The 57,671-nt window shown below is 72.8% G+C and carries 40 protein-coding genes (2 of these 40 running past the window's edge); 17 read left to right on the top strand and 23 right to left on the bottom strand.

What is annotated here, in order from left to right:
* A protein-coding gene (locus WME89_RS07385) for a polysaccharide biosynthesis/export family protein (RefSeq protein WP_438008528.1) crosses the window boundary here: on the bottom strand, positions 1-370 show its 5' portion. It extends 239 nt beyond the left edge of the window; the window shows 370 of its 609 coding nt (coding positions 1-370); it begins with the start codon at positions 368-370; its stop codon lies beyond the left edge, outside the window.
* Between the two features lie 236 nt (positions 371-606).
* Here WME89_RS07385 and WME89_RS07380 point away from each other — a divergent pair, with 236 nt between their 5' ends.
* From WME89_RS07380 to WME89_RS07365, 4 genes are all read left to right on the top strand, one after another.
* Positions 607-1,830: a 3-dehydroquinate synthase gene (locus WME89_RS07380; RefSeq protein ID WP_437652938.1), complete on the top strand. Its 1,224-nt coding sequence runs from the start codon at positions 607-609 to the stop codon at positions 1,828-1,830.
* Positions 1,827-3,341, top strand: coding sequence for a metabolite traffic protein EboE (eboE, locus tag WME89_RS07375; RefSeq protein ID WP_438008527.1), 1,515 nt, complete (start codon positions 1,827-1,829; stop codon positions 3,339-3,341). The genes WME89_RS07380 and eboE overlap by 4 nt, the downstream gene beginning before the upstream one ends.
* Positions 3,338-4,225, top strand: a complete 888-nt coding sequence (locus WME89_RS07370) for a UbiA family prenyltransferase (protein WP_438008526.1) — start codon at positions 3,338-3,340, stop codon at positions 4,223-4,225. Before eboE ends, WME89_RS07370 begins: the two co-directional genes overlap by 4 nt.
* An 86-nt stretch (positions 4,226-4,311) precedes the next feature.
* Positions 4,312-5,949: a hypothetical protein gene (locus WME89_RS07365; protein WP_438008525.1), complete on the top strand. Its 1,638-nt coding sequence runs from the start codon at positions 4,312-4,314 to the stop codon at positions 5,947-5,949.
* Positions 5,950-6,008: 59 nt separating this feature from the next.
* Here the strand turns inward: WME89_RS07365 and WME89_RS07360 are convergent, their stop codons facing one another.
* Genes WME89_RS07360 through WME89_RS07350 form a run of 3 tightly spaced genes read right to left on the bottom strand, consistent with a single transcriptional unit; the run spans position 6,009 to position 8,935 of the window.
* On the bottom strand, positions 6,009-7,382 hold the full coding sequence (locus tag WME89_RS07360) for an alkaline phosphatase family protein (protein ID WP_438008524.1): 1,374 nt from the start codon (positions 7,380-7,382) through the stop codon (positions 6,009-6,011).
* A gap of 12 nt (positions 7,383-7,394) precedes the next feature.
* Entirely contained in the window at positions 7,395-8,306 is a 912-nt protein-coding gene (locus WME89_RS07355; protein ID WP_438008523.1) for a TatD family hydrolase, read from the bottom strand.
* Complete coding sequence (locus WME89_RS07350) at positions 8,303-8,935, bottom strand: EboA domain-containing protein (RefSeq protein ID WP_438008522.1); 633 nt, start codon at positions 8,933-8,935, stop codon at positions 8,303-8,305. Before WME89_RS07350 ends, WME89_RS07355 begins: the two co-directional genes overlap by 4 nt.
* A gap of 241 nt (positions 8,936-9,176) precedes the next feature.
* On the opposite strand from WME89_RS07350, the gene WME89_RS07345 reads away from it, so the two are divergent.
* From WME89_RS07345 to WME89_RS07335, 3 genes are all read left to right on the top strand, one after another.
* Positions 9,177-10,643: a PQQ-dependent sugar dehydrogenase gene (locus WME89_RS07345; protein ID WP_438008521.1), complete on the top strand. Its 1,467-nt coding sequence runs from the start codon at positions 9,177-9,179 to the stop codon at positions 10,641-10,643.
* A gap of 116 nt (positions 10,644-10,759) precedes the next feature.
* Positions 10,760-12,586 (top strand): MYXO-CTERM sorting domain-containing protein, encoded by a 1,827-nt coding sequence (locus WME89_RS07340; protein ID WP_438008520.1) that lies wholly within the window; start codon positions 10,760-10,762, stop codon positions 12,584-12,586.
* A gap of 151 nt (positions 12,587-12,737) precedes the next feature.
* Positions 12,738-13,499, top strand: coding sequence for a YdcF family protein (locus WME89_RS07335; protein WP_438008519.1), 762 nt, complete (start codon positions 12,738-12,740; stop codon positions 13,497-13,499).
* A gap of 111 nt (positions 13,500-13,610) precedes the next feature.
* Here WME89_RS07335 and WME89_RS07330 read toward each other — a convergent pair whose 3' ends face one another.
* The 3 genes from WME89_RS07330 to WME89_RS07320 all read right to left on the bottom strand — a co-directional run bounded on the left by WME89_RS07330 (position 13,611) and on the right by WME89_RS07320 (position 17,983).
* The gene (locus WME89_RS07330; RefSeq protein ID WP_438008518.1) at positions 13,611-14,735 is read right to left on the bottom strand and encodes a glycosyltransferase family 2 protein; all 1,125 of its coding nucleotides are present in this window, start codon (positions 14,733-14,735) and stop codon (positions 13,611-13,613) included.
* A gap of 237 nt (positions 14,736-14,972) precedes the next feature.
* On the bottom strand, positions 14,973-17,435 hold the full coding sequence (locus WME89_RS07325; RefSeq protein ID WP_438008517.1) for a peptidylprolyl isomerase: 2,463 nt from the start codon (positions 17,433-17,435) through the stop codon (positions 14,973-14,975).
* Between the two features lie 2 nt (positions 17,436-17,437).
* Positions 17,438-17,983: a YdcF family protein gene (locus WME89_RS07320; protein WP_437624360.1), complete on the bottom strand. Its 546-nt coding sequence runs from the start codon at positions 17,981-17,983 to the stop codon at positions 17,438-17,440.
* A 355-nt stretch (positions 17,984-18,338) separates the two neighbouring features.
* Here WME89_RS07320 and WME89_RS07315 point away from each other — a divergent pair, with 355 nt between their 5' ends.
* On the top strand, positions 18,339-19,160 hold the full coding sequence (locus tag WME89_RS07315; RefSeq protein ID WP_436625537.1) for an MBL fold metallo-hydrolase: 822 nt from the start codon (positions 18,339-18,341) through the stop codon (positions 19,158-19,160).
* Positions 19,161-19,229: 69 nt separating this feature from the next.
* Here WME89_RS07315 and WME89_RS07310 read toward each other — a convergent pair whose 3' ends face one another.
* Entirely contained in the window at positions 19,230-20,057 is an 828-nt protein-coding gene (locus WME89_RS07310) for a sigma-70 family RNA polymerase sigma factor (protein ID WP_438008516.1), read from the bottom strand.
* Between the two features lie 382 nt (positions 20,058-20,439).
* On the opposite strand from WME89_RS07310, the gene WME89_RS07305 reads away from it, so the two are divergent.
* Positions 20,440-22,323: a S41 family peptidase gene (locus WME89_RS07305; RefSeq protein ID WP_438008515.1), complete on the top strand. Its 1,884-nt coding sequence runs from the start codon at positions 20,440-20,442 to the stop codon at positions 22,321-22,323.
* 87 nt (positions 22,324-22,410) lie between these two features.
* Here the strand turns inward: WME89_RS07305 and WME89_RS07300 are convergent, their stop codons facing one another.
* The 5 genes from WME89_RS07300 to WME89_RS07280 form a co-directional block, all read right to left on the bottom strand.
* Positions 22,411-26,613 carry a DnaJ domain-containing protein gene (locus WME89_RS07300; protein WP_438008514.1) on the bottom strand — a complete coding sequence of 1,401 codons (4,203 nt, stop codon included), beginning with the start codon at positions 26,611-26,613 and terminating at the stop codon, positions 22,411-22,413.
* Entirely contained in the window at positions 26,610-29,435 is a 2,826-nt protein-coding gene (locus WME89_RS07295) for a protein kinase domain-containing protein (protein ID WP_438008513.1), read from the bottom strand. Before WME89_RS07295 ends, WME89_RS07300 begins: the two co-directional genes overlap by 4 nt.
* A 180-nt stretch (positions 29,436-29,615) precedes the next feature.
* Positions 29,616-30,569, bottom strand: coding sequence for a 3D domain-containing protein (locus WME89_RS07290; protein ID WP_438008512.1), 954 nt, complete (start codon positions 30,567-30,569; stop codon positions 29,616-29,618).
* Entirely contained in the window at positions 30,566-32,344 is a 1,779-nt protein-coding gene (locus WME89_RS07285) for a hypothetical protein (protein WP_438008511.1), read from the bottom strand. Before WME89_RS07285 ends, WME89_RS07290 begins: the two co-directional genes overlap by 4 nt.
* A gap of 79 nt (positions 32,345-32,423) precedes the next feature.
* Positions 32,424-36,035 carry a protein kinase domain-containing protein gene (locus WME89_RS07280; RefSeq protein ID WP_438008510.1) on the bottom strand — a complete coding sequence of 1,204 codons (3,612 nt, stop codon included), beginning with the start codon at positions 36,033-36,035 and terminating at the stop codon, positions 32,424-32,426.
* 156 nt (positions 36,036-36,191) lie between these two features.
* Between WME89_RS07280 and WME89_RS07275 the strand changes: the two genes are divergently transcribed.
* The 6 genes from WME89_RS07275 to WME89_RS07250 all read left to right on the top strand — a co-directional run bounded on the left by WME89_RS07275 (position 36,192) and on the right by WME89_RS07250 (position 46,909).
* Positions 36,192-37,334 carry an SDR family oxidoreductase gene (locus tag WME89_RS07275; protein WP_438008509.1) on the top strand — a complete coding sequence of 381 codons (1,143 nt, stop codon included), beginning with the start codon at positions 36,192-36,194 and terminating at the stop codon, positions 37,332-37,334.
* The gene (locus tag WME89_RS07270; RefSeq protein ID WP_438008508.1) at positions 37,331-38,701 is read left to right on the top strand and encodes a GDSL-type esterase/lipase family protein; all 1,371 of its coding nucleotides are present in this window, start codon (positions 37,331-37,333) and stop codon (positions 38,699-38,701) included. Before WME89_RS07275 ends, WME89_RS07270 begins: the two co-directional genes overlap by 4 nt.
* 144 nt (positions 38,702-38,845) lie before the next feature.
* Positions 38,846-40,276 carry a serine/threonine-protein kinase gene (locus tag WME89_RS07265; RefSeq protein ID WP_438008507.1) on the top strand — a complete coding sequence of 477 codons (1,431 nt, stop codon included), beginning with the start codon at positions 38,846-38,848 and terminating at the stop codon, positions 40,274-40,276.
* The gene (locus tag WME89_RS07260) at positions 40,276-40,944 is read left to right on the top strand and encodes a tetratricopeptide repeat protein (RefSeq protein ID WP_438008506.1); all 669 of its coding nucleotides are present in this window, start codon (positions 40,276-40,278) and stop codon (positions 40,942-40,944) included. Before WME89_RS07265 ends, WME89_RS07260 begins: the two co-directional genes overlap by 1 nt.
* A gap of 467 nt (positions 40,945-41,411) precedes the next feature.
* Positions 41,412-45,857, top strand: coding sequence for a protein kinase domain-containing protein (locus tag WME89_RS07255; RefSeq protein WP_438008505.1), 4,446 nt, complete (start codon positions 41,412-41,414; stop codon positions 45,855-45,857).
* A gap of 5 nt (positions 45,858-45,862) precedes the next feature.
* Complete coding sequence (locus tag WME89_RS07250) at positions 45,863-46,909, top strand: tetratricopeptide repeat protein (protein WP_438008504.1); 1,047 nt, start codon at positions 45,863-45,865, stop codon at positions 46,907-46,909.
* 147 nt (positions 46,910-47,056) lie between these two features.
* On the opposite strand, the gene rpsS is transcribed toward WME89_RS07250, so the two are convergent.
* From rpsS to rpsL, 9 genes are all read right to left on the bottom strand, one after another.
* Entirely contained in the window at positions 47,057-47,359 is a 303-nt protein-coding gene (gene rpsS, locus WME89_RS07245; protein ID WP_104977683.1) for a 30S ribosomal protein S19, read from the bottom strand.
* 2 nt (positions 47,360-47,361) lie between these two features.
* Complete coding sequence (rplB, locus tag WME89_RS07240; RefSeq protein ID WP_438008503.1) at positions 47,362-48,192, bottom strand: 50S ribosomal protein L2; 831 nt, start codon at positions 48,190-48,192, stop codon at positions 47,362-47,364.
* A gap of 2 nt (positions 48,193-48,194) precedes the next feature.
* Positions 48,195-48,491, bottom strand: a complete 297-nt coding sequence (locus WME89_RS07235) for a 50S ribosomal protein L23 (protein WP_020733177.1) — start codon at positions 48,489-48,491, stop codon at positions 48,195-48,197.
* Positions 48,492-48,506: 15 nt separating this feature from the next.
* The gene (gene rplD / locus WME89_RS07230; RefSeq protein WP_438008502.1) at positions 48,507-49,130 is read right to left on the bottom strand and encodes a 50S ribosomal protein L4; all 624 of its coding nucleotides are present in this window, start codon (positions 49,128-49,130) and stop codon (positions 48,507-48,509) included.
* Positions 49,131-49,143: 13 nt separating this feature from the next.
* Positions 49,144-49,455 carry a 30S ribosomal protein S10 gene (gene rpsJ / locus WME89_RS07225; protein ID WP_272100105.1) on the bottom strand — a complete coding sequence of 104 codons (312 nt, stop codon included), beginning with the start codon at positions 49,453-49,455 and terminating at the stop codon, positions 49,144-49,146.
* A 10-nt stretch (positions 49,456-49,465) separates the two neighbouring features.
* Positions 49,466-50,656 carry an elongation factor Tu gene (gene tuf, locus WME89_RS07220; RefSeq protein WP_436625521.1) on the bottom strand — a complete coding sequence of 397 codons (1,191 nt, stop codon included), beginning with the start codon at positions 50,654-50,656 and terminating at the stop codon, positions 49,466-49,468.
* Positions 50,657-50,665: 9 nt separating this feature from the next.
* Positions 50,666-52,780: an elongation factor G gene (gene fusA, locus WME89_RS07215; RefSeq protein ID WP_438008501.1), complete on the bottom strand. Its 2,115-nt coding sequence runs from the start codon at positions 52,778-52,780 to the stop codon at positions 50,666-50,668.
* Between the two features lie 309 nt (positions 52,781-53,089).
* Positions 53,090-53,560, bottom strand: a complete 471-nt coding sequence (gene rpsG, locus WME89_RS07210) for a 30S ribosomal protein S7 (protein WP_437486970.1) — start codon at positions 53,558-53,560, stop codon at positions 53,090-53,092.
* Positions 53,561-53,589: 29 nt separating this feature from the next.
* Positions 53,590-53,988 carry a 30S ribosomal protein S12 gene (gene rpsL / locus WME89_RS07205; protein WP_012233473.1) on the bottom strand — a complete coding sequence of 133 codons (399 nt, stop codon included), beginning with the start codon at positions 53,986-53,988 and terminating at the stop codon, positions 53,590-53,592.
* 394 nt (positions 53,989-54,382) lie between these two features.
* On the opposite strand from rpsL, the gene WME89_RS07200 reads away from it, so the two are divergent.
* A complete protein-coding gene (locus tag WME89_RS07200) occupies positions 54,383-55,342 on the top strand; it encodes a hypothetical protein (RefSeq protein WP_438008500.1) in 960 nt (319 codons plus the stop codon).
* 54 nt (positions 55,343-55,396) lie between these two features.
* Positions 55,397-56,263 (top strand): hypothetical protein, encoded by an 867-nt coding sequence (locus WME89_RS07195; RefSeq protein WP_438008499.1) that lies wholly within the window; start codon positions 55,397-55,399, stop codon positions 56,261-56,263.
* A 102-nt stretch (positions 56,264-56,365) separates the two neighbouring features.
* On the opposite strand, the gene ppk1 is transcribed toward WME89_RS07195, so the two are convergent.
* Positions 56,366-57,671: the 3' portion of a polyphosphate kinase 1 gene (gene ppk1, locus WME89_RS07190; RefSeq protein WP_438008498.1), read on the bottom strand. The gene runs 1,058 nt beyond the window's last position; 1,306 of the gene's 2,364 nt are visible here — the last part of the coding sequence; its start codon lies beyond the right edge, outside the window; it ends in the stop codon at positions 56,366-56,368.

Genomic DNA, 57,671 nt, shown 5'->3' with positions numbered 1-57,671 from the left:
TGACAACGAACCGGTAGCTGTTGATCCCGGTCACGGCGACGGTGATCACGGCGTTCTCGTCCTTCACGAACTCGGAGAGCCGCTTCTTCAGCTCCTCGCGCACCTGGGTCGGCGTCCTGCCGACCACCTGGACGTCGCCGATGAGCGGCATCGTGATGACGCCGTCGGCCCTGACCAGCGCGTCGCTCGACAGGTCGGCCATGCGCCACACGTTGACCCGGAGCTGGTCGCCCACCCCGATCACGTACTCGTGCTTACGCGGATCGTACTCCTTCGGGTAGTTCGCCGGATTGTAGACGTACGTGGGCGCGCACCCGGCGGACAGCGCGGCGAGGGCGAGCCCTGCCGCGGTCGACAGCACTCCTCTCATGAAGGACCGTTTGGTGGGACGGGCTGTGCCTTCCATGGGCGTCTGCATCGAGGAGGAAGTCAGGCAGTACAGGGTTGCGATCACGCGGCGATCTCGGATCGCGCGGCTCAGCGAGCGGCGCCAGCATTGCAGGAAGGCCGTCCGCCGCCAAGGGGAAGTTTTCATCCTGCGGGAGAGGCCAGGATCCTCGCGAGGAACCAACTTGACGGGCTGATGCCCGCTCTCAAAGCTCGGCTTTGATGCTGCTTCATGTCCAACGGATCGCGGTCCCCTTCGAGTACCCCGTCTACTTCACGGAGGGCGTCTTTTCGCCCGGAAACGGCGACCTCGCGTCTGCCATCGCTGCAAAGGAGCCGCGCCGGCGGCACCGCGTGCTGCCGGTGATCGACGGCGGCGTCGCCGCGGCCTGGCCGTCGATCGCGGACGACATCGCGCGCTACGCGGACGCGCACGCGGAGCGGCTCTCGCTCGCGGCCGATCCCATCGTGGTGCCCGGGGGCGAGGCGGCGAAGAACGACGGCGCGGCGACGGCGGCGCTGCAGGCGAGGCTCGACGCGCTCGGGATGGATCGGCAGTCGTTCGTGATGATCGTCGGCGGGGGCGCGGTGCTCGACATGGCGGGCTACGCCGCCGCGACGGTGCACCGGGGCGTGCGGGTCGTGCGGATCCCGACGACGGTGCTCGCCCAGGCCGACTCCGGCGTCGGCGTGAAGAACGGCGTCAACGCGTTCGGGAAGAAGAACCTGCTCGGCACGTTCGCGCCGCCGTTCGCGGTGCTCATCGATCCGCTCTTTCTGGAGACGCTGTCCCTGCGCGACAAGGTGGCGGGGATGGCGGAGGCGGTGAAGGTCGCGCTCATCCGGGACGCGCGGCTGTTCTCGTGGCTCTCCGAGCGCGCGCCCGCGCTCGCGTCGGGCTCGCCCGCGCCGCTCGCGGAGCTGGTGCGTCGCTCGGCGGAGATCCACCTCCAGCACATCGCGACAGCGGGCGACCCGTTCGAGCTCGGGAGCGCGCGGCCGCTCGATTTCGGGCACTGGGCCGCGCACAAGCTGGAGTCGCTCACGAAGCACCGGCTCCGCCACGGCGAGGCGGTCGCGATCGGGATCGCGATCGACACGCTCTACGCCGAGCTCTCGGGTCTCTGTAGCGCGCCGACGGCGGCCGCGGTGCTCTCGACGCTGGAGGCGCTCGGCTTCGCGCTGTGGGACGACGCGCTCGCGCTCACGCGCGCGGGCGGCGAGCGGGGCGAGCGGCTGTGCGTGCTCGACGGGCTGGACGAGTTCCGCGAGCACCTCGGGGGCGAGCTCACGGTGACGTTGCTCGAGGACGTGGGGCGGGCGCGGGAGGTGCACGCGATGGAGGAGCGGCACATCGTCGCGGCGATCGCGCGCCTGCGCGAGCGGGCCGGCAAGCGAGGGGCGCGCGCGGCGGCCGGCGCGGCGGGAGCGGCGCGGTCGTGAGGCTCGCATGCGCGGGGGCGCCGCACCTCACGTACTGCACGAACATCCATCCGGGCGAGACGTGGGCCGAGGTGAAGCAGAGCCTGGAGACGCACCTGCTCGAGATCTGGTCGCGCGCCGCCGGCCACCGGGAGGACGCGTTGCGGGGCGGCGGGGGCGCGGGCGGAGGGGACGCGGGCGCGGGCGGCGCACGAGGCGGCGGGGCCGCAGGGGCCGCAGGGGGCGAGGCGGCGGGAGATGCCGCGCCCGGCGAGCGCCCGCGCTGCGGCGTGGGGCTGCGGCTCTCGGCGAGGGCGGCCGCGGAGCTCGCCGCGCCCGCGGAGCTCGAGGCGTTTCGCGATTTCCTCGAGCGCAACGGCCTCTACGTGTTCACGCTGAACGGCTTCCCCTATGGCCGGTTCCACGGCGCGCCGGTGAAGGAGAGCGTGTACCTCCCCGACTGGCTCGGCGAGGAGCGCCTCGCGTACAGCGACCTCCTGGCGACGCTCCTCGCCGCGCTGCTGCCGGCCGAGGAGGGCCTGATGGGCAGCGTCAGCACCGTGCCCGGCGGGTTCAGGCCGCGGGTGCGCACGCCGGGCGACGCGGAGGCGATCGGGCGACGGCTGGTCAGGCACGCGGCGCACCTCGTCGAGGTCCGCCGCCGCACGGGCAAGCGCATCGCGCTGGCGCTCGAGCCGGAGCCCTGCTGCTTCCTGGAGACGACGCCCGAGGCGATCGGCTTCTTCACCGAGCACGTGTTCTCGCCGGCGCGCGCGCGGGAGCTCTCGAGCCTGGCCGGGATGAGCCTGCCGGACGCGGAGGAGGCGCTCCGGACGCACCTCGGCCTCTGCTTCGACGCGTGTCACATGGCGGTCGAGTTCGAGGACGCGCCCGCGTCGCTCGCGGCGCTGCGCGCGGCGGGCGTCGAGGTGCACAAGGTGCAGATCAGCGCGGGGCTGCGCGCGAGCGTTGCGGAGCGCGATCCAGCGACGATGGCGAGGCTGCGCGCCTACGCGGAGGACGTCGTCTACCTGCACCAGGTGGTCGAGCGGCGCGGCGGCGCGGGCGGGGGCGAGCTCGTTCGCTACCTGGATCTGCCGGACGCGCTGGCGGCGCTCGAGGGCGCTCGTGGGGCGGCTCCGGAGGGCATGCCGGAGGAGTGGCGCGTCCACTTCCATGTGCCGATCTTCCGCGGCATCGAGGGCGCGCTCGGGACGACGCAGCCGGAGCTCGCGGCGCTGCTGTCGCACCTCCGCGATCGGCCCGCGACGCAGCACCTCGAGGTGGAGACCTACACCTGGGATGTCCTGCCGGAGGATCAGCGGCGCGGGGGCGTTGTCGAGGCGGTGGCGAGGGAGCTCCGCTGGGTGGAAGCGCGGATGGTGAGCGGCAGGGCGGGCGCGGGCGGCGGTGCGGGTGCGGGCGCCGGGGTCGATGCGGTCAGCCGGGTCAACGGAGAACAGGCAGCTGGTGCGGGCGCCGGGGTCGATGCGGCGGGCCGGGCCAGCGAGGTCAGCGGAGAGGGAGCATGACGATGAGCTCACGCGCGCGGGTCTATTTGCGGCTCGGCCGCGTCTCGAACCTGCCCACGGTCTGGACCAACGTGCTTTGCGGCATGGCGCTGGCGGGGTCCGGCGTGCGGGCGCGCGAGGTGGCGCTCGTGGGGCTCGCGGTGTCGCTGATGTACGTGGGCGGCATGTTCCTGAACGACGCGTTCGATCGGGAGATCGACGCCCGCGAGCGCCCGGAGCGGCCGATCCCGTCAGGGCTCGTGAGCGCCCGCGAGGTGTTCGCGGTGGGGTACGCCCTGCTCGGCGCGGGGGTGCTCTTCGTCGGAGGGCATGCGTACGCTGAGGGCCGGGGCGCGGCGCCGGCCCTGGCGAGCGCGCTGCTCGCGGGGGCGATCGTGCTGTACGACGCCTGGCACAAGGGCAATCCGCTGAGCCCGGCGCTCATGGGGCTATGCCGGGTGCTCGTCTATGTGACGGCGGCGCTCGCGGCGGGCGGGCAGCTCGGGATCGCGGTGATCGGGGGGGGGCTGGCGCTGCTCTTCTACCTGATCGGGCTGACGGCGATCGCGAAGCAGGAGAACCTGCTGGCGGTCCGCGGCCTGTGGGCGCTCGGCTTCATGGCGGTGCCGTTTCTCTATACGATGGGGACGCCGCTCACCGGGGTGATGGGGCTGGTCGCCTACGGGGCGCTCGCCGGCTGCGTGCTCCACGCGATCAGGCTGCTGCGGGGGACGCGGAGGGACCGGATCCCGCGGGCCGTGGTGACGCTGATCGCGGGGATCTCGCTGCTCGACGCGGTGCTCATCGCGAGGAGCGGCGCGCCGGGCGCTGGCGGCGCGGCGGCGCTGGCGATGCTGGGCTTCCCGCTGACGCTGGCGATGCAGCGGGTGGTCAGGGGGACGTGAAGACGGGCCGCTGGGTCGGTAGCTCAGCTGATAACCTCGATCGAGAACGGATACGACATCTCGAGCTACTGGAGAATTGTTCCATCATGTTCTATCGTGTTCGACGCATCCAGGCTGCCCTCCTCGCGTTCCTCTTCGCAGGCTCCGGATGCGCGCTCGTCCTCGGCCTTGACGACTTCGAAGACGCCTCCGCCTCGGGGGCTCAAAGCTCAGGCGGGGACGACAGCGCGAGCGTCTGTCGTCCCAACACGATGGATCAATGCTACAGCGGCCCGCAAAGCACGGCAGATGTTGGATCGTGCAAATCTGGGGTACGGACCTGCGAGGGCGACGGGAGCGCATGGGGAGCGTGCGAGGGTGAACAATTACCGAGCCAAGAGAGCTGCGCGTTTGACGACGACGAAAACTGCGACGGGTTCGACTGCACCTTGTGGGCACGGTCGTTCGGCGAGGAAGCAGTGGCTTACTCTGTGGCAACCGACAGAGAAGGGAATATCTTCGCAGTAGGCCGCTTCTCCGAGTCTATACGGTTTGGAGATGAGCCACTCGCGAGCGCCGGGGAAGCAGACGCATTCGTCGCTGCCTTTGACAAGTCCGGAAGCCATCTCTGGAGTCACAAATTCGGGGACGCAGCGGCTCAGGAAGCGACATCCGTGAACGTGGACGCCTCCGGCAACGTCATCTTGAGCGGCGTCAGCAGCGGCACGATCAACTTCGGTGGTAACGACGTCGGCCCTGGCCTCTTCGTTGCAAAATTCAGCAACAGCGGAGAGCACGTCTGGAGTCGCAGCTTCCCAGCAAACCCTATAAACGAACGCGCCTTCGACAAATTTGTGAGGACTGTTCGCCCGAAGATCAAAAGCACCCAGCACGGTGACGTGCTCATCGCTGGGACGTTCAGGGGCAACATCGAGCTCGACGAAATAACCCTCGTATCGACACCCGCCAACACCCTGGACATGTACATCGCCAAGCTCGACGGGAAAACAGGATCCACGAGCACCGCGCAGGGCGGATGGGCGCAGAAATTCGGCAGCTCTGATTATGACGTGTTGATCGACGTCGCCGTCGATCGAGGTGATAATGTCATCATCACCGGCGAGCACCGAGATGCGATCAGCTTCGGCGACCTCCCGGAGCTTGATGGCTCCGGGATGTTCCTGGCGAAGCTCGACAGAGACGGGACTCCCGCTTGGAGCCGTAGCTTCGCGAACGGCTATCCTTCTGCGCTGGACGTCGACGCGCTCGGAAATATTTCTGCCACGGGCAACTACGACGAAAGCATCGCGTTCGGAGACGATACAACCTTCGCGTCACCCGAAGGATACACTGCGTTTTTCGTCGCACAGTTCGACACATCCGGGGACCACAGATGGAGCCGCAAATTCGAAGGAACCGGTCACAACGCGACAGCCAGCATCAGCGCTGACCCCCTCAACAATCTTGTGCTCATCGGCGAATTCACCAAAGAGCTGAGGGTGGACAACGAGATACTGGACCATCACGAGCTCCCGTCTCCATGGGTGCTCAAGCTAGATGCATCGGGGGACACGCTCTGGAAAAAATCCTACATGGCCCACGGAGTGTCGTTCGGGGTGGCCGTCGAGACGGCTTCGAGCAATGAAGTCGTCATCACAGGCTCATTCTCCAACGGAATTGACTTCGAAACGGGCACGCTGGAGGCGGACACAGACGCCCTGTTCCTCGCAAGGCTTGGGATCTAGGACCACGTCACATCATGCCGACCACGTGGGCTGCCGCACGAAGTCGTGGGCACGAGGAGTCAGTCAAAGAGATGATTGAGCATGATCTTGCTGACATCAGTGGCAAGGACGCGCTCATCTGGCAGCAGCGAGCCACAACTAGAGATGGCCAGCGGCCCTCGCTCCGGGCGTCCGTTCAAGCGCCCGTGAGATCCATTCACCAGTGCAGTCTCGAGTGGGACCACGTCCATCAGATAGCGTAGCCCGAGCTTCTTCTTGAGGAGCCTCCAGCCTACGCTGGCTGGCAGGAAGCGTAGCTCGGGATCAGCAAAGAGCTCGACGGGATCGTACCCTGGCTTGCGATGAATATCGACGGTCCTCGCGAACTCTGGGGCTTTGTCATCATCGAGCCAGTAGTAGTAGCTGAACCATCGGTCTTCTCGAGAGACCGCGACGAGCTCGCCCGATCGCGCATGTTCTAGCCCGGCAGAGCGCTTGCCGTCCGCATCGAGGACGAGCTCCACCCCGGGCAGCCCTTCGAGGAGCGCCTTCACCTCCTGGATCCTCTCCGGACGACGCACGTAGACATGCGCCACCTGGTGGTCTGCCACGGCAAATGCGTCGGACGCGCCGGCGTCAAGCTTCTCGAGGCCACGTTCAACGCGAACGCGCAGCAGCCCCTGCTCTCGGAGCGTTCGGTTGATGTGCACCGCCCCAGACACGCGCGTGATGCCGTACTCGGACAGGACGATCACGCGCGCCCCGTCCTTCTGTACATGCTCGATGAGCTCGCCGCAGACGGCGTCGACGGCGCGGAGGTCGTCCTTGATCGCGGGGTGATCCGGCCCTAGCCGTTGCAGGTTGTAGTCGAGATGCGGAAGGTAGACCAACGTCAACGTCGGCCGTCGCGTATCGTACACGTGGCGCGCGCACCGCGCGATCCACGCCGTCGACCGGATGTCCGCGTTCGGGCCCCAGAAGTTGAACAAAGGGAACTCACCCAGCCGGAACACGAGCTCATCGCGCAGCGACGCCGGCTCCGTGTAGATGTCCGGTAGCTTGAGCCCGTCCGCCCAGTAGATCGGCCGCGGCGTCACCGCGTAGTCTGCCGAGCTGTACATGTTGTACCACCAGAACAGCTTGGCACAGGTGAACGTCGGGTCGCGCCGGCGCGCAGCCTCCCAGATCTTCTCCCCCGCCACGAGCTGATTCGCCTGGCGCCACAGGTTCACCTCGGCGATATCGCGAAAGTACCAGCCGTTCGCGACGCAGCCGTGACCGCTCGGGAGGAGACCTGTCGTGAAGGTCGACTGGACCGTGCACGTGACCGCTGGTAGCACGGTCTGAAGGGGACGCATGGCGCCTCCCCGAGCGAGCCGCAGCAGGTTCGGCGTGTCGTCGCCGAGGAGCTCGCCGGTGAGCCCGACGACATTGAGTACGACGGTGCGGTGCATGGGTCTGCTCGTTCAGCTCTGCACGACGGGGGTCTGCCCCCGCAAGACTGAATTGCCCTCGAACAGCGCGCGCTGATCCACGGCGGGCGTCTCGCCGAACTCGGTCAGATCGAGACGACCGCTCTGGGCAAAGAAGGCGAGCGGGTTCTTCCATACGATCCGCGCGATCACCTCGTCGGCGATCCCGTTCTCGCGCATCCGCGCCGCCGTCTTCGGCACCTTCAGGGGATCGCTCACGCCCCAGTCCGCCGCGCTGTTGATCAGGATCCGCTCCGCCCCGTACTTCTTGACCAGCGCGACCATCCGGTCCTCGTCCATCTTGGTATTCGGGTAGATGGAGTGACCGGCCCAGCAGCCGGTCGCGAGCACGAGCGGCAGCGTCTCCTCGTTGTTGTGATCGACGAGCACGCGCTCCTCCGGAAACCGAAGCTCCCGCACCAGCGCGAGCGTCCGCTCGGTGCCGCGCTTCTTGTCGCGGTGCGGCGTGTGCACGAGGATGGGGAGACCGTGCTCCCTCGCGAGCTCGACCTGCTGGGCGAAGTACTTCTCTTCCTCGGGCGTCATGTCGTCAAACCCGATCTCCCCGACCGCGACCACGCCCTCCTTGTCGAGATAGCGTGGCAAGAGGTCGATGACGCCCTGTGCCACGCGGGGGTTGTTGGCCTCCTTCGGGTTGAGCGCCAGGGTGCAGAGGTGGCGGATGCCGAACTGGCTGGCCCGGAAGCGCTCCCAGCCGAGCAGGGAGGCGAAATAGTCCTCGAACGTACCGACGTGCGTCCTCGGCTGACCGAGCCAGAACGCGGGCTCGAGGACGGCGACGATGCCAGCCGCGGCCATCGCCTGGTAGTCGTCCGTCGTTCGCGATGTCATGTGGATATGAGGATCGAATAGCTTCACTGGTTCCTCCGCCTCGCGCACCGTCATTCCGGGATGCGCGTCGCGCGCTCGTGCTCGTGCTCGTGCTCCAGGGAGAGCAGGCCGATGTCGGCCGGGACGCTCCGGCCAGCCGCCCTCCGCTCGCTCGCGAAGTCCTCCGCCATCCTGGCGAGCTCGCTCGATCGCCGCTGCGCCAGCCCGATGACCCGGGCGATCGCCACGCCCATGAACATGGCCTTGAGGACCATCTGATTGAAATTGAGATCCGGAAAGTGAGCCGCCGGGTAAGGATTCTCGCAGGCAATCGCCTCGAAGATGGGCAGCTCGTTCGTACGGCACGCATCCACCGCAAGGGGGACGAAGCGCTCCGCTCCGGTCACGAACGGCAAGGCCCGCAGGAGCGCCTGCCGCTCCCGGCTGTCGCCCTGCTGGTAGCAATCCCCGAGCAGCAGCTCGAGCTCTGGCGCGGGCAGGCTCCTCGAAACGAGCGCGACCATCGTTGCGCGGCCGAGCTCATCCAGCCGCCAACCATCGACCGCCCCGGGTACGCCGGCAGCCTTGAGGGCGTCCCGCTCGTCGGCGAGCAGCCCGAGCGGCGCCTTGCCGAGCACGCGCGCCGCCGCGGTGAACGTCGCCAGGAAGCCGTCGCGATCGAACCAGGTAGATGCCTCGCTCACCAATGCGACAGGCGCTCCGCCATGGCGCACACCAATCCCGGTCACGTTGTCGACGCGCTGTAGCCAGGAGGTGGCCGCAGGCGGAATCCGGCGCGACAGGATTTCGAGCAGCGGTAGGGAAGGGTCTTGCATTGTAGTCGCGTTCGCCAGTCCCGGCCGCCGCCCGCGCGGGTCGGAGATGCGGCGCCGGGAGATGGAAATTTATACCAAGCAGCGTCCTGTTCGGATAGCTTCCTACGGCATGATAGACCAGAAGCGTTTCCTTTTGTCTTTCATGCCCATCGCAGCCGCGCTGTTCGGGCTGGGTTTCATGCTCAATGGCTGCGGCGGCAGCGACTCCGGAGCAGGCGGGGCAGGCGGCGCTGGCGGAGCGGGTGGAGGATCCGGTCCCGGCGGAACGGGCACGAGCGGCCCCACATCGACGGGCCCGGGCTCCTCCGCGACGGGCAGCGGAGCCGGCCCGGCGACCAGCGGAACGGACGGGTCGGGAGCAGGCCCTGGAACCGGAACCGGAACGGGGACCGGGACCGGCGCAGGTGGGCACGGGACGATCGAGTGCGACGAGCCGGGCGGGACCGTGCCGCCGCTCAAGCTCACCGAGGTGGTGCGCGGCTTCGACCGGCCGCTCTATGTGACCAGCGAGCCTGTCGATGCGAGCCGACTCTACGTTATCGAGCAGGTCGGAAGGATTCGCCTGGTGAAGGACGGAGCGCTTCAGGAGGAGCCGTTCCTCGACATCACGGGGCTCGTCACGCCGGTCGACACCGGTTACGACGACGAAAAAGGGCTACTCGGCCTCGCGTTTCACCCCGATTACGCAGAAAACGGGCGCTTCTTCGTGTACTTCAACGCGCGTCGTCAGGGTGACATGTCGGCAGGCCTCACGCTGATGGAATTCTCTCGCTCATCGAGCAATCCGGATGTCGCCGCCCCCGAGAGCACACGCAGTTATTTCCGCATAACGTCCGGCGTCATGGGCAACCACAACGGCGGCATGCTCGCGTTCGGCCCCGATCGCATGCTCTACATAGGCGTCGGCGACGGCGGCGGCCAAAGCGACAATCCGGATCCGAACAACAATGGACAGAACATCGAGGTGAAGCTCGGCAAGATCCTGCGCATCGACGTCGACAATCATCCGACGGCGCCAGCCGGGAACCTTGCAGGTGGAGACCCGGACATCTGGGATTACGGATTGCGCAATCCGTGGCGATTCAGCTTCGACCGCTGCCGAGGCGACCTCTACATCGGAGATGTCGGTGGGCGACTGTTCGAGGAGATCAACGTCGAGCCACGCGGTCAGGGCAACAAGAACTACGGGTGGAGCGTCACCGAGGGGGCGACATGCCTGAAGTCAGACCAGCCGCCGGGGTGCACCTCGCCGACGATCACACCGCCCGTCAAGCGATACGATCACGACAACTCCGATGGCTCGGTGACAGGCGGCTACGTCTACCGCGGCAGCAAGATCCCTGCGCTTCGTGGGAAATACCTGTACGGGGATTTTGCATCGGACAGGGTATGGATGTTCACCTGGAAGGACAACGTCGCCACTCCGGCGGACCCGCTCAATCTGGGCACGTCGCTCAGCCAGGATCTCGACTCTGAGGAGACCATCCAAGGCCTTGCTTCCTTGGGCGAGGACGCAGCCGGCGAGCTGTACGTGGTCTCGTACGGCGGCGCGATTTTCCGGATCGATCCGGAATAGGAAGCTCCTTGACGTACAAGGACCATCTCGTTCGCCGTGGCCCCTGTTCTCGACGGGCAGCTTGACAGATCTGGATTTAAGCCATGCAGAAGACGTTGATACTGGCGTTAGGTTGGGTGCTAGCGTTCGGTCTGTCGAGCCGCGAGGCAGCGGCTGGGCTCGACGATCTCCAGGGGACCAAGCCAGGAGATCTGCCCGATCCGAACAACTTCGGCACCGCCGAGCGCTGCGCCGGGTGCCATCGCGCGGAGGACGAGGCTTCGAAGGATCACATGCCCACGGATACTTGGGCAGGCACCATGATGGCGAACGCGTGGCGCGATCCTGCCTTCAAGGCTGCTCTTACGATCGCCAATCAGGACGAGCCAGGGATCGGCACGTTCTGCTTGCGTTGTCACTCCCCCGTGGGCTTCGTGAATGGGAGGGCTACAGCGCCGGACGGCTCTGGGTTCGATCCCAACGCGTCAGTCGATGGCAAGATCATCGATGGCCAGGGGGTCAGCTGCAACGTTTGCCATCGCTCGATGGCGACCCCAGGCTCCGAGGGCATCGAATCGTATTTCCTCGGCAATTCTCAGCTCGTGTTCGATCACACGCCCGAGGCCGCCGGGTTCATCAGCACACCCGTGATGTATGGCCCCTACGAGAACATCAGTTCCAACTCTCACGTCGGCGAGCAGGTGCCCATGCTCGCCGGTTCTCAATTCTGCGGCCAGTGCCATCAGGTCACGAACCCGACGGTCATGCTGAAGGACGCGAGCGGGAGCCCCACGACCCTGGAGTTCCCGCTCGATACGACGTTCAAGGAGTGGGACTCCAGCGACTTCCGCGACGGCGGATCGAGCGCTCGAAGCTGCATCGACTGCCATATGCGCAGAAAGGAAGGGGAGTGGCCCGTCGCCGATCCCGGACCGATCCGCACGAACCCTCGCGACCACGTCCTCGTGGGCGGCAACCACTGGGGCATCCAGGCGGTCATGGCGGCCGACAAGACCCGCGCCACGGAGTACGCCGACTCCTTCCAGCTCGCCCTGGACCGCACCCTCGAGAGCCTCGCCTCCGCCGCCTCGGTCACGCTCGTGGAGGCCCCCGAGCAGGCTGGACCCGGGGGCGAGATCACCGTCACCGTGCGCGTCGAGAACCTCACCGGTCACAAGTTCCCGACGGGCTACGCGGACAGCCGGCGCGCCTGGATCGCCGTGTTCCTCGTCGATGAGGCCGGGGCCGAGCGGCCGCTGCTCGGCGGCTACGACGCCGATACGGGCGAGATCCAGCACGAGCCGGCGACCCACGAGTACCGGGCGGTGCACGGGCGGTGGAACAGCGCGGCGGGCATCGGTGAGAAGGGGGACCACCTCGCGCTCCACGACATGATCATCTCGGACACCCGTATCCCGCCGAAGGGCTTCGTCCCGTCGCAAACGACCCAGCCGACCCAGGAGATCGACTTCAGCGACGGGAACGGCGGATACCGCAACCACGACGAGGCGAGCTTCACGCTCACCGTGCCGGCCGACGCCTTCGGCGCCCAGACGCTCTCGGCGCGCGTCTACTACCAGTCGATGACCAGAGAGTACGTCGAGTTCCTGCGATCCGCGAACGTCACAGACAACAAGGGAGAAGAGCTCATGGCCATCTACGAGGAGACCGGCGAGGCGCCGCCCATCCTCGTCGCAAGCGAGGATGCGCCGATCGATCTGGGAGCTCCGCCCGACACCACCGGCAGCGGCAGCGGCAGCGGCGGCGGCGGCGGCGGTGGCGGTGGTGGCGGCGGAATCGGCGGGAGCCCGACCGGCGGCGCCGCCGACGGAGCCGGCGACGACGGCGGATGCGGCTGCCGGACGCCCGGCAACGGCCACGACCGGTGGCTCCCCGCAGCGCTCGCAGGGCTCGCCCTCGCCTCCGCCGCAGCCCGGCGCCGGCGAGCACACCAGCCCCGTTGAGCATCAACCCACCGGGGGAAGAGGAAGCCTCGCCCGGGACGGGCGCTGCCCTGCCTGCGCCCGTCCCGCCCTCGCGCGCCACGCTTTTCGCTCGCCTCGCGGCCCGGTGACAGCATAGACACCTGCAGAGCGCCTCACGGCGAGCCTCGCCTTGCCCATCTCCCGCCTCGTCGATCCCGTGTTCCTGCTCCTCGTCGCCGTGGGGCTCGGCCTCGCGCTCTCCGGCGGCGACTGGAGCTACCGCGCGCGCCGGGCGAAGGTGGGGCGAGCGCTCGCGTGGACCGCCTGGCTCGCGCTGTGGCTCCTCTCCATGCCCTGGGTCTCGAGCTCGCTCGCGCGTCGGATCAGCACGCAGCCGCGGGACCTGCGCGCAGACCTCGCCAGGACCGCGCCCGAGCGGCGGGTCCTGATCATCCTCACCGCCGGCATCGACCCCGACGAGTTCGGCGTGCCCGCCATGGAAAGGCAGTCGGCGGAGGGCCTCGAGCGCGGCCTCGGCGCCGCGCGCGTCTACCGCGAGTACGGCTTCGGCCACGTCATCATCTCGGGGCGCGACGTCCGGCGCGCGCCCGCCGACCTCGCCAGCAGCATGGCCGACCTGCTCGTCGCGCTGGGCGTCCCCAGGAAGAAGATCATCCTGGAGACCGAGTCGCGCGACACGCGAGAGAACGCCATCCACGCGGCGCGGATCGCCCGCGGCCTCCCGGTCGACGCCGCGGTGGTCGTGACGAGCGCGGTCCACATGCCGCGCTCGATCCGCATGTTCGAGCGCGTAGGCCTCGACGTCCTCCCCGCGCCGGTCAGGTTCCAGCCGCCGCCGCCCGACGGGCCGGAGCGGCTGATCCCGTCGTCGCTCGCCCTGAGGCGATCGCAGAGCGTCGTTCACGAGCTCGTGGGCCTGCTCGAGCCGTAACCACGGCGATCGAGGCGCCGCGCTCGCCCCCCTCGACGGCCCATGTCGCCGTCTCTCCCGTGGCGTAGCCTCGCGCCGTCTCGCGTGACGCGGCCTCGCTCTGCCCTCGCGCTACCAGGTGACCTTCTGCGAGCCGCGGAGGAAGCGCCACAGGCCGACGACGGCCGCCGCGTTGAGCACCACGAACGTGCGCGCGAGCGAGCCGAGCTTGCCCGCGGCGCCGCCGAGCACCGCGAGCAGGTAGAACGCCGCCTGCCCCCCGAACAGCGCGCGCGTCGCGTAGAGCGTCGAGGAGACGTCGCCGCTGGCCTCGGCGCCGATCCACGCGGCCGTCGACGTGATCAGCAGCGCGACGAGCGCCCAGGGGCACACGAGGCGCAGCAGCTTGTGCGAGAAGATCTCGAACCAGGACGGGTTCCTGAGCGGGTCGAGGAGCGCCGGCAGCAGCGAGAAGAGCTGGTAGTTGCCCGCCAGCGTGCGCACCTTGCGGCCGAACTCGCGCTCGTCGCCGAAGGCGTCGTCGTACGCGACCGCGTCCTGCGCGAAGAGGATCTCGCGGCCCTCGAGGCGGAGCCGCATCGGCACCCACATGTCATCGAGGATGACGCCCTCCGGGAGCTGGCTCATGTCCGCGCGCCGGATCGCGTAGATGGGGCCGGTCACCCCCACCATGCTCCGGAATCGACCCTCCTGGAGGCGGATCCAGTTCTCGTAACGCCAGTAAGCCCCCGAGCCCGCCGAGCCCTTCAGGACCAGGTTGCCGGAGACGCACCCCGCGGTGGGATCGGACAGGAGCCGCACGAGCGCGCGCAGCGCCCCGGACACAAGGGGCTGGCGGACATCCGTCATCAGCAGCACCTCGCCCGTCGCCACCCCGAGCATCGTGTTCACGCCGATCGGCTTCCCGCGCCGCGCCTCGCTGACGATCACCTTCACCCGAGGATCGCGCTCGGCCAGCTGCCGGGCGACGTGCACCGTGTCGTCGGTCGAGCCATCGGAGTAGAGCAGGACCTCGAGCTTGTCCCGCGGATAGTCGAGCGAGAAGAGGCTCTCGACCTTCGCCGGGAGGTACGACGCGGCGTTGAAGACGGGGATGCACACCGTCACGGTCGGAAGGTAGCTCGGATCCTCCTTCCGCTGCGCCGGCCACAGGCGCGCCAGGACGCCGATGACGACCGGGTACCCGAAGTAGGTGTAAACGAGCACCGCGACGGCCAAAAAGGACGCGATTACCACGCTAAACTGTAAAGCGCCGGTCGGGGGCGGTTGTCAATCGACATGGATGGACCCCGCCGTGACGAGCGGGTTGCGCGACGCGCGCGTCGCGCAGCGCACGTCGACGCACCACATTGCGCGCGCCGCGCGACCGTCGACGCACCACATTGCGCGCGCCGCGCGGCCGTCGACGCACTCACGGCGTACGTCGCGCGCCACGCGAACGTCGACGCGCCACACGGCGCGCGCCGCGCGCGATCAGTTCCGGACCTTCACGCTCCGGATGACATCGCCATCGACGAGCGCAGCCCACGGTCCAGCGGCGACGCCGACGGCCGCGTACTGGCCGTCGAGGTGCGGCGCGCGCGCGTGCATGACGAAGAGCTGGCTCGATCCGGTGTCGCGGCCGGCGAGGGCGACGCCGACACGGAGCGGCTCGAAAGGGACCGGCGACGTCTCGCAGCGGAGCGCCGGCCTGCCGGGCGGACCGCCGGCGCCGTCGCCGAACGGCGCGCCGAACTGGGTGACGAAGCCGGGCACCACGCGGTGGACGATCTTGCCATCGTAGTAGCCCGAGCGCGCGAGCTCGACGAAGCGGGTCACCGCGATCGGCGCGAGCGCCGGATCGAGCGTCATCGTGAGTTCGCCGGCGTCCGTGTCGAACGTCAGCACCGCCAGCTCGCGCACGAGCGCGGACGCCTCGGCCGGCAGCTCGCCAGCCGGGGGCGCGACGACCGGACGCCCCGCCGCGCCCGCGTCGCCCGGCAGCCCGGCGTCGCACGCGACCTTGCGGCCCCTGAGCACGCCGAGCGCCGTCCCCGCGTGCGCCCGCGTCGTCGGGTAGCTCGAACGGCAGAGCTCCTCCAGGCGAGGCTCGGCCGGCTTGAGCGCCAGCGCCCCCGCCGCGTCGATGACCGAGCCGATCAGCTCCGGGTCATCGCGCGCGCCCGGGCGGTCGAGCAGCGAGAGCAGCGCCCCCTCGACCGCCGGCGACGTGACCACGTCGGCGGGAGCATCCCTGTCGTCGCGCTTGCGCTTGCGCTTGCGCTTCCCCTGCCCCGGCGCCTCCGACGCGCGCTGGGGCTGCCGCGCGATGACCTCCGCCGCGGCGGCGACGAGGCCCGGCTCCTCCGCGGCGAGCGCCTTCGCGAGCAGGTCGGGCGCCCCGGCGATCTCCTCGTGCGAGGCGATGAGCTCGATCGCGGCCTCCCTCGCGCGCAGATCGCCCGCCTCGGCGTAGGCGCGGAACGCGGCGAGCCGCGCCCCCGTGATCGCGCCGCGGCCGATCACCTCGACGACCGCCCGCGCGCCGATCGCGCCGCGCACCGGCGCGCCCGCGTCCGGCTTGCTCCCCGGATCGTCCGGCGCCGTGGCGTCACAGCCGAGGAGCAGCGGATCGCGGTAGTTCTCGCCCGCGAGGAGCCTGGCCGCGCCGCAGCGGAGCCACGTGACGCGGCGGAGGATCGCCGCGGGCGCGCTCGGCGGCGGCGGCAGCGCGGCGAGGTCGCGCAGCGGCTTGCGCGCGACGCCCGCGGACGCGAGCGCGTCGAGCGCGGTGAGCAGCGCGCCGAAGTCCTCGCCGACGAGGCCCGTGAGCGCGATCGGGTCCGCGCTCGGGACGAGCGAGGCGAGCGCGTCGGCGAGCGCGCGCTGGCCGGGCGCGCCGAGGCGCTTGAGCGCGCGTGCGGCCTCGGCGCGCTCGCTCGCGGCGAACACGCCGCGCGAGGTGAGCACGCGCGCGAGCTCGCCGACGGCCGCCTCCCCTGCCCGACCGAGCGCGCGCACCGCGAAGAGCCGCGCGCCGCCCGCCTCCGCGAGCCGCGCGGCCGCGACGTCGCGGATCCGCGGGATGACCGTGAGCGGGACGTGCTCGAGCCGGCCGATCGGGTAGAGCGCCTCCGGGACCGGCGGGCTGGCCGCGCTGCCCGAGGCGAGGTTGAGCAGCGCGACGAGCGTCTCCTCGCGCAGCTTGAGCTTGAGCGCGGCGAGGTCGCCGAGCGCGTACGCCGCGTGGATCGCGCGCTCGCGCGGCCCATCGAGCCACGCGACGAGCGTCGGCTCCGACGCCTCGGCGCCGCACCGCCCGATCGCGCGGGCGAGCGCGCCGCCCACGTCGAGCGGCGACGCCCCCGCAGCGGCGGCGCCGCCGCTCACCGCCGTCGCGCCGCCGCTCGCCGCCGTCGCGCCGCCGCTCGCCGCCGCCGCGCCGCCGCTCACCGCCGTCGCGCCGCCGCTCGCCGCCGTCGCGCTGCCGCTCGCCGCCGCCGCCGCGGGCGCGGCGCCGCTCGGCGCGCTCGAAAGGCCCGGGGCGGCGTCGCGAGCGAGGGCGCGCGCGACGAGCGCCGAGACCGTGTCGCTCTCGTGCTCCTTGCACGAGAACCCGAGGCCGTACGCGGCCCACGCGATCACCTCGTCGTCCTCGTCGGCGAGCGCCCGCATGAGCCCGGGCCGCGCCGCGTCGCCGCCGATGCGCGCGAGCGCCCGCGCGGCGGCGCGGCGCACGTCGACGTCGCGGCTCTGCTGATCGGCGGGGCTCACCTCCAGGGCGGCGCGGCGCTGCTCGGCGGCGAGCAGGGCGCCGAGCCGCTCCGACGCCCCGGCGCCCGCGGCCGGCGCCGCCGCGGCGCTCCCCGCGTCGGGCGCGGGGCCAGGCGTCGGCTGCCCGGTGCAGGCGGCGAGGGACAGGGGCAGAGCGAGGAGAGAGGAGCGCCTTCTCGGCATGATCACGTTTCACCCTGACGCGCTGTATCGAGCAGCCAGGCGGCGCTCTCGCTGAGGATCCGCCGGCGGCGCATCGCGCGCGCGTCGAGCCACGTCGAGACCACCTCGTGACCGCGCAGCCACGCGCGCGCAACCATCGACGCGCTCACGTGCGGCGCCGGCAGCGCGCAGGCGTCGATCCCGACCTCGCGGAAGTTCTGGAGAGCGCGCGCCATGTGCCAGGGGCAGGTGACGATCGCCGCCCGCCGCGCGCCCATGCGGCGCAGGAGGGCCGCGCTGAAGATCGCGTTCTCGTGCGTCGTCAGCGACCAGAGGTCCTGGACGATCGCGTGCGACGGGACGCCGGCGCGCCGCAGCTCGGCGGAGAGCACGCGCGCCTCGATCTGCGCGCCCCAGCGGCGCCCGCCGCTGGCGATCACCCACGGCGCGACGCCCTCGCGGTACGCGTGCGCCGCGGTCGCCGCGCGGCGCGCGCCGGGGGCCGCCGGGCGCCCGGACGGGAGCATCCTGCAGCCGAGGACGACGATGGCGTCCGCGTGGAGCGGCATGGGCCCGACCATAGCCCATCGGCCGCGGCCTTCGTCTGTCTGCTGCGCTGCCGGCGCCCCCGCCCCGGGCGCCGCCCCGCCGCGCCGCTGCCCCCGCGCCGCCGCCGCGGCTCCCCCCCTCCGCCGCCGCTCCCCGCCCCGCCGCGTCCCGAGGGCCGTCGCGGCCTGCCGCGGGGCCGCAATTACCCTGCAACTACATTGGCGCCGTGCCCCTGCTCCCCCGGCCAGGTCTCCACGCCTGCGACCTTCCTTGCTCCCGGTGCACCAGGCGGCTTGACGCTGCCCGCGCTCGGAATCTAATAGCTCTACCTTGAAACGGGCGGGGTTCAGCGAGCGAGGCAGGATGCGGATCAAGATGTGGGGGGTTCGCGGAAGCATCCCCACGCCCGGTGCAGGCACGGTCGAAGTCGGCGGCAACACGAGCTGCTACGAGATTCGTGCCGGTGAGACGCTGGTCATCCTCGATGGCGGGACGGGGCTCCGTCTCCTCGGCCAGGATCTGGTCAAGGAGATGCCCTTCGAAGCCTGGATGTTCTTCAGTCACGTGCACTGGGATCACATCCAGGGCTTCCCCTTCTTCACGCCGGCGTTCGTGCGCGGCAACAAGATCCATCTTTACGGCGGCCTGAACGTCTCCCGGACGCTCGAGGAGACGCTCGCCGGGCAGATGGACTACCCGAGCTTTCCGGTGCACCTCACGGAGATGGGCGCGGCGATGACGTTCCGCGATCTCTACGAGGGCGAGGTGGTCACGATCGGCCCGAACGACGACGTGCGCGTGACGAACGCGCGGGGCAACCACCCGAACGGCGTGTACGCGTACCGCGTCGAGCACGAGGGCAAGGTCGTCGTGTACATCACCGACTCCGAGCACTACGCGATCGTGGATCCGAAGCTGAAGAAGCTCGCCATGGGCGCCGACGTGCTGATCTTCGACGCGATGTACACGCCCGAGGAGTACTCGGGCGAGGTGGGCGGCGGTCCGAAGACGGGCTGGGGTCACGCCACGTTCGTCGCGGGCTGCGAGCTCGCGAAGGCGTGCGGCGCCAAGCAGCTCGTCCTGCACCACCACGACCCCAACCAGACCGACGCGATGGTGCGCGAGAAGGAGATGCGCGCCCGCGAGCTCTTCCCGAACACCATCGCCGCCCGCGAAGGCACGGTCATCGAGATCTAGGCGGTCTCCGACGCGCGTCGCGCAGCGGCCGGCCCCTGCGAAGCTCGCAGGGGCGCGGCCGCCGCGGTGTCACGCGCTCTTCGCCATCGGCTCCCGGGTGATCTCCTCGATGCGCGCGCGCATCCGCTTCTTCGCGCGCTCCTCGATCTGCCGCACGCGCTCCTTGCTGACGCCGAAGTCGGCGCCGAGCTGCTCCAGCGTCACGGGGCTGTCGGTCAGCCAGCGCTGGTTCATGATGCGGCGCTCGCGGGGCGACAGCTCGTTCACGACCTGGAGCAGCGCGCGCGAGAGCTGCTCGCGCTCGTCCGCGGCGCACGCCTCGTCCTCCGGGGTCTCCGAGCTCGACGCGAGCCGGTCCACCGGGGCCACGCCGTCCTCGGTCGGAGGACGCTCCAGGCTGACGTCGCGGGCCATGAGCAGCGGAAGCAGCTCGGTCGCCCGCTCCTCGGTCAGGCCGCTCAGCTCGGCCAGCACCGCCGGGTCCTTCTCGTGCGTCTTGCGGTAGATGCGCAGCGCGCGGCGCTCGCTCTTCGACGAGCCGAGGCGCACGATCCGGTACCCCCGCGCCACGTGCTCCCGGATCTCCGCCCGGATCCAGTAGGCCGCGTAGGTCGCCAGGCGGCAGCCGCGGTCCGGATCGAAGCGCTCCGCGGCCTTCAGGAGGCCGATGTTGCCCTCCTGCACGATGTCCTCCATCGGGAGCCCCCACCGGCGGTACTCGAGCGCGATCGTCATGACGAACGGCAAGCACGCCTCGATGAGGCGCCGGCCCGCGTCCCGGTCACCAGCGCGCCAGCGGAGCGCGAGCTCCCGCTCGGCGTCCGGGCTCAGGGTGGCGTAGTTCGCGAGCTCCGTTCGATAAGCCGAGAATGCCGCACGATCCCAGGTGGTGCTCATGGTCTCTTCGCTCTCCGCCGCGCGCGCCGATCAAGGAGGACTGGGTTGGGAGACCCCTGCGAGCCGGTCGGCGGCACGAGGGCAGATGCAGGCGCGATGCCGGGATAAACCTTAGGAAATCGCCTTTTTTTGCGCTGGAATGCGCAACGTGTTCGGATCCCCTGAGGGGAGCGAAACCTTTGCGGGAAAGCGGAAGAGCACGAATGCGCGGCGCTGAGCCGAGATCCACGGCGCGCGAGCGGCGGAAGCGGCGGAAGCCGAAGCAGAGAGCACCGAGCCCCCTGCGCGCGGGCGCCGGCTCCGCGCATCCAGCCCGGGCGCGCGCGCCGCTCGCCGCCGTCGCCCCTGCCCCCGTGCCCCGCATCGTGGTATTCGGAGAGCAGTGAGGACGCGCGTCGCGAGCTCGGTCGCGTGCGTCGCCGCAAGTCTGGCGATGCTCGCCTTGCTCTCGCGCGAGGCGGAGACGCCCCTCGCGAAGGCGCAGCGCGGGATCGCGCGGCCCCTGCTCCACGCGCTGTCTCCGGACGACGAGGAGATCGACGGCGTGGGCTGCGACCCGAACGCCCTCGACCGCGGCATCGCCGTGCCGACCGGGGCGCCGACCTCGCTCGGCTGCGATCAGGCGCGCGCCATCGTCGCGCAGGCCCGCACGACCCTGGCCGCCCCGCCCCTCCGCGTCGATCCCGCAAAGTTTGCCGAGGCGACGTCCGACTGGCTCGATCCGCACGGGCTGTGGTCGGTGGCGCCCGACGCGCCCGTGGGCGCGTCGCTGCGGCGCGAGGCCGCCGCGCTCCTGGCCGAGCTGCAGGCGCCGGTGGGGAGCGGGCCGTGCCCGGCGGCGCAGCGCGTGGGAGAGGAGCTCGCCAGGTGGTCGCGCGAGCTCGATGGGCTCTTCGACGACGGCTACCGGCGCGGCCTCGCCAGCCCGCCCGCGACGCTCGCCGAGGCGTGGGAGCTGGTGTCCGCGGCGCCGTTCGAGGACGGCGAGGTGACGCGGAGCGCCCGGGAGCTCGCGCGCGAGCTCGGCCGGGAGGTCGGCGGGCTGCGCGCGCGCTTCGGAGAGCCGCTCGCCCGGTACGCCGACGCCGTGCGCGAGCGCGCGGCGCCCTCGATGAGCGAGGAAGGCTGGTCGCGCGCGGTGATCGCGGCGGCGGTGCGCGCCTACGTACCCCAGCTGGACGCGCACGGCGCCTGGGCGCCGCTCGAGGAGGAGGTCTCCATCTACGATCTCGACCTCGAGGCGCACCCGCCGGCCCGGCTCTGGCAAGAGATGACGCGCACCGCGATCGGCGTGCGCATCGACCGCGGCGCGCTCGCGCCGCTCGCGGACGGCGACGTGGTGATCCGGATCCAGGACCTGCCCATCTCCGGCATGAGCGTCGAGCAGGCCGAGCAGCTCGCCGTGCTGGCCGACGTGCGCCCCGGGACGACCGCGCGCGTGGCGCTGCTCCGGCGCGGCGCCGCGGCGCCGCTCGACCTGACCGTGGCGCCGCACGCGGTCGGGCCGCAGCCGCCGGAGGCCGCGCCGTCGGAGCTGCCGCTCGACCTGGTGCGCTTCGGAGACGGCAAGGTCGCGGTGATCGCCGTCCCCGACGTGCCCGACGACCTCGGGGACCGGGTCGCGGCGGCGCTCCACCGCGCGCGCGCGCAGGGCGACACGCGGGGCGTGATGCTCGACGTGCGCGCGAACGGCGGCGGGTCGACCGACGGGGCGATCGCCGCGCTCGGGCTGTTCCTGCCGGGCGTTCCGCTGTTCCCGATGCGGCGCCGCGACGGCGGCGTCGAGGTGGAGCGATCGCCCGACGTCCCGGCGGAGCGCGGGTGGAGCGGGCCGCTGGCGGTGCTCGTCGACGGCGACTCCGCGAGCGCGGCGGAGATGATCGCCGGCGCGATCGCCAGCTACCGGCGCGGCGTGGTGATCGGCGATCGCACCTACGGCAAGGGGTGCGCGCAGGAGTACCTCGACGACGACGCCCACGTCGGCGTGCTGCGGCTGACGACGCTGCTCTACGCGCTGCCCGACGGCGCGCCGGTGCAGAAGGTCGGCATCGTGCCGCAGGTGCAGCTCTCGCTGCCGGCGACGAACGAGCGAGAGGCGCGCGTCGACCGGGCGCTCGGCCCGTGGCGCGGCCCCGACGTGCGCGATCTCCACCGCGTGCGCGAGGTGCCGTGGCCGGGGCACGCGGGGCGGGTCGGGCCCTGCCGCGAGGAGACGGTCTGCCGCGCGCTGCGGTCGCTCGGCGCGACCCCCGCAGCGGCGCGCTGACGCTCGGGCGCGCGTCCTCGCGGCGGCGCGCCGCCGCTCGGGCGCACGTCCCCGCGCGGCGCTCGGAGCGCGCGCCGACGCGCGCGATCAGCGCTTGAAGAGCTTGCCGAACAGGCCGCCCGCCGGGGTCGGATCGGCGCTCGTCCGGCTGCGCATCTCCTGCACGCGCACCTCGCGGATGGCGTCGAGGTTCTTCGGGTTGATCTCGGCCGCCAGGCGGAAATCGCGGATGGCCCTGTCGACCCGACCCGAGCGCTTGAGGAGCATGCCGCGGTAGAAGAGCGCCCGCTCGTAGCGGGGCTCCTTCTGCAGGACGGCGTCCAGCGTCTGGATCAGATCATCGTAGTGCGCGCTCGTGGCCCCCTCCGCGAGCGCGGGCGGCTCGCCGCGACGCTGCGCCTGGATCCACACGAGCAGCGTCATGTACTCGGGCTGCTCCGGGTCCTCGGCCAGCGCGCGCCGCGCGCGGATCTCGGCGCCCACGAGGTCGTTCTTCTTGAGCAGCACCTCGGCCTTCTGGAACTCGAGCGCGGCGTCGACGACGCGGGCGATCTTCTCCTCGTCCTCCGCGGGCGACGTGGCCTCCTTCGGCGCCTGGAGGTACTCGGCGCGGCGCTTCGGGTCGCTCAGCGTCTGGTAGGCCTCGCTGACGCGGGCGAACACGCGCGCGATGAGCGGCTTGACGTCATGGAGCTCCTGCGGCGTCCGGTCGGGGTGCCACTGCTTGGCGAGCGCGAAGTAGGCGCTCTGCACGCGCTCCGGAGGGGCGTCCTCCGCGACGCCGAGCATCTCGAAGAAGCTCTCGCCGTCGATCGACGCGGCGCGCGCCTCGATCTCGGCGCGGCGCGCGGTGAGCTCGGGGCTCAGCGCGGCGCGCGGCAGCGGCGGGAGATCGGGCGCAGGCGCCGCGGCCGGCTGCGGCCGCGCGGGCTCCGCGGCGCGCGCGGGCGCCGGCGGCGGCGCCGCGTCGGTGCCGGCGCCCGCGCGCGCTCCCCCGCGCGCGGACCTGCCCTCCGGGCCGACGGCCGCCATCTTGACGGTCGGCGCCTGCTGCGGCTGCGGCTGCGCGCAGGCGCCGGGAGCGGCCTGCGCGGCAGGCGGCCGCGGCGCCTTGGGGTCCGCGCCGCGGGGCGCGCCGCCGGGATCGCCGACGAACGCGCGCGGCTCGAACGACGCCGCCGCCGCGCCCGGGCCCGGCGCGCCGCGCGCCTCGGGCGCGGCGGACGGGGGCGGCGCGGTCGAGCGTCGCGGCGCGGCCGCCTCGGCGAACGGCGAGCCCGAGCGCCTGCTGGACGGCGCGGCTTCCTCGGGCTGCCTCGGCGCGGCGCGGCCCTCGGCCTCGCCGCGCGCCGGGCGCGGCGCGGGCACCGTCGAGCCCGAGGTGGGCCGCGGCGAGCGCGCGGCCGCGCCGGGCGGCTCGCGCTGGGGGGCCTGCCCCGCGTCGGCCGCGTGAGCGCCGGCCGCTCGTTCCCGCCCGAGCCCCACCGGGCGCCGGCCCGGCGCGCCGAGATCGAGGTGCCGCGTGATCGCGAGCGCGTAGATCGTCAGCCGCACGACGCGCTCCTGCGCGACGCCCGCCCCGACGAGCTCGGCGAGGGTCATGCGCCGCATGCGCAGCAGGTCGACGATCGCCGCCTCGTCGCGGTGCAGCTGGAACCGCCTCATCTCGGCCTCGACGTGGAGGCCGAGCTGCCGGCCCTGGATGCGCTCGAGGGTCGCGTCGATCAGCGGATCGTCGGCGTGGAGCCGGACCCCCGCCATGATCACCGCGAGCGGCTCGCACCCGATGAGCTCCGGGCCGCCGTAGGACGACAGCAGGTTCTGGCCGTCGTAGTAGGCGTAGCGCGTCTCGGGCGAGAGGTCGTAGAGCGCGACCAGCTTGCGCACGAGCTGCTGGCGCAGCACGCCGAAGACCGTCTCCCGGTCGAGCAGGCCGCGGGAGACGAGCAGCCGACCGTGCAGCACCCTCCGCTTGGTGATGTCGCGGAGCGTCTCCCGGAGCGTCGCCTCGCCGAGGAGGCCGAGCTCGAGGATCACGCGGTCGAGCGGGGCGATGATCGTCCCGGTCCAGATCTTGGCCGGCACGCCGTCGCTGAAGAAGACGCCGTGGCGGACGCCGTCAGGGTCGATGAAGCACGTCGTGCCGGTGAGGCGCCGGTCGAGCATGTACACGAGCAGGTGCACGAGCGGCGTGCGCGCGAGCGTGCCCTCCGCGGTCGGCGGATCGCCCGGCAGCGACAGCACGGCGATCGGGCCGGCCATGGCCGAGGGGGGCAGCTCCGACTCCGGGCTCGGCTCGCGCCGCGGGGGCTGCTCTCCCCAGCCGCGGGTGCGCAGCGCCGATGACCGCGCGCTCTCCTCGAGGATCTCGTCCGGATCGCTGTCTGTCTGCACGGACCACGACTCCTCTCCCTGCGCGCCCGGCGGCGGCGCGTACGGGTCCGCCGCGGCGGGCCCCTGCTCCTGCGGTAGGTCAGGCCAGCGCGCCGTGGAGCGCCCTGGCCTCAACGTCGGCGAGCGCTTGCCGGACGGCGCCGGCGGAAGATCGGCGAGCATCCTGGCATCCGCGCCGCCGTCGTCGGGCGGCGCGGCCTCGAACGGCGAGGCGGGCCCGCGGCCGGCGTCGCCGGACCGCGGCTGCGTCCTCCGCCCCGCCGGCGAGCTGGTCATCGGCAGCGTCGGCGACGAGGGCCGCGTGATCTGCTGCTGCGGCGGCATGCGCAGGTTGCCGAGGGGCGACGCCGGCGCGGGCGCGGAGCGGATCGGCGGCGCGTCCGCCGGGACCGGCGGCGAGCGCAGCGACACCTGCGGCGCCTCCTGGACCGCCGCGTAGGCCCGCATCGAGGCCACGGCCGGGTCGTCGCTCGTCGCGACGATCCGGCGGATGTGGCGCGTCGGCTCGCCCTGGCGAGGCCGCTCGGCGAGATCGACCTCGATCGCGCGCCCGATGGGACCACCCGAGGCGTCGAGGACCAAGCGGACGCGCGGCTGCGAGTAGCGGGCCGGGTGCGCCGGCGTCTGCACGACCAGCGCGACCTCCCCGGTGGAGAGCTCCACGAGCGTGCCCGTCGGAAAGATCCCGAGCGCGCCGACGAGCAGCCGCAGCACCGTGCGGTCCGCCGGATCGGCCGCCTCCTGCTCGAGCTTGGCGATCGCCTCGTCGGCGGAGAGCGGCGCCTCGCCCGGCGCGGCCGTCAAGAGGTCGTTGAAGGCGCGGGCCGTCGCGAGGATGCGCGCCTGCAGCGTCGGCTGCCGGAGCCCGCGGTACACCGGGCCGAGCGCCGCCTGGCGACGCACCCAGTGCGCCTCGTAGGCCACCACCGTGCGCATCACGCTGGGCTCGTTGACGAGGCCGAGCGCGGTCAGCACGACCGCCGTGCCCGCCGGGACGTCCGCGTCCTGCTGCTCGCTCAGCTGCGGGACGAGCCCGTTCGAATCGCCCTTCGCGACGCCGGTGAGCCGCGGCCGCGCGATGTCGAAGAGCAGCGCCGCCATCGAGAGCCGCTGGAGGAGCACGACGTCGCCCGTGATCTGCCGGGCCATCGCGAGGCTCAGGATCGCGGTGTTCACCGCGCGCCCGGCGTCGTCGTGGTTCTGGTTGCGCAGCGCGGTGACGCCCAGGAAGGCCGGCGTCTCGTTCGCGGAGAGGTCGACGAGGCGCTGCGTGATGCGCTTGACGCCCTGCCGCAGGGTGTACCGGCCCTGGCGCAGGTCGTCGTAGAAGCGGCGGAAGATCACGATCGCCGTCGCGTAGGTCCGCACGATGGCCGCGGCCTCGTCGGCCTCGCGGTCGATCGCCACCTCGCGGTGGAGCACGGCCTCGTCCACCGCGCGCAGGCGGACGCGCGGCGCCGGGCGGTCCACGAGCGCCGGCTTGCTGCTCCGGAGGGCCTCGGCGAGCGCGGAGGCGAGCGCGTAGAGATCGCTCGCGCGGACGTCCTTGGCGACCCCGATCTCGGAGTAGCCGCAGCGGCTCAGGATGTCCCCGAGCTCGAGCGCGCCCTCGTAGACGGCGCGGTTCGCCTTGAGGAGCTGCCCGGAGACGAAGACCGACCCGCGGGTGAACAGGATGGAGACGTTGTGGCCGGAGCGCTGGCCGAAGTCCTGGATCAGCGAGACCGTCTCCTCGACCTGCCGCACCATCGCCTGGTTGTCGATCGAGTGCAGCGTCGAGAGCTTCACCAGCCGGAAGAGCGCCTGCACCACGCTGGCGGCGAGGTCGCGCGCCTGCTCTCGCCGGATGTTCTCCGACACGTTCTGCGTGATCACGTCGACCTGGGGCGCCGTCACGGGAGCTCCCCGGTGGTCGAGATCCGCTTGCCGAGGCGCGCGGCGATCGCCTCGGCGGCGGCGCTCGCGGCGTCGCGCAGCGGCTGGCTGTTCCACGGCCGCCGCTTCGTCGCCGCGAGCGCGGCGTCGAGCGCCTCCTGCGAGCGCGCCTCTCGGCCGAGCAGCTCCGCCGAGAGGCAGCGGGTCTGCTCCGCCGCCTCGTCGGCGAGCAGGCCGTGCCGCTGGAGCAGCTCGACGGCGACCGACTCGCCGCGCGCCGGGTTCAGCGTGTAGAGCGCGCCGAGGAACTCGCGCCGCTCGTCGAGCGTGAGCTGGTGGAACGAGCTGTCCTGCACGCGGCGGACGAGCAGCGGGCCGGCGGCGCGCACCTGGTGGTGCGCCAGCGTGCGGAGCGCCGCGACGCGCACGTCGGGCGGCGCCGACTCGGCGAGCGAGAGCAGCTCGTCCCTGATCTGCTCGGGGCTCGTGGCGAGGTGGGCGATCGCCTCGCAGCGGAGCGCCGCGTTCGCGCACCCGGTGAGCCGCTTCAGGGCGCCGAGGGCGCCCGGCGTCCGCGACGCGGCGAACATCTTGAGGATCGGGCGGGTGACGTCGAGCTCAAGCGTCATGAGCGCGTCGACGACCCCCTCCTCGTGCCCGGGCAGCGTGCGCTCGAGGTAGCCGAGGAGCGCGCGGCGCAGGGCCTCGTGGCCGACGTGCCCGACGGTCTCCATCGCGACCGGCAGGTACTCGGAGCCGAGCTTCTGCAGGATGGGCGCGAGGCGCTGCGCGACGAGCTCGAGGTCCACGGGCGCGGGCTGCGCCGCGGCGCCGGGCGTGCCCGTCACGAGCACGCGCGTCGCCTCGCGGAGGAGCAGCCGCACCGTGTCGGGCGGGAACACGCCGCGCGCGAGCTCGGTCGCGAGCGCGCCGCCCTGCTGCCTGGGCGCGAGCGCGTCGAGCGCCCGCTCCACCGCGTCGTGCATCGCGAAGAGCGTGTCGAACCGGCGCGCGAGGATGAGGTCGCGCGCCGAGGCGGCCATCGGCTCCGTCACGAGCTCGACGTCCTGGTAGCGCTTCGCGTTCAGGAAGGCGTCCGCGACGACCTCGACGAAGCGCTCGCTCCAGCGGTCCGGGCTGAGCACGAGCTGCGTGCCGAGCGCGCGCTGCGCCGCCGGGTCGAGCGCGAGGGCGCTCGCGGCGCGGCGCGCCGCCTGCAGCGCGGCCGCGTCGGTGTCGATCACCATCGCGGCCGCCTCGGCGCGGTTCGCCTTCTCCTCGGCGGCGCGCCGGGCCATCGCCTCCAGGTCGTCGGCCTCGTGCCAGAACTGCTCGCGGTCGGCCGCGTCCCCCTCGGCGAAGACGCTCACCACGTCGTAGCGCACGTGCTCGAGGCGGCGCTCCCACAGGGCGGCCGCGACGTCGTCCTCGGGGGCGAGGTCGCGCAGCGGATCGAGCAACAGCACCTCGCAGAACGCGCGCAGCTCGTCCTTGGTGATGCCAGGGAGCAGCTGCACGCGCCGCACGCCGGCCGCGAAGAGGTTGTACGGCACCAGATCGAGCGGATGCGACGGCTCCCACACCGTCCGCCGGCGGTGCTCGAAGGCGTACGGCGTCAGCGCCCAGTAGACGAGGCTCCCGTCGACGCGCAGCGCCTCCACGATCGCCTGGAAGCTCGTGCGGAGCTTGTTGTCGGCGTCCGGGTGGCTCCAGCCGTAGTGGCGCACCGCCGGGAGCAGCCGCTCCATGCGGCGGAACACCTCCGCGAGCCGCGTGACCGCCGGGTCGTCCGCCTCCGCGTCGCCCGGCTCCTCCCGGGGCTCGGGCTCCTCGGGCGGCCGCACCCCGACGGCCGTGGGCGAGTCGTCCGGCGGGGGGCGCCGCGTGCTCTGCGGCGCGCTGCGGCGGGGGGCGGACGCGCCGACCTCCTCGAGGATGCGCAGCACCTCCTGCCGCATCTGCGCGGCCGACTCGTAGCGGTTGCGCCGATCCCAGGCGAGCGCCTTGTCGACGAGGCCGATGACGGAGGCGGGCAGCTCGGGCGCGATCCGCGCGAGCGACGGCGCCGGCGTCGTCGCGGCGAGGATGAACGCCTCGTTGTCGGAGCGCCCCTGGTGGAGCCGCTGGCCGCTGAGCACGGCGTACAGGGTCGCGCCGATCGAGAAGAGATCCGCCCGGCCGTCGACCCCCTCGGTCAGCCCCATCGCCTGCTCGGGCGCCATGAACGAGGGCGTCCCGAGCGCCGTGCCGGCCTTCGTCTTGTCGCCGGGCGCGCCGCGCAGCCGCGCCACGCCGAAGTCGAGCAGCTTCACCGCGTTGTCCTTCGTGATGAAGATGTTCGCGGGCTTGAGGTCGCGGTGGACGATGCCCTCCGCGTGGAAGCTCTCCAGCGTGTTGAGCACCTCCGCGGCGATCCAGAGCGCCTCCGCGACGGGCAGCTTCCGGCTCTTGCGCTTCCAGAGCTGCTGCACGGTCTCCCCGTCGAGCAGCTCCATCACCAGGAACGGCTCGTCCTGCTCGGTGATGTCGTCGTCGAGGATCGCGACGCGGCCGAGGTGGTCGATCTTGTTGGCGACGTAGCCCTCGCGCAGGAACCGCTCGCGGATGCCGACGTCGCGCGCGAACTCGGCGTGCAGGATCTTCAGCGCGGCGCGCGAGCCGTTCCGGTGGGTGGCGGCGTACACGGACGCCATGCCGCCCACGCCGAGGAGGGAGTCGATCCGCCACTTGTTCTTGACGGTCATCCCGACGCGGGCGCGCGCCCGCTGCTTCTCGTCCGGCGCGTCCGTGACCTCCGAGGGCGGAGGGAATACGGACTCGGGGATGACGCCACGTGAGGTCATTAGGCCACCGGAAGGCGGCAAATCGTATCACCTCCGCGCCGTCCCCAGGCTCCGGATTTGACGTGGATTTCGCGCGGCAGGGCGGCCGGCCTCACCGGACCGAGGCGCTCCCCTTCCCGGCACCGTCCCGGCACCGGCCCGGCACCGGCGTTCCCGGGCGTTCCCGGGGCGGGACGTCGGTCAGGACGGGCCCGGCGCGGCGGCGATCGCGCGACAGCGCGCGTCATCGAGCACGAGGCGCACGCCGCGGTTCGACGGGAACAGCGCGTTGAGGCGCGCGGTGACCGCGGGATCGCCGGTGAAGACGTCGATCTGACGGCCGACGACCTTGATGCCCCGATCCTCGGCGACGAAGCAGCCGTCGTGGCGTCCCCCGCCCGGGAGCGGCAGCCCGGCAAGCTCGGGCACATAGAGCCACGTGCCGAGCGGGATGACGGTCGAGTCGACGGCGACCGTGCGCAGCGGGGTGATCGGGCGGCCGGTCGCGCCGCGGCCATACGGGAACCGGCGCGGGTCGAGCCGCTCGAAGCAGACCTGCTGGCCGGTGCGCGGGCAGACGTCGGCGCACGCGCAGCCGCGCCGCGCGAAGCTCACCGTGTCGCCCGAGGCGAGCCGGCCGCTCCCCTGGACGCAGACCTGGTCGTGGAACGAGCGCGGGACGCTCGCGAGCGGCGCGCAGGCGGCGTCGTAGAGGACCGCGTCCTTCGGCCCGCCGCCCTCGCTCGGGAAGTCGTAATAGGTGTTCCGGAACAGCCCTGGCGGGAGCGCCGGCGGCGGTTGCGCGGCGCCGGCGGTGCGCGCAGGCCGGCCGTGCTCGCGCACGAGGAGCGCGGGCCCGTCCTGCGCGAGACCAGCGTCGTCGGCGTGCCGGCCGTCGGGCGCTCCGGGCGGCGCGCCGGCGACGCGACCCCCGGCCTCGCCGGCCTCGCCGGCGCGCCCTTCACGACCGCCACGACCGTCGTCCGGCGGGGGCTCGTGGAGCCAGCCGCCGCCCCCGCGCGCGATCTGCGGCTCGCTCGATCCATCGTGGATCCAGTCTGCGCCGCCCTTGGCCGCGCACCCCGCGGTGAGCGCGAGCAGGATCGCGTGGAGCCCGCGGACGGCGAGCGTGCCCGCGCGCGCCGCGCTCGTCAAAAGGCGCCTCCGAGGCGGATGAACTCCCGGATCGCGGCGGCGGAGACGTCGGCGCGCGCCCAGAGCGCGGCGGGGGCGCCGGCGGCGGGCGCGGCGCCGGCGGCGATCACCACGGGCGCCGGGTCGCCGGCGCCCGGCTGGCCGAGGCGGCGCGCGACGAGCCGCAGCGGATCGACCACCAGCGCGAAAGCGATGTCCGCGCCGAGCGGCGCGAGCGCTGCCTTCATCGCCGGCACGCCGCCGAGGCCCTCGCCCTGGAGCGACGCGACGACGCTGCGGAGCCCCGCGCCCGGGTCGGTGCCGACCGACGCGAAGAGGCCGTCGTCGCGGACCAGATAAAGCAGCTCGATCGCGGACGGCGGCAGCGACGCGCCCTTGCCGCCCGGCGCATCTGCGCCCGGCGCGACCTTGCGCGCGGTCGGCTGCCCGGCGCCGGCGCCGGGCTGGCCCGCCGCGGCGGTCTGCTCGAACCTCACCCGCCGCACCTCGCCCTCGAGCTGCGGGAGCTCCGCCTTGCCCGTGGCGATCCGGAGCCCCTCCCGCTGCAGCGCGGCCTTCACCGGCTGGAGCTCCGCGGTCCCGAGGAGGTCCTGGACGGCGGCCTCGAGCTTGGCCCGGTCGCCCACGGCGGCGCGCACGAAGGCCGTGGGGCCCGCGTCGTCGAACCGGAGCCCGCCGGCGAACCAGTCGCCGCGCGCGTCCGACGCCGCGCGGATCACGGCGCCGAGCCGCTCGCGCTCCGCGGGCGGGAGATCGCCCTCGACGAGCCCCGCGAGGGCGTCGACGAGCCTGGGCACGCCCTCGGCGCGCGACGCGGCCCGGTCGCGGACCAGGATCCCGGCGAGCGTGTCGGCGGGCAGCTCGAGCAGCGGCTTCACGTCGCCGACCGCGAGATCGGTCGACGCCTTCGACGCCGGTCCGCCCCCTGCCTTCGGCGTCCCGGAGGCGCGCAGGTGCGCGCTCTCGTCGAGCACCAGCGTGAGCCGCGCGCGCTCGAGATCGCCGAGCATCGCGAGCGCGCTCTCGATCATCGGCGCGAGCGGGAGCGCGGTGGCGGGCGGCGCCCCGTCGGGCCCGCGGGCCTTGTCCCAGGCGCCCCGCGCCGCCCTGAGCACCGGGCCCTCGATCGCGGGCCGCGGGAGCTCGACCGCGAGATCCTCCTTCGGCACCTGCGCCTGCGGCATCGTCCGCGCGACGTACGGGCCGACGGCGGTCAGGTCGGCCGCGCTCTCCGCGACGAGCAGGTAGTTGCCGAGGACGCCGAGCGCCACGGGGCTCGTCCCCTGCAGCGGCTCGAGCAGCGCGATCGAGGTCGCCGCGTCGGGCGTCGACCGGAAGCGCGCGCCCTCCCCGCGCGTGAGCTGGTCGATCAGGCGCCCGCCGTCCTTCACGTGGATGCCGAGCGCGCCCCGGGGATGCGGCCGGTCGGGGGCCTCCACGGCCGCGCCGAGCACCGGCACGCCGCCGTCGATCTCGGACGCGACGGCGATCGGCAGGCCGAGCAGCGACGCGGCGAGGGCGCCGACGCTGCCGGGGAGGAGCGCCGCCGAGCCGCCGACCAGGGCGCGCGCCTTGGCCCACGTGGCGTCCGGCGTCGGGAGGAACGCCTCGGCGATGAGCCCCGCGGGCGCCGGCACGGGGCTCAGGCCCGCGACGCCGGCGTCGGCCGGCGCGCCCGGCGATTTGCAGCCCACCGCGCCCGCGCTCAGGCCGAGGACGACGGCGAGGAGCGCGGCGGCGCGGCGGCGCATGAAGGAGGAGGATTGCGCGATCACGACCGAACCGTAGCGCCTTCCTGCCGCCGTCGACCACGAACCTGCGAAATCGCCGGGCGCGCAGCGGCGCCGCTGCGCGTCACGGCCGCGAGGCGCGGCGGGCGGCGGCGATCGCCGCGGACTCGCCGAGGCAGATGCGCGCGAGCGACAGGATCATCGCGTTCTCGCGGACGCGGTGCAGGAAGCTCTCGCGCAGGGCGGGCTCCGGGATCGCGGCGGCGCGCGCGAGGAGCCGGTCGCGGGCGCGAGCGGCGGCGGCGCGGGCGACCTCGTGGTCCCCCGCGCAGCGCGCCGCCTCGACGAAGGCGACGAGGACCAGCGACTCGAACTCCTCGATGCCGCCGTAGCGCGCGAGGAGCTCGGACGCCTCGCGCGCCGCCGCCAGCGCCTCGTCGGCGCGCCCCTGAGCGGTGAGGGCGCGCGCGAGCGCGGCGAGCGCGCCGGCGCGGGACGGCGGCACCACCTGGAGGAGCTCGGCGGCGTCGCGGGCGTCGGCCTCGGCCGCGCCGAAGTCCCCGGCCGCATGGGCGATGAGGGCGGCGTAGATGCGGGTGCCGCCCTCGAAGCGCAGGTTGCCGTGCCCGCGGCACTCCAGGATGACCTGCCGCGAGAGCGCGAGCGCCTCGTCGAGCTGGCCGCGGGCCGCGAGCGCGCGGCCGAGGCTCTGCCTGGCGCGCGTGGCGACGGTGCGCAGCGCCATGCGCTCGGCGGCCGCGAGCGCGGCGGTGAGCTCCTCGCCGGCCCGCTCGACGTCACCGAGCTCGAGGAGCGCGAAGCCGAGGCTGACCCGGGCGTTGCACGCCTCGCGCGCGTCGCCGGCGCGCTCGAACGCCTCGACCGCGGCCGCGTAGCCGGCCATGTCCCCCGCGGGATCGCCGAGGTGCCGCGCCCGCGCGCCGCGCAGCCGGTGCACTTCGGCGGCGGCGCGCGGCGGGAGGGACGCGAGATCCCCCGCGAGGGCGCGGATCCGCGCGATCAGCGCGTCCGCCTCCGCGTAGCGCCCCGCGGGGAAGAGCTGGCGCGCCGCAGAGCACAGGGCGATCACGCGCGCCCCCAGGAGGTCGGCCCCCGCCCGCGCCGCGGGCTCGCGCGGGACGTCCGTGCGGCGCGCCTCCTCGTCGCCGGGGACGCCGTCCGCGGCGGGCTCGCCACACGCGGCGACCTCCTTCGCCCAGGCGGTCGTGAGCACGAAGTCGCCTCGCCGCCCGCTCGCGCTCATCAGCTCGTCGGCGGCGCGGAACCAGAGCGGCGTGCCGCGAGGCAGGCGGCGCGCCGCCTGGGCGGCGCAGCGCTGGGCCTGCTCGAACTCGCCTCGCCAGCGGTGGGCCTCCGCCTGGACCAGGCGCAGCGCGCTCAGCGTCTCGCCGCCGCCGCGCGCGCTGCGCGGGCCGGACGAGGCGCCGCGCTCCTCGTCGGGGTCCGCGTCGGCGAGCCGGTCGCAGAGGTCGCCGTGCCGCGCCCCGCGCTCCGCGTGCGCGATCGCCGCGGCGAGGTCGCCGCGCGCGAGCGCCTGCTCGGCGCCGCGCAGGAACCACCGCATCGCCCGGCCGTGCTCGCCGCCGTGGTCGAAGTGCTCCGCGAGCGCGAGCGCGTCGCTCTCCCCCGCCTCCTCGAGCCACGCGCCCGCGAGCCGGTGACCGAGGAGCCGGTCACCCCGGGTGAGCGTCGCGTACGCGGCCTCGCGGAGGCGAGCGTGCCGGAACGCGTACTCCTCTTCGCCAGGGAACCGGCACGCGGGGCGCCGCTCGATGAAGGCGCGCGCGACGAGCTCGGACAGCCACCGCTCGAGGTCCGGGGCGCCCTGCGCGCCGCCGAGCAGGGCGGCCACGCCGCCGCGCCAGAACGCCTCGCCGAAGATGCTCGCCGCGCGGAGGATGCGCCGCACGGCGGGGTGCAGGTCGTCGAGGCGAGCGTGCGCCATCGCGAGCACCGTCTCGGCCGAGCCCTCGGCGTCGCCGCGCGCGACCGACCGGATCAGCTCCTCGAGGTAGAACGCGTGCACCGCGGCGCCGCCGTCGGTGCGCGCCCGCGCCGCGTCGCCCTGGCCGGGCGCCTCGCGCGCGGGCTGCCCGGGCGCGCCGGGAGAGAGCTCGGCGAGCCGGAGCTCGACGACGTTTCGTCCCGCCCCGAGCTCCGGGAAGAGGCGCTCGACCTCGGGGCGGCTGAGCGCGAGGAGGCCGGCCGTCACGTCGTCGACCAGGACGCCGCCGTGCGGCGGCGCGCCCTCGCCCTCGCTGGCATCGGCGCGCTCGGGATCCACGCGCGCGCGGGCCTCGAGGAGCGCGGCGGCGCGCTCGATCACCGGCCGCGCGGGCCAGCGCCCCGAGGCGTGCTGGCCCGTCGCGAGCGCGATCGAGAAGCCCGCTGGCAGCAGCGCGCGCAGCGCGAGCGCGCAGCGCGCAGCGTGGGCCGCCTGGTCCGTCGGCGCCCTCGCGTGCGCGTCGGCGGAGCGCGCCGGCTCTGCCCGCGGCTCGACCTCGCCAGCGCCGGCGAGCGTGACCACGAGCCACCTGGCCGCGAGCCGGTCGACGCGCCCGCCGAAGGGCGCGACCGCCGCCCGGACCGCCGCCTCTGCCGGCGCGGGCTCCGGGGGCGCGCCCCCGGGGGACGCGGCCGCCAGCGCGCCGGGCCCGGGGCTCGAGGGGGGCGACGCCGCGGCCGCGGGCTCCGAGGGCGCGCCGTGGATGAGCACCACGCTGATGAGCCGCTGCTCGACAGCGGCGCTCTCGGCCAGCGCCCGCGAGGGCCTCGCGGAGCTCACCGGGGCCTCGGCGCCCGCGTCCCTCGCGTGCTCGCGGGCAGCGCGGAGCGCTGCCGCGCTCGCGAGGACCTCGTTGCCGTCCCGCGGGCGGCCGTCCGGCTCCTTCTCGAGCATCCAGGCGACGAGCTCGTCGAGCGCGGCGGGCACGTCGGGCCGCAGCTCCGACAGCCGGGGCGGGCCCACGAGGGCGGCCTTCGCGAGGATCGCCATCACCTGGTCGCCCGCGAAGGGCGGCCGGCCGGTGAGGCAGTGCCAGATCACGCACCCGAGCGAGAACACGTCCGCGCGGGCGTCGACGCGCGCGTCGCCGCGCGCCTGCTCGGGCGCCATGTACCCCGGAGTCCCGAGCGTCACCCCGCTGCGCGCGCCCGCGCGCTCGCCCCGCCGGAGGACGCCGGCGCCGCGCGGGCGCGCGGGCAGGCCGCCAGCGCCGGCGCCGGCGCCGGCCAGGCCAGCGCCAGATCGAGCGATGCCGAAGTCGACGATCTTGGCGCTCTCCACCGCGCCGCCCGGCAGGAAGATGTTGCCGGGCGTGACGTCGCGATGGACGATCCCCCGCTCGTGCACCGCGCCGAGCGCGCCCGCGAGGCGCCGCAGCAGCGCCATCGCGCCGTCCACGCCGAGGCGCGCGCGCGCGACGTGCGCGGCGAGGTCCTCGCCCTCGAGCCACTCGAGCGCGAGGTAGGGCTGCCGCTCCCCGGTGACCCCGTGCGCGACGTAGCGGACGATGCCCGGGTGGCGCAGCCCGGCGAGGAGGCGCGCCTCGCGCCCGAGCCGCTTCTCCAGATGCTCGGCCCCGCGGTGCTGGATCTTCAGCGCGACAGGGCTGTCGTCGGTCAGGTCCGTGGCCCGGTACACCGAGCCCATCCCGCCCGATCCCGCCAGGCCCTCGATCCTGAAACGGTCCGCGACCGTGACTCCCGGGCGCATCAACCGGGCGATTATACGTCGGGCCGCGGTCGCTGACAGGGAAAGCCCGCGGCCGGAGGCGCCTCGCGGCGTACGCCCTCGTCGCCCCGCGCTCGTCCGAGGCGGCGTCAACGGAAAGCTGCGGAGCAGGCGCACTGCTGCGGTAAGCTCGGGCCGATGCCTCGCCCCGGCTACGACAGCGTGGTGCTCATCACCGGCTTCCCCTCGTTCATCGCGCGGAAGATGCTGCACCACATCCTCGCGTCGGAGCCGCGCACGCTCGTCTACGTCGTGGTGCTCGCGAAGTCATCGCTGCAGGCGAGCGCGGAGCGCGACGCGCTCCCGGCGGCGGACCGCGACCGGCTCGTGCTGCTCGAGGGGGACGTCGCGGCGATGGACCTCGGGCTGTCCGGCGTCGAATTCCGGCAGCTCGCCCGGGAGCTCGACCGGATCCACCACCTCGCGTACGTGAGCCACGCCGGCGCCGACCGGAGCACCGCGCACGCCCTCAACGTCGTCGGCACCGCGGAGGTGATCGAGCTCGCCCGCGCCTGCGGCTCGCTCCAGTGCCTCGTCCACCAATCCACGGCGTTCGTCGCGGGCGATCGGACCGGTACAGTGTACGAGGATGATCTCGAGGTGGGTCAGGCGTTCCGTAATCCTGTGGAGGAGACGCGGATGCGCGCGGAGGTGCTCGTGCGGCGGGCGATGCGCCACGTGCCGGTGGCGGTCGTGCGGCCGACCACGGTGGTGGGCGACTCGACGACCGGGGAGATCGACCGGCTCGACGGCCTGTACCTCCTGGTGCTGCTCATCATGGCGGCGCCGGCGGACATCGCGATCCCGATGCCCGGCCGCGGCGACGTGCCGCTCAACATCGTCCCGATCGACTTCGTGGTCCGCGCGACGCACGCCATCGGGCTGCACCGCCTCGCGCCGCGGCGCACGTTCCACGTCGCCGACCCGCACCCGCTCTCGGCGCGGCGGGTCTTCGACCTCGTCGCCCGCGCGAGCGGCCGCCGCGCCGCGCGCGGTCACATCCCGTCGAACCTGGCCAAGGCGCTGCTCCGCACGCCCGGGCTCGAGCGCTTCGTCCGCAGCCCGCGCGCGTTCGTCGAGCAGCTGATGACGCCGGTGCGCTACGACGCCCGGAACGCGGACCTCGTGCTCGGCGGCGCCGGGATCGCCTGCCCTCCCTTCGAGTCCTACGTCGACGTGCTCGTCGGCGCCGTGCAGGACCGCGTCCGCGAGCGGCGCGAGCGCCAGGAGCTCGAGGCGAGCGCGGACGCCGAGCTCGACGTCGAGGATCCGCTGTCGTGAGCGGCGCCCCCTGCTCCGCGGCGCGCGCGGAGGTCCCTGAGCGCAGCGCGGCTCGCTCGCGCGCCCTGCGGCGCCTCGCCGCGGCCCTGCTCGCGGCCGCGGCGCTCGGCTGCAGCTCGACCCGCGAGCACGTCGCGCCGCCGACCCCCGAGGTGGGCGCCGCGCCGCCCGCGGCGCTCCCGGCGCGCCGGACGGAGGCGGACGCCCCGGAGGCGACCGCGACGCGCCGGACGGAGGCCGCGCCGGCGCGCCCGCCGGAGCTCGACCTCATGCGCCCCGAGGACGGGACCTACGCCCACTTCTTCGCGGCGCTCCGCGCGCTCGAGCAGGGGCGCCGCAAGGACCACGTGCGCGTCGCCTGGCTCGGCGACTCGCACGCCGCCGCGGATTTCTGGAGCGGCGCGCTCCGCACGGCGCTGCAGCGGCGCTTCGGCGACGGCGGGCTCGGCTTCGTGCACCTCGGCTACGCCGCCTACCGCCACGACGGCGCGCGGCTCACGGCCGACGGCAAGTGGCGGACACGCCCGAAGACGCCGGGCGGCTCGCAGCCGATCGACGACGGCGTCTTCGGGCTCGGGGGGGTCCTCTTCAGCGCGCACAAGGGCCCGGTGCGCGCCGAGATCACGGTCACCGGCGCGGGGCCTTCCAGCCGGCTGCTGTGGGACGTGTGCTTCCGCTCCAGCGCGCCGACCGACGAGCTCGCGGTGACGATCGAGGGCGGCCCGAGCCAGGTCCTCCGCGCGGCCCCGGGCGACACCGTCGGCGCGCTGCAGCACGCGAAGCTCTCGAGCGTGGGCGCGACGAAGCTCGGCGTCGTGCCGTCGGGCGCGCCCGAGCTCTGCGGCCTGGTCGTCGAGACCGATCCCGAGGTCAGGCCCGGGGTGGTCGTCGACACGCTCGGCATCAACGGCGCGCGCCTCGCGACGCCGCTGCGGTGGCAGGAGCTCAGCTGGGCCGCGGAGCTCGCGCGGCGCTCGCCGGAGCTCGTGGTGCTGGAGTACGGCACGAACGAGGCGGGCGACGTCACCACCGACCCGTCGCTCTACGCCAGGCAGCTGGCCGAGTTGCTCGACCGGACCCGCCGCGTCGAGCCCGACATCGACTGCCTCGTCCTCGCGCCGACGGACCGGAAGGACACGCCGGAGCGGACGCCTGTCGTCCGGGACGTGCTGCGCGACGCGGCCAGGGAGGGCGGCTGCGCGTTCTGGGACACCTACGAGGCGATGGGCGGAAGGGGCTCGATCGAGGCCTGGTACCGCGAGCGCCCGCCGCGCGCCTCGCGCGATGGCGTCCACCTCACCTTCCGCGGCTACCGGGAGCTCGGCGTGAAGCTCTCGAACGACATCCTCGAGCGCTACCGCCCCTGACGAGCGGATCCACCGCCGGGCTCCGTTCGGTGGTGACGGCGGATCTCTGGCGGATCTCCGCGCCGATGGCCTTGCTCGTGCCTTTCGGCTCTCTGTGCTCGATCGGCGTGAAGGCTTCTCACGCGCGATGGGCGAGGGGGGCACATGCTGCATGCCGGAGACGTAGCAGGAGGTCGCTTCCGCCTGATTCGGCCGATCGGCTCGGGCGGGATGTCGAGCGTCTGGTGGGCGCGCCATGAGCTCATCGGCCGGGACGTCGCGCTCAAGCTGTCGCCGGCGCTCCAGGACGAGCAGGTCGTCGGGCGGTTCGTCCGCGAGGCGAAGATCATCGGCAAGTTCCAGCACCGGAACATCGTCGGCGTGGTCGACGCCGGAGAGCTCCAGGACGAGGGCTACCTCTTCCTGGCCCTGGAGCTCCTGCGGGGCTCGCCGTTCGCCGATCGCCTGATCCCGAACCGGCCGCTGCCGCCCGAGGAGGTCGTGCCGATCCTCATCGAGGTGTGCAGCGGGCTCTCGGCCGCGCACGCCGAGGGCGTCGTGCACCGCGACATCAAGCCGGAGAACATCATGATGGCCCTGGTCCCCGGCGAGGGCGTCGTCCCGAAGATCGTCGACTTCGGCATCAGCCAGCTCACGGGCGCGAGCGACGCGCTCACCATCGAGGGACAGCTGCTCGGGACGCCCTCGTACATGAGCCCGGAGCAGGCCCTGGGCAAGCGCACCATCGACGCGCGCGCCGACCTCTGGGCCGTCGGCGTCATGCTGTACGAGGCGCTCAGCGGCGCGCAGCCGTTCCGGGGGGGCAACCACCACGCGGTCCTCCGGCGCATCCTCGACACCGAGCCGGCGCCGCTCCCGTCCTCCGTCCCGCAGCGCCTCCGGAAGATCGTCGGCCGCTGCCTCGAGAAGGACCCGGCGCGGCGCTACCCGGACGCGGCCGCGCTGCGCGCGGAGCTCCAGGCCGCGCTCGAGGACCTCGGCGCGAGCGCGCCCGCGCCGCTCGTGATCCTCGCGCCGCGGGCCCCTGGCTCGCGGTCGCTCGACACGACGCGCCCCCGCGGCGCGCTCGCCGCGCCGCCGAAGCTCGCCCTCCGCGCCCTCGGGCGGATCTGGGCCTCGCGGGCGCGGGCGCACCGGTGGCGCGAGGCGACGACGCTCGGCCGCACGCTGGACGTCGCGCCCCCGCGGGATACCCGGCGGCGCGCGGGCGCTGGCGTGGCGCTCTGGATCGCGGGCGGCGCGGCGCTCGCGGCGGCGCTCGTGTCGGCCGCGCTGCGGGAACCGGCGGACGCGGGGCCCGAGCGCGCGGCGCGCGAGAGCCTCCGCCCCGTGCTCGCCGCGGCCTTCGCCGAGAGCGGCGCCGCGTCCCGGCGCGGCGCCGGCGCGCCCGGGAGCGCGGGCGTCGTCGCGCCGGGCTCGGAGGCGGCGAGCTGCGACGGCGCGCCAGGCTCGGCCGAGCTCGCCTCGGCGGACCCGGGGAGCGCCGGGATCTCGGCGACCTCGGAGGACAAGGGCCCGCGCTCACAGGTGCCGCGCGGGCCCTCGCGATCCCGCATCACGAGCCCCGGGTTCTGATGATCAACGCCGCACCGACCTCCGCTCTGCGCAGGCGATCCCGCCGGCGCGCCGCCGCGCTCGGCCTCGTCTGCTGGGCGCTGCTCTCGCCCTCCTGGCTGCGCGCGCAGGACGGCGTCGCGACGCGCGCGCAGGACGGCGTCGCGACGCGCGCGCACGACGACGTCGCGACGCGCGCGCTGCGGCTCCAGTTCGCGCGGGGGCTGACCCTCGAGATCGCCGGACGCTGGGCTGACGCGCTCGATCGGTTCGAGGCGATCGCGCGCCGCCGTCCGACGGCGAACGTGACGTTCCACATCGGCCTCTGCCACGAGCGGCTCGGCCGGCTGCGCAAGGCCGAGCGGACGTACCAGGACGCGCGCGCGGCCGCGCGGACCACGACGCCGGCGGTGCTCGCCGAGATCGACGCGCGCCTCCAGGACCTCGAGGGGCGGATGCCGAAGATCGTGCTGAACGTCGCCGGCGCGACCGAGGGCGTGACCGTGCTGCTCGACGGCGAGGAGGCGCAGCCGTCGAGGGCGATCCGGGTCGATCCGGGCCCGCACGTGGCCGTGGCGCTCCGGCACGGGATCCCTGTCGCCGCGAGCGCATTCTCGAGCCACGAGCGCCGTACCAGGTTCGTGACGCTGACCGTTCATCCCGTCCCGAGCCGCGCCTCGGGCCCCTGAGCTCGCCGGTCTGTGGTGCCCGAGGCGGCACGACGGACCGCGCGCGCCGCGGAGAGGTCGCTGCTGGGCCCGATGCGCCCACGCGCGGCGCCAGCGGAAGCGGCGCGCGCTGAGCTCCCCACACCCGAGCACCTGTGCGAGCAGAGGAGTCCGCGCCCCTCGCCGCGGGCGCGATCGCCGCAGCTGTGCCCGTTTTTCGCGGCGATCTCGCCGTACGGCCTGGAGCTCCTCGCGCGCGTGTGTCAAGCCGCCGGAGGGCGGCGAGGCCCCCGGAGCGCTCACCGCGCGGGCGTTTCGGCGCGCGCGCGGCGCCGGCCAGAGCGCGCGCCGAGTTGCCCGCGCGGAGGGCGGCGAGCGCTGCGTGCGAAGCTCGCCTGACAGGGCGCTCCGGACACGACCAAGCTCGCCGCATGATCGGCCGCGAACGCTGGATCCAGCTTCTGACGTCCTGATAGCATGCAAGTCCCATGGCGCTCGACAGGCCGCCCGGTGCGGGCTCTGCTTCGCGACTCGGCAATTATGAGCTGCTGAAAGAGCTGTCCGGCGGCGGCATCGGGTCCACGTGGCTCGCGCGGGCGTCCTCCGAGGGCGAGGCGACGGGCGCGGCTCCTGTCACCATCCTGCGCATCTACCGGCACCTCACGAAGAGGGCCGAGACCGCGGACAGCATCCTCCGCGAGGCCGGGATGGCGCAGCAGGTCCGCTTCCCCAGCGTGCTCTCGGTGCTCGACGCCCGCATCGCCGACGGGGAGGTCTTCATCGTCTCGGAGTACGTGGAGGGCGAGCAGCTCGGCGCGCTCGTGTCGGCGGCCGGCGCCGAGGGGCTGCCGCTCCCGGTCGCCCTGCGCATCGGGGCCGACGTGCTGCGGGCGCTCGCGTCCGCGCACGCGGCGGAGCCGCCGCTCGTGCACGGCGAGCTGAACCCGACCCACGTCTCCGTCGGCGTCGACGGCGTCACGAGGGTGAGCGGGCTGGGCGTCGCGCGGGCGATCGCGGGGCTCGCGCCCATGGGGACGAGGAACCCCGATCGGCTCGCGTATGCCGCGCCAGAGCGGGTCAAGGCGATGGCGGCGCACGCGGCGGCCCCGCTCGACGCGCGCGCCGATCTCTTCTCGGTCGGCGTGATCCTCTGGGAGCTGCTCTCCCGGCAGCGGCTGTTCTCGTCGAAGCTGGAGACGGCGGTCATCCAGAAGGTGCTGACGGCGCCCATCCCGCCGCTCGCGGGCGGCGCCGTGCCGGCCGAGGTGGTCGAGGTCGTCCGGACCGCGCTCGAGCGCGAGCCCGCGCGCCGCTTCGAGAGCGCGTCGGCGATGCTGGCGGCGCTGGAGGCCGCGGCCGCCGGGCGGATCGCCGGGACCGAGGACGTGGCCGCGGCGGTGAGCAGGCTGGCGAGCAAGGCGATCGAGCCGCGCCGGACCATGATCGCGGCCGCGATGGCGGGCACGTCCGGCGCGAGCGAGTCGCGGCCGGCTCCGCCGCCGCGCGCGCGCGGGGCGACGCTGGTGGGCCTGGCGATCCCGGAGGGCGCGCTGGCTCCCCGCGGCGATGGCCCGCGACACGCGATCACCGCGCCGTCGCCGCGCCCGCGCACGGCGCCGACGACGCCGGGCGCGCCGCCTGTCGCGGTGGGCGGCGCGGTCAGCGCGAGCCAGCTCCGCCCGTCGAGCGGCGCGACCGCGCTGAAGAACGGCGTGGCGGCCAGGCCGGCGGGCGGGGGCGCATCGAACGGCGCCGCGCCGGCGGGCGCCGGTGCGGCGCACGCGGATCACGCGGATCACGCGGATATAGACACCGAGTGGGGCTCGGCGCATGACGGCGCGGCCCGCGGCCTCCCCCCGCCGCGCCCTCCGGCATCGACCCTGCCGCGGATCGAGCCGTCGAGCGAGAGGACGGAGAACGGCGCCATCGCGGCGAGGGCCGAGGTCCCCGCGGCGACACCGGCGCCTGCGGCGGTCGCGCTGAAGGAGCAGCCGCCGGCGCGGGCGGCCGTGCCGCGGCCGGCCGATCCGGGCGACAACGACGTGGTGGTGCGGCTGACGCCGACGCCGGCCGAGGGCACGTTGCCGAGGCGGCCGACGCCCATCCCGCCGGGGCCCCCGAGGCCGCCGCGCCCGCCGGCAGCTCGGGCGGCGCCGCCGTCGCCCCCCGCCGAGGTCCCCGGCAAGAGCTCCGCGGCGGCGCCCGCGGCTGTCGCGCCTGCGATCTCGCCGAGCCCGGTGACGCCTCGCGTCCCCGGGGTACCTGCGGTGCCTCCGGCGCCTGCCGCGCCACGCGTGCCCGTGGTGCCCGCCGTGCCGCCGGCGCCGCGCACAGCCGCCGTAACGACGACGCCGGCGACGCCTCGCGCGCCCGTGGCGCCAGCGGTGCCCCTGGCGCCTGCCGCGCAGCGTGCTCCCGCAGCGCCCGCGGTGGCCGCCGTTCCCTCGGCGCCTGTGATGCCCGCAGCGCCCGCGATGCCCGCAGCGCCCGCGATGCCCGCAGCGCCCGCGATGCCCGCAGCGCCCGCGATGCCCGCAGCGCCCGCGATGCCCGCAGCAGCTGCAGCGCCCGCCGCAGCCACGTCGCCTGCAGCGCCCGCGGCAGCGGCTGCGTCTCCACAGACGCCGATCTCTTCGGGCCCCGCGTCGGCCACCTCGCCTGCGATCCCTTCGGCGCTGAAGGCGCCGTCGTCCGCGTCGCCTGTCGCCCCGGCGGGCGGGGCGCCTGCGTCGGCGGCTGCCGTGACGCCGGAGAGCGCGCGCGGCGCCGAGCCGTCACCGAACTCCGGCAGGACGCTCAACACGCCGACCGGGTCGCAGGGCCCGACGAAGCTGTGGGGCCGCGCGGCATCGGCCGTGGATCGGCTGGGCCCGGGGAGCACCCTCGGCCGCTACGAGATCCTCATGCCGGTGGCCAAGGGAGGCATGGCGGCCGTCTGGGCCGCGCGCCTCCAGGGCACCCGCGGCTTCCGGAAGATCGTCGCCATCAAGACGATGCTCCCCGACGTCTCCGACGACCCCGACTTCGAGTCGATGTTCCTCGACGAGGCGCGGGTCGCGGCGCGCGTCCGCCACCCCAACGTGGTCGAGATCCTCGACCTCGGCGAGGAGGACGACGTCCTCTACATCGTCATGGAGTGGGTCGACGGCGAGACGGCGAGCACGCTCCAGAAGGCCGCCAAGCGGCTCGGGGGCATCCCGCAGCGGATCGTGCTCCGCATCGCCTCGCAGATCTGCGCGGGCCTGCACAACGCGCACGAGCTCCGCGACGACAGCGGCGCGCTGCTCGACCTGGTCCACCGCGACATCTCGCCGGCAAACGTGCTCATCTCGACCGCCGGCTTCGTGAAGATCGTCGACTTCGGCGTGGCGAAGTCGAAGGGGCGCCTGCACGTCACGCGCGCCGGCGGCATCATCAAGGGCAAGACCCCGTACCTCTCGCCAGAGCAGCTCGGCGGGCTGCCCATCGATCGCCGGAGCGACATCTTCTCGCTCGGGGCGCTGCTGTACGTGCTCACGACGGGGATGCACCCGTTCCGCGCCGAGACCGAGCTCTCGACCGTCGAGAACATCACCATCAAGAACCCGCTCCCCCCGCGCGAGCTGAACGGCGCGATCCACCCCGAGCTCGAGAGGATCATCCTCAAGGCGCTCGAGAAGGATCGCGAGAACCGCTTCTCGACGTGCGCCGAGATGCAGCGGGCCATCGATCAGGTGGCGTCGACCCTCGGCGAGCCCACGACCGACGAGGACGTGGCCGCGTTCGTGCGGCAGGCGATCGGCGAGACCCAGGCGCGGCGCGCGCAGGAGCTCCGCGACGCGATCGCGGCGGTCGACGCCGGCGCGGCCCAGAACTCGGAGCCCCGCTCCGGCGCCTCTCCGGATCTCCATGCCCCGCCGGCCGACGTCGGCCCGGGCTCGCGCGACATCGCGCCCGCCGTCGCCGGCGCGGCGGCGGCCGCGTTGGCCGCAGCGACGGCGCCGGCTGCAGCGACGAGGGGCGCACCGGCTGCAGCGACGGCGGCGCAAGCCGGCGCAAGCCTTGCCTCGAGCGCAGCGGGGGCGTCCCCGGCAGCAGCGCAGGAAGAGGAGGGCCCCGTCAGCCTGGAGCCGATCTCCTTCGAGGAGATCGCCGTACCGGCGCAGCCTCCCCAGACCCCGCCGCGGCTCATCATCGCGCCCTCGCTGCAGGCCGACATCCAGCCCGACGCACCGGCGGTGCCGGTGAGCTCGCCGCCAGCGCCGCGCGAGGGCAAGCCGCTCGGCGCGTCCGTCCCGCGGGTCCTCCCGGCGGCCGGCATGCCGGCCACCAAGGTGCTCGCGGCGGCAGATCCGCGGGGGGCGAGGGCCGCGCTCAGCGCTCGCTTCGGGCGGGGCGGCTCGCGGAGCCTGGCCCACGACGTCGGCGAGGTCACGGCGGTCGACCGCTCGTACGAGACGGGGCAGCGGCACAAGCGGCTCCAGCTGATCGTGGCCGGGGCGGCGATGTTCTGCGTGGCGATCGGCGCCATCGCGCTGGTCACGCGCAGCGGCGACGAGCGCCACTCCCCGGACGTCGGCAAGGCGCGCGTCGATGCGCTCCCCGCGCCCGCGACGGGGAACACCGCCGCGCCCGCGGCGACCGGCGCGGCGGAGGCCGCCCCCTCGGCGGAGGCCTCGGCGGCGACCCCGGCGCCCGTGGAGCCGTCGCAGGCGGCGCAGCCGCCTCCTGCGGAAGAGCCGAAGCCGTCGTCGCCTCCCGAGGCAGCGACGGCTTCGCCGGCGGCGCAGGTGCCGGCCGCGGCGACACCGCAGCCCGCTGCGGCCCAGCCGGCGCCGCGCGCGACGTCGACCTCGCGCCCCCGGACGCCCTCCACGCCGACGAAGCCTGCGGCCAAGCCAGCGGCGACCGGCAAACCGACCACCAAGAAGAAGTACAACCCATCGGGTATCTGAACATCGTGCGACCTCGACCCTGGCTCCGTGCGCTGCTCTTCGGTGCTGCCTCTTGCCTCTGCCTGTGCGTGCTCCCCGGGCCCGCGGCGGGCGCGGACGACGCCGCGGCGACGCCGTCGCCGGACGCGGTGGAGAAGGCGCAGAGCCTGTTCAAGAAGGGCGCCGCCCTCTACGAGAGCAAGCGCTACGCGCTGGCGCTCGAGCAGTTCCGCGCCTCGTACGGCGCGGTGGCGAGCCCGAACTCTCACCTCTACATCGCGCGCTGCCTCGCCGAGCTGGGCGAGCACACCGAGGCGTACCTCGAGTTCGAGCTGGTCGCGGCGGAGGCCGCGGCCCGGGCGAAGAGCGAGCCGCGCTACGTCCAGACGGAGCAGACGGCGCAGCTGGAGCGAGACGACCTCGCGCGCAAGCTCGCGCTCGTGACCGTCACGGTGGCGCACCCGGACGCCGCGAGCTCGCTCGCGATCGCCGGCAAGGAGGTCCCGCGCGAGCGGTGGGGCAAGCCGTACCCGGTGAAGCCTGGCAAGACCGAGATCGTCCTGCGCACCAGGACGACCTCGATCCCGCAGACCCTCGATCTCTCGGCCGGCCAGGCGAGGACGATCCCGCTCGACGCCGCTCCGATCGAGCCATCCGGCGCCACAGACGGCTCTCCGACGCTCCTCGACGAGGGTCCGGTCGGTCCCGTGTCGGAGGCGCCTTCGCCGAGGGCGTACCTCCGCCCGTACGCCTATGTCGCCGGCGGCGTCGGCGTCGCGGGGCTCGGCGTGTTCACGGTGGCCGGGCTGATGGCGAACAGCAGCTACAGCGATCTCACCGAGACCTGCGGAGGCCCCTGCCCCATCAGCCGCAAGGACGACGTCGACGCGGGCAAGACCCAGAAGACGGTCGCGAACGTCGGCCTCGTCGTCGGCGCGCTCGGGCTCGTCACGGGCACGACGCTGTTCATCCTGAGCTTCACCGGCGGCGGCGTCGGCGAGCCGCAGCGCGCCGCAGCCTCGCCGCAGCTCCTCGTCGCGCCCGGCTTCATCGGCGTGCGCGGCACGTTCTGAAGCGGCGCTCGGCGCCGCCCGGTACGGCGCCCCGGTCGAGGGCCGCGCGGGCGGAGCGCCTGCGCTGAGCTCCAAAGCGAACGGGCGGGACCGCTGTTGCGATCCCGCCCGCTTGCCGTCGATGCTCTCGCGCTTATCGCGGGGAGATCAGCGACCGCCGCCAGGGCCGCCCTTGGAGACCTTGGACTTCTTGTCCCCGGAGTGACCGTGGAACGTGCGCGTCGGGGCGAACTCACCCAGCTTGTGGCCGACCATGTTCTCCGTCACGAACACGGGGACGAACTTCCTCCCGTTGTGCACGGCGAACGTCAGGCCGACCGACTCGGGCAGGATCGTCGAGCGACGCGACCACGTCTTGATCACCTTCTTGGCGTTGGTCGCCTGGGCTGCCTGGATCTTCTCCAGCAGGTGACCGTCGATGAAGGGCCCCTTCTTAATGCTCCTCGGCATGACTAACCCTTGGTCCCGCGCCGCCGGACGATCATCCCGTCGGTGCGCTTGTTGTTCCGCGTCTTGAGGCCCTTGGCGAGCTGACCCCACGGCGAGCACGGGTGACGCCCGCCGCTCGTCCGGCCCTCACCGCCGCCCATCGGGTGATCGACGGGGTTCATCGTGACACCGCGGTTGTGCGGCCGGCGCCCGAGCCAGCGCGAGCGCCCGGCCTTGCCGAGGCTGATGTTCGCGTGGTCCGAGTTCGACACCTGCCCGATCGTGGCGCGGCAATCGAGGTGCACCTTGCGGATCTCACCGCTCGGGAGGCGGATCTGCGCGTAGTCGCCGTCCTTCGCCATGAGCTGCGCAGCGACGCCGGCCGAGCGCACGAGCTGACCGCCCTTGCCCTTCTTGACCTCGACGTTGTGGATCGAGGTGCCCGGCGGGATGAAGCGGAGCGTCAGGCTGTTACCAGGCTTGATGTCCGCGTTCCGGCTCGCGAGCAGCGTCGCCCCGACCGCGAGGCCGTCGGGCGCCAGGATGTAGCGCTTCTCGCCGTCCACGTAGTGCAGGAGCGCGATCCGGGCGGTCCGGTTCGGGTCGTACTCGATGGCGGCGACCTTCGCCGGGACGCCGATCTTGTCGCGCCGGAAATCGATGATCCGGTAGCGCTGCTTGTGACCACCGCCGCGGAACCGCGACGTGATCCGGCCGTTGTTGTTCCGGCCGCCGGTGCGCGTCTGCTGCTCCAGCAGAGACCGCTCGGGCTCGACCTTCGTGATCTCCTTGAAGTCGCTGACCGAGTAGTAACGCCGCGCCGGCGAGGTCGGCTTGAAGGATCTGATTCCCATGGCTATTCCGCCTTCTCGTCGAAGAACTGGATCTCGTCGCCTTCCTTGAGGGTGACGATCGCCTTCTTCCAATTGCGCAGCTTCGCATAGCCGCGCCCCATGCGCTTTTCCTTGCCGCGCATGATCATGGTGTTGACGTCCACCACGCCCACCTTGAAGAGCGTCTGGATGGCGTCCTTGATCTGAATCTTGTTCGCCTCGCGGCGGACCTCAAAGATGACCTTGTTGCCTTGGTCGCGGAGCCGGCTCGACTTCTCCGTGAGGATGATGGGCCGGCGGATGATCTGCTCGGGCTGCATGGCGGACTCCCCTGACTAGCGAAGGCAACGCGCCTCGAGCGCCTTGGCGGCGTCCCTCGAGACGATGAGGTGGTCGTGCCTGAGGAGATCGTAGACGTTGACCCCCTCCGGCGGCAGGTACTGGTGGTTCTCCAGGTTGCGGAGGCTCTTCACCAGCTTGTCGTTCCCGGCCGTGTCGACGACCAGGGACTTCTTGTCCGCCTGCAGCGTCGTCAGCGTGGCGGCGATCGCCTTGGTCTTGACCTCGGTGACCTCCAGGCTGTCGAGCACGATGAGCCGGCCCTCCTTCGCGAAGAGGGAGAGCGCGCTCTTCAGCGCGCCGATGCGCACCTTGCGGGGCGGCCGGTACGACCAGTCCTTCGGCTCGAGGGCGTGCGCCATGCCGCCGCCCGCGTGGTGCGGAGCGCGGATCGAGCCCTGGCGAGCGCGGCCGGTGCCCTTCTGGCGATAGAGCTTCTTCGTGGAGCCGGCGACCGCGCTGCGCTCCTTGGTGGCCTTGGTGCCCGAGCGGCGAGACGCGAGCTGCGCCTTCACGACCTCGTAAAAGAGGTGCTCCTTCACCTCGGTCCCGAAGACCTCGTCCGAGAGGTCGAGCTCGCCGACCTGCTCCCGCTTGAGGTTGAAAACGGTAACCTTCATGGTACCTGGACTCCTAGCTCTTGATCTCGACGTCGACGCCGGCCGAAAGGTCGAGCTTCATCAGCGCGTCGAGGGTCTGCTGTGTCGGCTCGATGATGTCGAGAAGACGCTTGTGAGTCCGGATCTCGAACTGCTCGCGCGACTTCTTGTCGACGTGGGGCCCCCGCAGCACCGTGTAGCGACGGATCTCGGTGGGCAGCGGGATGGGTCCCGCGACGTGGGCGCCGGTCCGCTTCGCCGTCTCGACGATATCGCTCGTCGACTTGTCGAGCAGCTGGTGATCGAAGGCTTTGAGGCGAATCCGGATCTTCGTTGTATCAGGCATGGTGCTCTTCCTACGCGAGGATCTTGGTGACGACTCCGGCGCCCACCGTCTTGCCGCCCTCGCGGATGGCGAAGCGCATCTGCTCCTCCAGCGCGACCGGGGCGATGAGCTCGATCGTCATCGTGATGTTGTCGCCCGGCATCACCATCTTCACCCCCTCGGGGAGGTTCACCGTGCCGGTCACGTCCGTCGTGCGGATGTAGAACTGCGGCCGGTAGTTGGTGAAGAACGGCGTGTGGCGCCCGCCCTCCTCCTTCTTGAGGACGTACACCTCACCGGTGAACTTCGTGTGCGGCGTGATCGACCCGGGCTTCGCGAGCACCTGGCCGCGCTCGATCTCTTCCTTCTCCACGCCGCGGAGGAGGCAGCCGACGTTGTCGCCCGCCTGCCCCTGATCGAGCAGCTTCCGGAACATCTCGACGCCGGTGACGACCGACTTCTTCGTGTCCTTGAAGCCGATGATCTGGACCTCGTCGCCGACCTTGATGATGCCGCGCTCGATGCGGCCCGTGGCCACGGTGCCGCGGCCCTTGATCGAGAACACGTCCTCGATCGCCATCAGGAACGGCTTGTCGATGTCGCGCACCGGCTCGGGGATGTAGCTGTCGAGCGCGCTGAGGAGCTGCTGGATCGTCTCCTCCCACTTCGGGTCGCCCTGCAGCGCAGGCAGCGACGCGCCCCGGACGACCGGCGCGTTGTCGCCGTCGAACTTGTACTTCGACAGGAGCTCGCGGACCTCCATCTCGACCAGGTCCAGCATCTCCGGGTCGTCCACCGCGTCGCACTTGTTGAGGAACACGACGATGTGGTTCAGGCCGACCTGCCGGGCGAGCAGCACGTGCTCGCGCGTCTGCGGCATCACGCTGTCGAGCGACGACACGACGAGGATCGCCCCGTCCATCTGCGCCGCGCCGGTGATCATGTTCTTGATGTAGTCGGCGTGCCCGGGGCAGTCGACGTGGGCGTAGTGGCGGTTGACCGACTCGTACTCCACGTGCGCCGCCGCGATGGTCACCGTCTTGGTCTCGTCACGGACCGTCCCGCCCTTCGCGATGTCGGCGTACGAGATCGCCTTCGCCAGGTTGCGCTTCGACTGCACCTTGACGAGCGCCGCGGTGAGCGTGGTCTTGCCGTGGTCGATGTGACCGATGGTGCCCACGTTCACGTGCGGCTTCGTACGAGTGAATTTCTCCTTGGCCATGGCGTCTTTTTAACCTCGCTGCTTGGCGACGATCTCTTCCTGGATCGCTGCTGGAACCGGTGCGTAATGAGAAAACTGCATCGAATGAGTCGCGCGGCCCTGCGTCTTTGAACGGACGTCGGTCGCGTAACCGAACATGGTGGCGAGCGGGACCTCCGCTCGGATCACCCGGGTGTTCGCGCGTTGCCCCATGTCGAGGATGCGGCCACGTCGCGAGTTCAGATCTCCGATGACGTCCCCGAGGTAGTTCTCGGGAGACACGACCTCGACGGCCATCATCGGCTCGAGGAGCACGAGGCCGGCCCGCTTGGCGCCGTCCTGGAAAGCCATCGACGCGGCGACCTCGAACGCGGGCCCCGAGGAGTCGACCTCGTGGTAGCTGCCGAAGTGGAGCCGCACCTTGATGTCGACGACGGGGTAGCCCGCGAGCACGCCGCGGCCCATCGCGTCCCGGATGCCCTTCTCGATCGAGGGGATGAACTCCTTCGGGATGATGCCGCCGACGATATCGTTCTCGAAGATGAAGCCCGCGCCGCGCTCGGCCGGCTCGATGTCGATCCGGACGTGGCCGAACTGGCCGTGCCCGCCCGACTGCCGGACGAAGCGCCCCTCGACGTCCGTCGCCTTCTTCGCGATGGTCTCGCGGTAGGCGACCTCGGGCTTGCCGACGTTGGCGTCGACCTTGAACTCGCGCTTCAGGCGGTCGACGATGATCTCGAGGTGGAGCTCGCCCATCCCGGCGATGATCGTCTGCCCGGTGTCCTCGTTCGTGAAGGTGCGGAACGACGGGTCCTCGTAGGCGAGCTTCTGCAGGCTGAGCCCGAGCTTGTCGAGATCTACCTTGGTCTTCGGCTCGATCGCGATCGAGATCACGGGGTCCGGGAACTCCATCCGCTCCAGCACGATCGGGTGCTTCTCGTCACAGAGCGTGTCCCCGGTGCGGGTGTCGCGGAGCCCCACGGCGGCGTAGATGTTGCCGGCGTAGCAGACGTCGATCTCCTCGCGCTTGTTCGCGTGCATCCGGAGGATGCGCCCGAACCGCTCGCGCTTACCGCGCGTCGAGTTGAGCACGCTGACGCCGCTCTTCGTCGTGCCGGAGTAGACGCGGAAGAACGTGAGGTTGCCGAACTGGTCGTTCATGATCTTGAACGCCAGCGCCGCGAACGGCTCGTCGTCGCTCGCCTCGCGCGAGACGACCTTGTCCTTCTTGTCCGGCAGCGTCCCCTCGACGGCCTTGATGTCGACCGGCGACGGCAGGTAGTTCACCACGCTGTCGAGCAGGAGCTGGATCCCCTTGTTCTTGAACGCCGAGCCGCAGAGGACCGGGACCATCTTGAAGCTGAGGGTGCCCGCGCGGATCGCCGCGTGGATCTCCTCCTCGGTGATCTTGTCGAGCTCACCGGCGATGAACTTCTCCATCACCTTGTCGCTCGAGTCGGCGCACGCCTCGAGGAGCTTCTCCCGGAGCTCCTTGCACCGGGGAAGGAGGTCGCCCGGGATCTCCCGCCACTCGTAACGCTGACCCTTCGTCTCCTCGTCGAAGACGACGGCCCGGAGGGTCACGAGGTCGATCACGCCGCGGAACGAGTCCTCGGAGCCGAGCGGGTAGTGGATCGCCACCGGGTTCGCGCCGAGGCGCTCGCGGATGGAGTCGACGCACATGTCGAAGTCGGCGCCGACCTTGTCCATCTTGTTGATGAACGCGATGCGCGGGACCTCGTACTTGTCCGCCTGCCGCCAGACGGTCTCGCTCTGCGGCTCGACGCCGTTGCCGCCGTCGAACACCGCCACCGCGCCGTCGAGCACCCGGAGGCTTCGCTCGACCTCGATGGTGAAGTCGACGTGGCCGGGCGTGTCGATGATGTTGATGCGGTGGGAGATGCCCTTCTGGTATCCCTGCTCCGGCGTCCAGAAGCAGTTCGTCGCGGCCGACGTGATCGTGATGCCGCGCTCCTGCTCCTGAACCATCCAGTCCATCGTGGCGGCGCCCTCGTGGACCTCACCGATCTTGTAGTTGACACCCGAGTAATAGAGGATGCGCTCGGTGACCGTGGTCTTGCCCGCATCGATGTGGGCCATGATCCCGATGTTGCGCGTCCGTTCCAGGCTGTACTCGCGTGCCACTGTTCCTTCTCCGTCGTGTTGATGCGTGGGGTGAGTGTTCCGGACTCAGGATGCAAAACACCCTCTCCAGCCCGGCCCACCGCTGTTGTGGCGGGCACTTGAACCTGGAGAGGGTGTCGGGGTACAGCAGCAGCTTTTATAGGTCTCGCGATGGTGAGCGCTGTCGCGCTCCCTCGAGAAGACCGGCTCTGTAACCCGATCCTTATGTCGACTGTGCCATCTCGCTCTACGCGTCTCCTCGCCTGGTCGCCGGGACGTGAAATGGACGAACCAGCGCAGATCCTGGATCTGCGCTGGCGGTCTCGGTGCTTACCACCGATAGTGGGCGAACGCCTTGTTGGCCTCCGCCATCTTGTGCGTGTCGTCGCGCTTCTTGACCGCGTTGCCGCGGTTCTGGGCCGCGTCGACGAGCTCGGCGGCGAGCCGCTCGCGCATCGTCTTCTCGCCGCGGCCGCGCGAGTAGGTCACGAGCCAGCGCATCGCCAGCGCGACGCGGCGCTCGGGCCGGACCTCGACGGGGACCTGGTAGGTCGCGCCGCCGACGCGCCGGCTCTTCACCTCGAGCTTCGGCTTCACGTTGTCGAGCGCCTTGCGAAAGACGTCGATCGGCTCCTCCTTGAAGCGCTCGCGCACGATGTCGAACGCGCCGTAGAGGATCCCCTCGGCGGTCGCCTTCTTGCCCGACTGCATCAGGGAGTTCGTGAACTTGGCGACGAGCTTGTCCTTGTACTTCGGGTCCGGAATGATCTTCCGCTTCGGGACTTCGCGACGACGGGGCATCTTCGTTCCTCTGCTCGGCTATCGCCCGGTCAGGCCTTCGGGCGCTTCACGCCGTACTTCGAGCGCTTGCGGTTGCGGGTCGCTTTGTTGGTGGAGCTCGGCCCGGCGGCGCCGGACGCGTCGAGCGTGCCGCGGACGACGTGGTAGCGCACGCCCGGCAGGTCCTTCACACGGCCGCCACGGATGAGGACGACCGAGTGCTCCTGCAGGTTGTGGCCTTCGCCCGGGATGTAGCTCGTCACTTCCATCTGATTGCTCAGCCTGACACGGCAGACCTTGCGGAGCGCCGAGTTGGGCTTCTTCGGCGTCGTGGTATAAACACGGACGCACACGCCTCGGCGCTGCGGGCAGGACTTGAGCGCAGGAGAGGCCGTCTTGTAGCGGGCGGCCTCGCGGCCTTGGCGGATGAGCTGGCTGATGGTCGGCATAGAGACGCGTATTTCCACCTGAGGGATGGGGACGCGCAGGATACCCAGCAGCAGAATCATGTCAAGGGTGACGTCACCCGTTCGTGTTGGATGCTTCGGCGCGCGGGTCTTCTGCGCTCCGGCCTGCGTCCCGGCCCGGCGCGGAGCGGGGTGCTTGCGCGCGCCACGCGCGGCGGGCGATTGAGGCGCGCGAGGTGCCGCGCTGCGCCCGCGCGCGGCACGAGCGGCACGAAGCGAACGCGGATGCACGCGGGCGGCTCTTGGCGGCCCGGCTGCTGTTCGGTACGGTCGCTGCGTGGCGAAGAAGCTTTCACGCGCACAGCGTAGAGAAAGCCGGCGGAAGGCGCCGCAAAACGGCGTCTCGTCAGCGGCTGCGTCCCGCGCGGACCTGGGGGTGGCGGCGCCCTCGTCGCGCAGCGTCCCGGTCGACAAGGAGGCGGCGCGAGGATCTGCGGGGGCGCGCAGCGAGGCCGCGACGAGCGGCCGGGGCGACGACGCGCTCCGTGCCTCGGCGCGCGGCGCCGCCGCGTCGACGAGCGCGCAGCCCGCGCGAGCGCGGGACGCCGCCGCGTCGAAGGGCGCGCAGCCCGCGCAAGCGCGGAGCGCCGCCGCATCGACGAGCGCGCAGCCCGCGCAAGCGCGGAGCGCCGCCGCATCGACGAGCGCGCAGCCCGCGCGAGCGCGGGGCGGGAGCACGCGGGCGAAGGCGGGGAGAGATCGCGTGCTCCTCGTCTTCCTGGGCGTCGTTGCGCTCGCCGCGGTGATCGTGTTCGCGGCGCAGTCCCCGCGCGATCCGGAGCGCGCGACGTCGGAGCCCGCGAGCGGCGCTCCGACGCGGCAGGAGCGCGCCGCGGAGGAGCCCTCGAGCGCGGAGCCCGCAGCGCCAGCACAGGCGAGCGAGCTGCCGGCACGACCTCCCGTCGACTCGTCGCCCCCGACGATCGTCACGGCTGAAGCGGACGCGGCTGCGCCTGCGAGCACCGCAGCCCCGCAGCGCGCGGCCTCCAGCGCCGCCCCGCGGGAGACAGCGCCCGGCGCCGCGTCGGGGAGAGCTGCCGCCGAGACACCAAAGAAGCCCGCGCAGGCGGCGAAGCCGGCCAGAGCGACGCCGCAACCTGGCGCGACACCGCAGGCTGGCGCGACGCCGCAGGCTGGCGCGACATCGCAACCTGGCGCGACACCGCAGGCTGGAACGCCCCCGGCCGGAGTGACGCCGCAGCCTGGCGCCACGCCGCAGCCTGGCGCCACGCCGCAGCCTGGCGCCACGCCGCAGCCTGGCGCCACGCCGCAGCCTGGCGCGACGCCGCCCCCGCCGGAGCCCGCGAAGAGGCCCGCCGAGACCCCTGTCGAATGATCGAAACCGCCGCGATGAAATGATCGAAACCGCCGCGATGAAAGGACGCCCGAGATGCCTGGCTTGATTGCTTCGCCCGACGCCGCCAGAACGCCGCGCCGCTCGCCGCGCTCCGTCGGGCTGGCGCTCGCCCTGCCGTTGGGCGTCGCGCTGTCCGGGTTGCTCGCCGCGACGACGGCGAGCGCGCAACCGGCGCCGCAGCGACAGCCTCCTGCGGCATCTTCCGCGGCGGCGGCCGCCGCGCCGCCAGCCGCCACGCCGCCGGGCACCACGCCGCCGGCCGCCGCACCGCAGCCCGGCAGCGCCCCCCCGGCGCCGCCCCCCGGCGCTGCGACACCGCCGCCCGGCCCGCCGGCTCCCGCCGCAGCGCCCTACCCCGCGCCGCCCTACCCCGCGCCGCCGCAGCAAGGCCCTCAGGCTGGACCAGGCGCGCCGCCCGGCTATCCGCCCCCGGGCTATCCGCCGCCAGGCTATCCAGGCGGCTACGCCCCCTACGGCGGCGCCTACCCGCCGCCCCCGCTGGGCTATCCGCCTCCCGCGGCGGACTACCCGCCTGCGCCGCCCCCGGTCCCCCTGCGCCGGAAGAGCCCGAGCCTGATGCTGGGCGGCATCGCGCTCACCGCCGGCGGCACCATCGCGTTCTTCGCTGGGACCGGCCTGCTCGCCTCGGCGAGCGAGCGCTACGAGATCTACTGCGATGTCGGGGGTGGCACGCGCGTCTGCGACACGCACACCGACGGTCCCCGTCAGATCGCCGGCGCGCTCATCTCCGTGGCAGGCGGCGTCATGCTCGCCGTGGGCATCCCGCTCTGGATCATCGGCGGCAAGAAGGTGCCGGCCACGGGCGAGGCGCCCAAGGCGCCAGCCCAGACCACGCTCTCGCTCGGCCCGGGGTCCGCCGCGCTTCACACGCGGTTCTGAGCCGCGCTCCCGGCGCGCGGGCGCGGCCGCCGGCGAGCCCCCGCGCCCCTCTCTCGCGCTCCCGGCGCGCGCGAGGCCGTATGGAGGCCCGCGCGATCGCGATCAGGAGAGACCCTTCTTCTTCTTCGCGGCCTTGCGGTGGCGCGACTCGCCGTCCGACGCGCTCGCGGGCATGCGGAGGATGTGGAAGCGCCCGCCGCCGCGCGCCAGCGGATCGCTGAGCTTCACCCGCTCGCGCGCGAGCTCGACGAAGCGCTGCTGCGACCGCAGCACGGGGGTGCCGGGGGGCACCTGGAGCTTGTGGTAGCTGCCGTCGCTCGCGAGCTCCCAGGTCTTCGCCGTGTCGGAGGTCGCTGTGTTCAGCATGTCGTCCACGCGCGCGCGGATCGTCGGCTCGATCATCGGGATCATCAGCTCGACGCGGCGGTGGAAGTTGCGCGGCATCCAGTCGGCGCTCGACATGTACACCTCCTCGTTGCCGCCGTTCGCGAACCGGAACAGGCGCTTGTGCTCGAGGAAGCGGTCGATGATCGCGCGCACCTGGATCCGCTCCGACAGGCCCGGGATGCCCGGCCGGAGGCAGCAGATGCCGCGCACCGCGAGCTTGATGTCGACCCCGGCCTGCGACGCCGCGTAGAGCGCGTCGATGACGTCGACGTCCACGAGGGCGTTCATCTGCGCCACGATCTCCGCCTTGCGCCCCGCCCGCGCGTGGGCCGCCTCGCGCGCGATCATGCCGAGCACCGCCTCGTGCAGGCCGAGCGGCGCCACCAGGAGGCGATTCCACTTCGGCGGCGCGCTGTAGCCCGTCAGCAGGTTGAAGAGCGACGTCATGTCCTCGCCGATCTCCCGGTTCGCCGTGAACAGGCCGATGTCGGTGTAGAGCCGCGCCGTCTGCGGGTTGTAGTTGCCCGTCGAGAGGTGCACGTAGCGGCGCAGCTTGTCCTTCTCGCGCCGCACGACGAGCAGCGCCTTCGCGTGCGTCTTCAGCCCGAGCAGGCCGTAGATCACCTGCACGCCGCTCTGCTCGAGCATCCGCGCCCACTGGATGTTGCTCGCCTCGTCGAAGCGCGCCTTCAGCTCGACGATGGCCGTCACCTGCTTGCCGCTCTCCGCCGCGCGCGCGAGCGCCTTCAGGATCGGCGAGTCGCCGCCGGTCCGGTAGAGCGTCTGCTTGATCGCGAGCACGTTCGGGTCGTCCGCCGCACGGGAGACGAACTCGGCGATCGGATCGAACGACTCGTACGGGTGGTGCAGGAGCACGTCCTGCTCCCGGATGACGGCGAAGATGTCCTCCACGTCCCGGAAGACCGGCGGGACCTGCGGCGAGAACGGCTCGTCGCGGTACTCGCGGCGCTCGTCGTCCGCGACGATGCCCATGAGGTCGGCGATGTGGAGCGGCCCCGGC

Source organism: Sorangium sp. So ce321, assembly GCF_051530195.1.
Taxonomy (GTDB): Bacteria; Myxococcota_A; Polyangia; order Polyangiales; family Polyangiaceae; genus Sorangium.
Note: the sequence above shows the minus strand (reverse complement) of the source record. Positions and strands in the feature narration are given on the sequence as shown.

What these genes read in the sequence shown, in the direction of transcription:
- WME89_RS07275 (WP_438008509.1), top strand. Translation starts at nt 36,192, where the DNA reads ATGCCTCGCCCCGGCTACGACAGCGTGGTGCTCATCACCGGCTTCCCC.
- WME89_RS07260 (WP_438008506.1), top strand. Translation starts at nt 40,276, where the DNA reads ATGATCAACGCCGCACCGACCTCCGCTCTGCGCAGGCGATCCCGCCGG.
- WME89_RS07265 (WP_438008507.1), top strand. Translation starts at nt 38,846, where the DNA reads ATGCTGCATGCCGGAGACGTAGCAGGAGGTCGCTTCCGCCTGATTCGG.
- rpsL (WP_012233473.1), bottom strand. Translation starts at nt 53,988, where the DNA reads ATGCCGACCATCAGCCAGCTCATCCGCCAAGGCCGCGAGGCCGCCCGC.
- WME89_RS07315 (WP_436625537.1), top strand. Translation starts at nt 18,339, where the DNA reads ATGTGGGGGGTTCGCGGAAGCATCCCCACGCCCGGTGCAGGCACGGTC.
- WME89_RS07280 (WP_438008510.1), bottom strand. Translation starts at nt 36,035, where the DNA reads ATGCGCCCGGGAGTCACGGTCGCGGACCGTTTCAGGATCGAGGGCCTG.
- rpsG (WP_437486970.1), bottom strand. Translation starts at nt 53,560, where the DNA reads ATGCCCCGTCGTCGCGAAGTCCCGAAGCGGAAGATCATTCCGGACCCG.
- WME89_RS07295 (WP_438008513.1), bottom strand. Translation starts at nt 29,435, where the DNA reads ATGACCTCACGTGGCGTCATCCCCGAGTCCGTATTCCCTCCGCCCTCG.
- WME89_RS07355 (WP_438008523.1), bottom strand. Translation starts at nt 8,306, where the DNA reads ATGACGGTGCGCGAGGCGGAGGAACCAGTGAAGCTATTCGATCCTCAT.
- rplB (WP_438008503.1), bottom strand. Translation starts at nt 48,192, where the DNA reads ATGGGAATCAGATCCTTCAAGCCGACCTCGCCGGCGCGGCGTTACTAC.
- WME89_RS07325 (WP_438008517.1), bottom strand. Translation starts at nt 17,435, where the DNA reads ATGCCGAGAAGGCGCTCCTCTCTCCTCGCTCTGCCCCTGTCCCTCGCC.
- WME89_RS07345 (WP_438008521.1), top strand. Translation starts at nt 9,177, where the DNA reads ATGATAGACCAGAAGCGTTTCCTTTTGTCTTTCATGCCCATCGCAGCC.
- WME89_RS07360 (WP_438008524.1), bottom strand. Translation starts at nt 7,382, where the DNA reads ATGCACCGCACCGTCGTACTCAATGTCGTCGGGCTCACCGGCGAGCTC.
- WME89_RS07310 (WP_438008516.1), bottom strand. Translation starts at nt 20,057, where the DNA reads ATGAGCACCACCTGGGATCGTGCGGCATTCTCGGCTTATCGAACGGAG.
- tuf (WP_436625521.1), bottom strand. Translation starts at nt 50,656, where the DNA reads ATGGCCAAGGAGAAATTCACTCGTACGAAGCCGCACGTGAACGTGGGC.
- rpsJ (WP_272100105.1), bottom strand. Translation starts at nt 49,455, where the DNA reads ATGCCTGATACAACGAAGATCCGGATTCGCCTCAAAGCCTTCGATCAC.
- WME89_RS07235 (WP_020733177.1), bottom strand. Translation starts at nt 48,491, where the DNA reads ATGCAGCCCGAGCAGATCATCCGCCGGCCCATCATCCTCACGGAGAAG.
- WME89_RS07370 (WP_438008526.1), top strand. Translation starts at nt 3,338, where the DNA reads ATGACGATGAGCTCACGCGCGCGGGTCTATTTGCGGCTCGGCCGCGTC.
- rpsS (WP_104977683.1), bottom strand. Translation starts at nt 47,359, where the DNA reads ATGCCGAGGAGCATTAAGAAGGGGCCCTTCATCGACGGTCACCTGCTG.
- WME89_RS07195 (WP_438008499.1), top strand. Translation starts at nt 55,397, where the DNA reads ATGCCTGGCTTGATTGCTTCGCCCGACGCCGCCAGAACGCCGCGCCGC.
- rplD (WP_438008502.1), bottom strand. Translation starts at nt 49,130, where the DNA reads ATGAAGGTTACCGTTTTCAACCTCAAGCGGGAGCAGGTCGGCGAGCTC.
- WME89_RS07255 (WP_438008505.1), top strand. Translation starts at nt 41,412, where the DNA reads ATGGCGCTCGACAGGCCGCCCGGTGCGGGCTCTGCTTCGCGACTCGGC.
- WME89_RS07320 (WP_437624360.1), bottom strand. Translation starts at nt 17,983, where the DNA reads ATGCCGCTCCACGCGGACGCCATCGTCGTCCTCGGCTGCAGGATGCTC.
- WME89_RS07365 (WP_438008525.1), top strand. Translation starts at nt 4,312, where the DNA reads ATGTTCTATCGTGTTCGACGCATCCAGGCTGCCCTCCTCGCGTTCCTC.